This is a genomic window from Pseudomonas songnenensis (genome assembly GCF_003696315.1).
GTDB lineage: Bacteria > Pseudomonadota > Gammaproteobacteria > Pseudomonadales > Pseudomonadaceae > Stutzerimonas > Stutzerimonas songnenensis.
Genome location: NZ_RFFN01000001.1, coordinates 110,259 through 165,243, shown reverse-complemented (window position 1 = coordinate 165,243; position 54,985 = coordinate 110,259). Strand labels below are relative to the sequence as shown.

The following is a 54,985-nucleotide window of genomic DNA, read 5'->3' as shown; positions in this document are numbered from 1 at the left end:
CGTGGGTGACCCGCGCGAGTTCGTCCTGTTGCTGGCGATCCCGGACGGCGCATCGGGCGAGGAGAAGCTGGAGAAGATCGGCCTGATGACTTACGAAGAGGACGGCAAGCTGCTGGTCGACAGCGTGACCTTCGGCAGTCCGGCGGCCGAGGCAGGTCTGGAGTTCGATCAGCAGATCCTCTCGGTGCGCGCACCGACCGATCGCTGGCCGAAGGAGCTCATGTGGGCGCCGGGCTTCCTGCTGTTCGCGCTGATCGTCTGGATGCAGCGGCGACGCCAACGGCGCTGATTGCAGCCGCTGCAAGAAGAAACCCCGGCCACAGGACATGCGGCCGGGGTTTCTTTTTTCGATCGTGGCAACGCCTGGCCGGTGCTCGAAAACAGCAACCGGGCCGCTTCAGATCAGCCGAAGAACCAGTAGCACACGCTGATCGCAGCGATGATTCCAGCCAGGTCCGCCACCAGCGCGCAACCCACCGCATGGCGTGCCCGCTGGATGCCCACCGCACCGAAATACACCGCCAGCACGTAGAAGGTCGTCTCGGTGCTTCCCTGTACCGTCGCTGCCACCAGCGCCGGGAAGCTGTCCACGCCCTGACTCTGCATGGTTTCGATCAGCATCGCCCGTGCCGCACTGCCTGAGAACGGCTTGACCAGCGCAGTGGGCAGAGCATCGACGAAGCGCGTATCCCAGCCCAGCGCCTCGACCAGCCAGCGGATGCCTTCCAGGCCGAAATCCAGCGCGCCGGATGCCCGCAGCGCGCCGATGGCGCAGAGCATGGCGATCAGATACGGCAGGAGACTCTTGGCCACATCGAAGCCCTCCTTCGCCCCTTCGACGAAGGCCTCGTACACCGGCACCTTGCGCAGCGCGCCGACGACCAGAAAGGCGACGATCAGGCCGAACAGGGTCAGGTTGCCCAGCAACGACGACAGTGAGGCCAGCGCAGTCGCCGACAGCCCGGCCAGCAAGGCCATGAAGCCGCCAAGCAGCAGCGCACCGGGAATGAAGTAGGCCAGCACCACCGGGTCCCACAGACGCAACCGCTGCATCAGCGCGACGGCCAGCACGCCCGCCAGCGACGAGGCACTGGTGGCCAGCAGAATCGGCAGGAATACCAGGGTCGGATCGTCCGCGCCCTGCTGCACGCGATACATGAAGATCGACACGGGCAACAAGGTCAGCGACGAGGTGTTGAGCACCAGAAAGAGGATCTGCGCGTTGCTGGCCACGCTCGGTAGCGGATTGAGTTCCTGCAGGGCGCGCATCGCCTTGAGCCCGATGGGCGTGGCGGCGTTGTCCAGCCCGAGGCCGTTGGCGGCGAAGTTCAGCGTGATCAGCCCCAGCGCCGGGTGACCGGCCGGCACTTCCGGCATCAGGCGGCGGAACAACGGCCCGAGCAGCCGCGCCAGCAGCTCGATCAGCCCGGCCTTCTCGGCGATGCGCAGGAAACCCAGCCAGAGCGTCAGGGTGCCGAACAGCACGATCATCACTTCCACGGCCAGTTTCGCCATGGCGAACAGGCTTTCAACCAGTGCCGCGAACACAGCAGGATCGTCACCGATCAGCCAGCGTCCCAGGGCGGCAACCGCGGCAACCAGAAAAAAGCCCAGCCAGAGGCCGTTGAGCATGTCGTTCTCCCGTCAAAGCTGGACGCGATGATAGCGGTGCCGGACGGCAGGGGTCACCCGCAGAACGGCTAGCAATCGGAAGAAGGGGCTGAAGATGTAGCGATAGGGATGCGTCGACATTTATTGCTGCATGCCAGGGGTGAAAACCACCCCCGGCCGCAGCCACACAGAACCCGGTCCAATGACGGAGGTACTCCCTGTACCCCTAGGTCGTTCCGCAAGCAGAACAACCCGACCCCCTGGTTCCCCCCGCTGAGGGGTGAGCGCGCATAGCCTCAAGCTCTGCGCCGCTCTGGATCATCTTCGATTGCCGAACATGACCCGGCGAATATGGCTTCCTATGCCGTTGTCTCTCCAGAATGCAGCCGCCCTTGCGGGCGGCCATCGATGCATCAAACGCGCGGTCCGCGACCGCGGCCGAAGATCAGCGATGCCACGAACAGCACCAGGAAGACCACGAACAGGATCTTGGCGATACCCGTTGCGGTACCCGCGATACCACCGAAGCCCAGTACCGCAGCGATGATGGCGATGATCAGGAATGTAATAGCCCAACTCAGCATGGTGTGACTCCTCTTGGTTCAGGAACGGTTCTCAGCGGATCAGATCAGCCCGATCAGCATCGATTTCTTTACGCATCCCTGCTGGCTCGCTTGCACGTCCCCTTCGTTGCTCAAAACACCCAGCGCTGCTCGGCAGGCGCCTGGCGATAGTCGATGGTTTGCGGCTGTTGGCCGGTCCGCGTGAGCTCAATAGGTTGAGCGTCATACATGCCGATTCGTTCCGCAGAATTCTGTTGCGCCTGGCTGAGCGGTTGTGACATCGGGCGCTCGGCCCCCATGATCAGCATGACTACCGCAGCCGAGAGGAAACCCTTGCTGGCTAATGAAAAGCGGGCCTGGCGATTCATCCTCAACTCCTTCTAAGCGTGGCGACATTGTTTCGTTACCAGTGTTATTGCAGGGGCCGTGCCAGGCCGAACGGCGCCTTAAAATCCTTTAAAATCAATGACTTGTGTATTTACAACAAGCGTCCCGCAACTCAATTTGCATGAGAGCCTCTACCGGCCCGGGCTTTTTGCACGACCATCAATGGCGAGCGTCCTTCAATTGGCGCATCCGCTCGTGGCACGCTCGCAGCTTGGGCAGCTCGATGGCCAGCAAGGCGCGGACATCCGGCTCGGCAGCGCCCACGGCATCCTCGAAGGCGCGCAGAATGTGCGCTTCGGTCTGCTCCAGCTGGTCGACGTAGGCGGTGTCGTGATCGCCGATGCGCGAGCGCGCGTCGGCGTAGAGTTCGCGCATTCGGCCGGTCAGGGTTCCACCTTGCGACGGCTGCTCGTGATGGGCAGCGACCTTCACACTCAACGCCTGGATGATCTGCGTCTTGGCCTGTGCCAGGTCACGAAACAGGTGCTGAAGCTGCACGTCCTTTGCTTCATCGGCGGCGTGCTGGTAGAAACGCTGCCCGTCGCGGGTCAGTTCGATGAGCTCGTTGAGCTGGTTCATGGACTGGTTCATGGGACCTCCTGCGTGAAATTGCGGCTGCGCCTGCGGCCCAGGGCGGGACGCGACGCGCTTTTTATCAGGTCGCAAGGCCCATGCCAGCAGGCCTCGCAAGGCAACCGGAGACAAATCAGCGACTTGCAGCAGATCATCGAAGGAGGCGGAATGCAGCATGCAGGAAAGCCTTGGCTGCACCGTGCAACTTGCAAGGGTTTTCATAGACTAAAGCACTCGCCAGCAACGCAACGGCGCGTTCCAGCGCCCGACACGCCATAATCGAAATTTTCAGCGACCGAATTCGCCTTTTGATGGGAGCATCCATGGACCAAACGACGGACAACGGCGGACGCATCCTTCTGGTGGATGACGAAGCGGCGATCCTGCGTACCTTCCGCTACTGCCTGGAAGATCGTGGCTACACGGTCATGACCGCAGGCAGCGCAGCGCAGGCCGAGGCGATACTGCAGCGCCAGGTATTCGATCTGTGCTTTCTCGATTTGCGCCTGGGCGAAGACAACGGCCTGGATGTCCTGCAGCAGATGCGTTTGCTGGCGCCCTGGATGCGCGTGGTGATCGTTACCGCCCACTCGGCGGTAGACACCGCCGTCGATGCCATGCAGGCCGGCGCCGCGGATTACCTGCTCAAGCCGTGCAGCCCGGAGCAGCTCCGCCTGTCCGCCGCCAAGCAGCTGGAAGTGCGCCAGATGGCCGCTCGGCTGGAGGCATTGGAAGGCGAGATCAAGCAGCGCAGCGACGCCCTGGGCTCCCACAGTCCCGCGATGATGGCCGTCCTGGAAACCGCCCGCCAGGTAGCCGATACCGACGCCAACATCCTGATCCTCGGCGAATCGGGCACCGGTAAAGGTGAGCTGGCGCGCGCCATCCACACCTGGAGCCGGCGCTCGAAGAAGGCCTTCGTTACCATCAACTGCCCTTCGCTGTCCGCCGACCTGATGGAGAGCGAGCTGTTCGGACACAACCGCGGCGCCTTCACCGGGGCCACGGAAAGTACGCTGGGACGGGTCAACCAGGCTGACGGCGGCACGCTGTTTCTCGACGAGATCGGTGATTTCCCGCTGGCCCTGCAACCCAAGCTGCTGCGCTTCATCCAGGACAAGGAGTACGAGCGGGTCGGCGATCCGGTCACCCGCCGCGCTGACGTACGCATTCTTGCCGCGACCAACCTGAACCTCGAAGAGATGGTGCGCGAAGGCAAGTTCCGCGAGGATCTGCTGTATCGCCTCAACGTCATCACGCTCAATCTGCCGCCGATGCGCGAGCGGCCGGAGGACGTGCTCGCACTGGCCGAACGTTTCCTCGCCTCGTTCGTGAAAAACTACGGCCGCCCTGCACGCGGTTTCAGCGACGCCGCGATTGCCGCGCTGAAGACCTATCGCTGGCCGGGCAACGTCCGCGAGCTGCGCAACGTCGTGGAGCGGGCGAGCATCATCTGCCCGCAACAGATGATTGAGGTCAGTCACCTGGGCCTCGGTGAACAGGTAGGCAGCAACGCGCCACGCATCGGCGAACCGCTGAGCCTGGAAGCACTGGAAAAAGCGCACATCGCAGGTGTGCTAAGCACCAGTGATACGCTCGAGCAGGCTGCCCGCATCCTTGGTATCGACGCCTCGACCCTTTACCGAAAGCGCAAGCAGTACGGCCTATGAAACTCCAGATGAAGCTGCGGACCCGGCTATTCCTCGGGTTCTCGGCCTTGATGACGGTCGCCCTGCTCGGCCTGCTGCTGGCACTGGTCAGCGTGATGCAGATGGCCAAGAGCCAGGAACAGCTGATCCGCAACAACTTCAGCATCATCGAGATCAATCAGCAGCTACGTCAGGCGCTGGGTAACCACCTCATCGTCATGCTGGCCGAAGATCACAACGTCGATGCGTTGGACGCGGTGCGTCAGACCTTTCAGCAAACCCTCGAACGGGGCATCGCCGAAGCCAGTGACGACGCCGACCGTCAGGCCTTCCAGGCAGTTGCCAGCGCCTACGCCAGGTTCATCGAAGAGCTCGATGCGGCGCGACACCAGAGCTGGACGCTGCTGGAGGACAATTCGCTGAGCCAGGCCTTCAATCAGGTACGCAGCCTGATGACCGACATGCAGAGCGCGGCATACGACAAGATTCGCGACACCGAGCTGCGTAGCCGTGATCGGGCTTCGCTGCTGGCAGGACTGCTGGGCCTGACCGCGATTGCCGTGCTGCTGATCGGCTTCATCACCGCCCACAGCTTCGCACGACGCTTTGGCGAGCCGATCGAGAGGCTGTCCGCAGCGGCCGACCAGATCGGGCGCGGCGATTTCAATATCTCCCTGCCGACGCCGCCGATTGCCGAGCTGTCATCCCTGAGCCGGCGCTTCGGTCTGATGGCGCAGGCGCTACACGAGTTCAAGCAAACCAATGTTGAGGCGCTGGTCAACGGCCAGCAGCGTCTGCAGGCCCTGCTCGACAGTATCGACGACGGCCTGTTGATCATCGACCGTGACGGCCGCCTGGAGCACGCCAACCCGGTGGCGCAGCGCCAGCTTGCCTGGGAGAACGAACACCTCGGCTCGACGCTGGGCGAAGCACTGGGCCATCCGGAGCTGGACAAAGCCGCGCGCCAGGTGCTGGACGACAAGTCGCTGTCGGACCCGCCCGAGGATCTGATCATCGAAGCCGACGGCGAACGTCGCCTGCTGGCCTGGCGCATCAGCCCGGTCAGCCACCACGACGGCAGCATCAGCGGTGCGGTCATGGTTCTGCACGATGTCACCGATCAGCGCACCTTCGAGCGCGTGCGCAACGAATTCGTACTACGCGCCTCCCACGAGCTGCGCACGCCGGTCACCGGCATGCAGATGGCCTTCAGTCTGCTGCGCGAACGCCTGCGCTACCCTGCCGGCAGCCGCGAATCCGACCTGTTCGATACCGTGCACGAAGAAATGCAACGCCTGGTACGGCTGATCAACGACCTGCTGAACTTCTCGCGTTACCAGAGCGGCCAGCAGAAGCTCGAGCTGGAGCAATGCGACATTCCGGAACTGCTCGAGGCCGCCCGCCAGCGCTTCGAAGTGGCCGCGGCGGAACAGGACGTGCAACTCAAGCTGGAACTGCAGCAACCGCTGCCGACGCTGATGCTGGACCGTCAGCAGATCGAACGGGTCATGGACAACCTGCTCAGCAATGCACTGCGCCATACCCCAAAGGGCGGCGAGGTGCGTCTGCTGGCCCGCCACCATGGCGAACGGATGATCCTCAGTGTCGAGGACAACGGCGAGGGCATTCCCTACAGCCAGCAGGCAAGGATCTTCGAACCGTTCGTGCAGATCGGCCGGCGTCGTGGCGGCGCCGGACTGGGGCTTGCCTTATGCAAGGAGATCGCCCAGCTGCATGGTGGTCGCATCGGCGTGCATTCGCGGATCGGCCACGGCACCATCTTCTACGTCGCGCTGCCGATCTGAACGCGCCTTCGAGGAAAGCCCATGCCGAGTCTGAACCCCAGCCCCGAACAGCTCGCCGATTACGTGGCGTCGATGCCATCCGGGGTTCCGATCCTGATGCTCAACCTGCTGCGCTACAACGACCAGGCAACCTATCCGGCGGGCAGCCCGCACAGCCCCTGCAGCGGCCGTGAGGCCTATGCGCGCTACAGCCGGGTGGCGCTGGCCAAGGTGCAGGCCGGCGGCGGCGCGGTCGAGGTTCGCGCCAAGGCCCATGCTGCGCTGATCGCCCCGCCTGACGAGCGATGGGATGACCTGTTGCTGGTCAGCTACCCCTCCAAGGAAACCTTTCTGGCGATGATCGCTGACCGCGACTATCAGGCCGCTGCCGAGCACCGGACCGCAGCCCTGGCAGACGCCCGACTGATCGGCACCACCGCCTACTGAGTTCAGCGCTTCGCCTGGTTGGCGAGCACCTGCAACATCGCCGCGGTTTCGGCATCCGGCTCGCCGTCGAAACGCGCCGGCCGGTATTTCATCTGAAAGGCCGCGATCACGTTGCGCGTCTCCTCATCCAGATGACCGTGCCGCGGGACCCGGTAGCCTTGCGCAGCCAATGCATCCTGATACCAGGCGATCGCCGGCAGGCCCTCGGAGGCATAGCGCATCTGCTCCACGGCTACCGCGCCAGCCTCAGGCCAGGGCACCAGACCCTCGTCGGCGAGACGCTTCCACGGAAACAGCGGCCCTGGATCGACCTTGCGCTGCGGGGCGATGTCGCTGTGGCCGATGATGGCCCCCGGCTTGAGCTCATGGCGCGCCATGATGTCCTTGAGCAGAACCACCAACGCATCGATCTGCGCATCGGAGTAGGGATACCAGAGGCGGCGTCCGTCCGCGCTCTGCACATAACCGCGATTGACCAGTTCGATGCCGATCGAGGTGGCGTTGAGCCAGGTGCGGCCATTCCATTCACTTTCGCCTGCATGCCAGGCACGCCGGTTCTCGTCCACCAGGCGGTAGATGGTCGCCGGTGATTCGCCAATCAGGTAGTGACTGCTGACGTCGCGGCCACTGAGCAGCTCCAGCGAACGCGGCAGGTCGGTCGAGGTGTAGTGCAGCACGATGAACTGGCTACGGCTGTCATGGCCGACCGAGCTGTAACTGGTGTCGATACGCGGGCCGCTGGCGCAGCCGGCCAGCAGCAGGAGCATAAGGGTGGCGGTGATGACTTTCATCGGGACGACCTCTGTGTCGACGGCGAAATGACGCAGATGCGCAGCAGCTCGTGCCGGTGCGACGAAGGGTCGTGATTATACCGGGCGATCCGCCAGTGGCCATGCCGGCCGGTCAGGCCAGCTCGACGCGATTGCGCCCCGCATTCTTGGCGCGGTAAAGCGCGCCGTCAGCCCGCTCGAACGCGCGCTCGGTGGTGTCGTCCTGGCCGAATGCGGTCAGCCCGGCGGACAGCGTGATGACGACGCGCTCGCCCTTGAAGTGGAACGGACAGTTGCTGATCGAATCACGCAGCGCATCCATCAGCTGCTGCCCCGCCTCGTAAGGGGTGTTGGGGAGCAGCACGACGAATTCCTCGCCACCGAAGCGGGCGATGAAGTCGGTCTTGCGCAGGCGCTTGCGCAATTCGCTGCCGATGATCTTCAGCACCCGATCACCCGCCAGGTGTCCGTAGCCGTCATTGATCCGCTTGAAGTGATCGACGTCCAGCACGGCCAGCAGCAGATCGCCGCCGTAGCGCTGCCAGCGGGCAAACTCGAGGTCCAGACGCTCGTTCCAGGCCGCGCGGTTGGGCAGCCCGGTCAGTGGGTCTTGCAGCGCCTTCTGCCGCTGTTCTTCCAGATGGCCGCGCAGGCCGCGCGCGGCCTGCTCGAGACTGCCGACCCGGCTGACCAGTTGCTGCAGGCGCTCGCCGAGCTTCTGCTCCTGCTGGCTGCGTTGCTGGCGGTAGGTATCCACCGTATCCAGCAGCCCGTCCAGGCGTGCTTCTACCACCTTCTTCAGACTGGTCAGATCGGTGGCCTGACGCATGCTGTGCTGCAGCCCACCGACCTGCTCACGCAGCTCCTCGTCCAGCGCCTGCGCCGCATCGCGCCCTTCGCTGTGGCCCTGGTGCGCGGCGAGCAGATTTTCCTGCATTGCCGAGAGGCGCTCGTTCAGCGTCTGCAGATAGCTTTCGAAATCCCGCTGCCCCTGATCGCTGAAGGCAATCATCAGCATCGCCAGATCGTCCAGCACCGGCACCAGTTCGTACCAGTTCAGCCCGTGCTGGATGCGCGCACGCAGCGTTTGCAGCTGTGGCTGGTGCTGCTCGGGCAGATGCAGATTGTCGAGCAGATTGCTGAGGGTCGCTTCCACGCGCTCGGCAACGACGCTGAAGGCGGGCTCAGGGGAGTCCGGCAGGGCGTAGGCAGACTCCTGCCGCAGTGGCTCGGCCACTGACGGCAGCTCGGCATCCGCCACAGGTTCGGCCACGTCGGGCTCAGCCGCTGCCGAGACGGGCTCGACCGCCTGCCGTTCATCGTCTGTCGGCTCTGGCAGGCTTACCGTCACGCCCGGTTCGGTCACGGCGGACGCAACGGCCGTCTCGCTGCCGACAACCACCTCGGCCTCGACCGTTACCTCCGCTGGAACTGACGCCCCGGCTGGAGTCGCCGTCTGGAGCGTAGCCGCCGCCAACTGGCTGTCCCGGCCGCCGAACAGGCGCTTCAGAAAACCGCTCTGCTGCGGCGCCATACCCTCCTGCAGCGTCAGCACCTGGCCCTGCAGAAGACTCAGCTCGCCAAGCAACCCCGGCAGTTCGCGTAACTGCGAAGCACGCTGATCCAGCTGTTTGGCGAAGCGCTTGAGCGGCTTGCGCAGCTCGCTTGGCGGCGACAGCGCCAGCAGCTGGGAGACCAGTCGATGCAATGCCTCGGTCAGCCGAACCGCACGCTCCTGACGGTAGCGTTCGGAGTCCAGCACGGCCTTCTCCAGGCGCGGCACCAACTGGCTGAGGCCGTCGTCCAGGTCGCCCTCGCGCAGCACCTCACGCATCGCATGCAGACAGCGCTCGACCGCGGGGTCGGCCCCTTCGACCGCCAGACTGCTGCGCACCAGGCTGCGTCGCAGCAGATCCACGCGCTGCTCCCAGCGGGCCTCAAGCTGGTCCTGCCGTTCGACGAGCTGAAGGTATTTCTCCTTCCAGCGTTCGGTTTCTTCAGTCATTTCGTGTCTTTCACCTGAACCGGCAAGGAATCGGCCTGAAGCGAATCAGGCAGTCTGATCTCGACCGCCACCGGCAGGTGATCGGAAATCGGCAATGCCAGCACATCGACGCGCTCAAGCGTCAGGCTGGGGCTAAGCAGAATGTGGTCCAGACAGCGCTGCGGTCGCCAGCTCGGAAAGGTCGCTTCGATCTGCGGCGCCAACAGGCCGAGATCACGCAGCGGCGAATTTTCCAGCAGGTCATTGGCGTGCGTATTCATGTCACCCATCAGAATCTGATGGCGGTAGCCGCCGATCAACTCGCGGATGTAGGCGAGCTGGCGCGTCCGCGCCCCGCCCCCCAGCGCCAGGTGCATCATCACCACGACCAGCGCGTCCGGCCCCTCGCCAAAGCGCAGCAGGATTGCTCCACGCCCCGACGGCCCGGGCAGCGGATGGTCTTCCAGGCCCTGAGGTTCGAGGCGACTGAGCACACCATTGCTGTGCTGGGCGAACCGCCCGAGGTTGCGATTGAGCTGTTGATACCAGTAAGGAAAGGCACCCAGCTGGGCCAGGTGCTCGACCTGATTGACGTAGCCGGAGCGCAGACTGCCGCCGTCGGCCTCCTGCAGTGCCACCAGATCGTAGTTGCCAAGCACCTCACCGATGCGCTGCAGATTGCCGGCCCGCCCCGGATGGGGCAGCAGATGCTGCCAGCTGCGCGTCAGGTAATGGTGGTAGCGCTCGGTGCTGATGCCTACCTGGATATTGAAGCTGAGCAGCCGCAACCGCCCGTCTGCCGGCAGGCCGCTGGCCAGACAGTGCGCGTTGACGCGCGCCTTGCCAGGACCGGCATGGCGCGGCGCGCTCCAACGACGCAGCATGTCGGCTTACCGCGCCGCGCGTTCTTTTTCGATAAGGAAGTCGGCCACCTGCAAGGTCCGCTCCGGGCCGCCGGACGAGCCGAGATCGAAGCGATACTTGCCGTTGACGATCATCACCGGGACACCGGTGATCTGATACGCCATGCCGAGTTTTTTGGCCTGCTCTACACGGCCACGCACACCGAACGAGTTGTAGGCCTTGAGAAAGGCCTGCTTATCGATGCCATGACCGGCAAGGAAATCGGCCATTTCATCAGGCGTGGCGAGCTTCTTGCGCTCCTGATGGTAGGCAGCGAACACCGCATCGTGCACCTTCGGTTCCACGCCCATGGACTCCAGCGCGATAAACAGCTGTCCGTGCACATTCCAGATTCCGCCGAACATCGCCGGAATGCGCTTGAACTGTACATCCTCGGGCAGCTGCTCGACCCAGGGCTTGATCACCGGCTCGAACTGGTAGCAGTGCGGGCAGCCGTACCAGAACAGCTCGACCACCTCGATCTTGCTCGGGTCGGCGACCGGTACCGGACTGCTCAGCTCGACATATTCCTTGCCGGCCTGAAACTCCGCTGCCTGGGCTGCAGCGCCGAACAGGCTCGCAGCGGCAAAAACGGCAGTGAGTAGAAAATTGCGCATGAAGTACTCCTGTTTACGACGGACCGATGGCGCAACAGGCTGCAGCAAAACGCCGGGACTCGCCAGCGTTTTTCATCTGCCCGTACCACGCCGTGACGAAGGTGGCGTAACCAGCCCCTAAACGCAAAAGGGCGTCCGGACTATTGACCCGGACGCCCTTCTCGATCAGCCCACTGACGCGATCAGTGCAGGCCCTGGATGTAGCTGGACAGCGCTTCGATGTCCTTGTTGCTCAGCTTGGCGGCAACGCCACGCATGATCATGCTGTCGCCGTCATTGGTGCGGTTGCCTTCACGGAAATCGGTCAGCTGCTTGGCAGTGTACGCCGCGTGCTGGCCACCCAGCTTGGGGAAACCGGCCAGGTCGTTGCCGACACCGTCAGGCGCATGGCAACCGGTGCAGGCCGGCATGCCCTGATCCAGCTTGCCGCCGCGGAACAGTTTCTCGCCCTGCTTGGCCAGAGCCGGATCGGCATAGCCGACGCTGCCCTTCTGGCTGGAGAAGTAGGCCGCGATGTCTTGCAGATCCTGGTCGCTCAGCGGGTCAAGCATGCCGGTCATTTCCAGCACCTTGCGGCCGACGCCTTCCGGAGCACCCGGGGTGCTGCCGGCCTTGATGTCCTGCAGCTGCTTGAGCAGATAGCGCTCGCCTTGGCCGGCGAGTTTCGGGAAGTTCGGCGCCGGGCTGTTGCCGTCCGCACCGTGGCAGGCGCCACACATAGCAACTTTGCCCTGACCAGCTTCGGCGTCTCCAGCCGCGTGGGCCATACCGGTGATGCCAAGGGTCAACAGCAGACTCACGAGTACTTTGTTCATCAGCTAATCCAACTACGGCTAAGGGTTTGAAAGGGAATTCATCGGGTCGCGCATGGCAATCGAGCCGGGCGACGCTCGTTATAGTGGCACGCTTGGCATTCGCATCAGGGCGGCGCTAGCGCCGCACAGGCATCCGGATCCGTCCGGACCCCACGCACAGCACGATATCAGGCCAAAGCGCACATAAAAACTGCGGCATTATATACTCCCGTTTCTGAAACGGAAACGAACCATTGCCGCACCCGTGGCACTCACCGGAACGACCATGCTACCGAAAAACCCGATTCTCGGCCTTTGCCAACAGGCCACCTTCATGATCAGCGCCGCCAAGGTCGATCAGTGCCCGGCCGACGAGGGTCTGGAAGTAGCCTTCGCCGGCCGTTCCAACGCAGGCAAGTCCAGCGCGCTGAACACCCTGACCCATGCCAATCTGGCGCGCACCTCGAAGACCCCGGGCCGCACCCAGCTGCTCAACTTCTTCCGCCTCGATGACGAACGCCGCCTGGTCGACCTGCCCGGTTACGGCTACGCCAAGGTGCCGATTCCGCTCAAGCAGCACTGGCAGCGCCATCTGGAAGCCTACCTGGGCAGCCGCGAGAGCCTGGCCGGCGTGTTCCTGATGATGGATATCCGCCATCCGCTGACCGAGTTCGACCGCATGATGCTGGACTGGGCGAGTGCCAGCCAGATGCCCTTGCACATCCTGCTGACCAAGTCCGACAAGCTGGCCTTCGGCGCCGCGAAGAATGCATTGCTGGCAATCCAGCGCGACATTCATAAGGGCTGGGGCGCCGATGTCAGCGTGCAGCTGTTCTCGGCTCCCAAGCGTCAGGGGGTGGAAGAGGCGCAACTGGTGCTGGCCAGTTGGCTGGGCTTGCTGGACGAGGAGTCCGGGGAAGACCAAACGCCTGACGCGTAAGGCAGCCCAGCATCGCTGATCCACCACGCCGTGCCAGCACGCCTGTGGTGGATGCAAAACGCGATATCCACCTCAGGATGCATCGGCGACATAGCCGGGAATAAACGGCTGCTGGCCCGAGCGCGGTGTTCGCCGATCCGCCTCGCCGAACCGGGTGGATGCCGAAAAACGACATCCACCCTCACCATCACGCCCTATCAGTCACGATAGGCGTCCACCGGCACGCACGCGCAGAACAGGTTGCGGTCGCCGTAGACGTTGTCCACGCGGTTCACCGCCGGCCAGTACTTGTGCGCACGGGCGTGGGCGCTCGGGGTCACCGCTTCGGCGATGCTGTAGGGGCGGTCCCACTCGCCGATCACGTCGGCCAGGGTATGCGGCGCCCGTACCAGCGGGTTGTTGTCCGCCGGCCATTCGCCGTCCTGCACCTTGGCGATCTCCGCGCGGATGCTCAGCATCGCCTCGACGAAGCGATCCAGTTCGGCCATCGACTCGCTCTCGGTGGGCTCGATCATCAGCGTGCCGGGCACCGGGAACGACATGGTCGGCGCATGGAAGCCGTAGTCCATCAGGCGCTTGGCGACATCCTCCTCGCTGATGCCACTGGCGGCCTTGAGCGGGCGCAGGTCGAGAATGCACTCGTGGGCGACACGGCCGTTGCGTCCGCTGTAGAGCACCGGGAACGCTCCGCCGAGACGGTTGGCGAGGTAGTTGGCACCGAGGATTGCCACTTCGGTCGCGTCGCGCAGCTGCGGGCCCATCATGGCGATGTACATCCAGCTGATCGGCAGGATGCTCGCGCTGCCCCAAGGCGCCGCGCTCACCGCACCGTTGCCCGGTTGCGGACCTTCCAGCTCGACCACCGGGTGATTGGCCACGAACGGCGCCAGGTGCGCCTTGACGCCGATCGGGCCCATGCCCGGGCCGCCACCGCCATGGGGGATGCAGAAGGTCTTGTGCAGGTTCATGTGCGAGACGTCGGCGCCGATGTCCGCCGGTCGCGCCAGGCCGACCTGGGCGTTGAGGTTGGCGCCGTCCATGTACACCTGGCCGCCCTGGGCGTGGATCGCCGCGCAGATCTCGCGCACGTTTTCTTCGTAGACGCCGTGGGTCGACGGGTAGGTAATCATCAGACAGGACAGCCGGTCACCGGCCTCGGCGGCCTTGCGCTTGAGGTCCTCGAGATCGACGTTGCCGCCCTTGTCGCACTCGACGATGACCACACGCATGCTGACCATCTGCGCCGAGGCGGGGTTGGTGCCGTGCGCCGAGGACGGGATCAGGCAGATGTCGCGCTGCCCTTCACCGCGGCTCTCGTGATACTTGCGGATCGCGACCAGGCCGGCGTATTCGCCCTGGGCACCGGAGTTGGGCTGCATGCTGATGGCGTCGAAACCGGTGATCGCGCAGAGCCAGGCTTCCAGCTCTTCGATCATCAGCCTGTAACCCTGCGCCTGGCCGCGCGGAACGAACGGATGCAGGTTGGCGAACTCGGCCCAGGTGATCGGGATCATCTCGCTGGTGGCATTGAGCTTCATGGTGCAGGAGCCGAGCGGGATCATCGCCTGGTTCAGCGCCAGGTCCTTGTTTTCCAGTTGCTTGAGGTAGCGCAGCATCTCGGTTTCGCTGTGGTGCGAGTTGAACACCGGATGCTCCAGGTAGCCGCTCTCGCGTTGCAGCCCTGCGGGAATGCCTGCCGCCAGCTCACCGGCGTCCAGCGCGGCGACATCGAGGCCGTGATCGGCACCGAGGAAGATCGCCAGCAGCTGCTCGACGGTGCGCTCGTCGCAGGTCTCGTCGAGGCTCACGCCCAGCCGGCCGCGGCCGAGGATGCGCAGGTTGATCTGCGCCGCCTCGGCGCTCTCGATGATCGCGGTCTGTGCGCCACCGACCTCGAGGGTCAGGGTGTCGAAGAAATGCCGGTTGAGCCGCACGATGCCCTTCTGCTCCAGACCCGCGGCGAGGATGGCGGTCAGCCGGTGGACGCGCTGGGCGATGCGCTTGAGGCCCTGCGGGCCGTGATAGACGGCATAGAAGCCAGCGATGTTGGCCAGCAGCACCTGCGCGGTGCAGATGTTGGAGTTGGCCTTCTCGCGGCGAATGTGCTGCTCGCGGGTCTGCAGCGCCATGCGCAGCGCGGTGTTGCCGCGGGCGTCCTTGGACACGCCGATGATGCGTCCCGGCATGCCGCGCTTGAACTCGTCGCGGCTGGCGAAATAGGCCGCGTGCGGACCGCCGTAGCCCATCGGCACACCGAAGCGCTGGGTCGAGCCGAGCACCACGTCGGCGCCCAGTTCGCCCGGCGGGGTCAGCAACAGCAGGCTGAGCAGGTCGGCCGCCACGCAGGCCAGCGCCTGCTGGGCGTGCAGCTGCTCGATGGCCGGACGCAGGTCGCGAATCTCGCCGTGGGTATCCGGGTACTGCAGCAGCGCGCCGAACACCTCCTGCCCGGCCAGCTCGTCCAGCGTGCCGACCAGCAGTTCGAAGCCGAACGCTTCGGCGCGGGTCTGCACCACCGAAAGCGTCTGCGGATGGCAGTTCTCGTCGACGAAGAAGCGGTTGCTCTTGCTCTTGGCCATGCGCCGGGCCAGGGTCATGGCCTCGGCCGCTGCGGTCGCCTCATCGAGCAGCGAGGCGTTGGCCAGATCGAGACCGGTGAGGTCGATGATCATCTGCTGATAGTTCAGCAACGCTTCCAGCCGACCCTGGGCGATCTCCGGCTGATAGGGCGTGTAGGCGGTGTACCAGCCCGGATTCTCCAGCACGTTGCGCAGGATCACCGGCGGGGTGATGGTGCCGTGGTAGCCCATGCCGATCAGGCTGGTCCAGAGCTGGTTCTGCTCGGCATAGCCCTTGAGCTTGGCCAGCGCCGCCTGTTCATCCAGCGCGGGCGGCAGATTCAGCTCGCCCTGCAGGCGGATCGCCGGCGGCACGGTCTGCTCGATCAGCTGCCCGCGACTGGCCAGCCCCAGCGCGTCGAGCATGGCCTGCTGTTCGCCCTGATCCGGGCCGAGGTGACGGCGCAGAAAGGCATCGGTTTGCTGGAGTTGGGAAAGGCTCGGCATATACGGCATGGTCGCTACTCTCGGAAAAAACAAAAGCCCCGACAGAGCGGGGCTTTTGCGGATGATGCTTAGGCGTCGGCGTCGCAGGCGGCCTGGTAAGCGGCTGCGTCGAGCAGCTTGTCCAGCTCCGCCGTGTCGCTCGGCTGCAGGCGGAAGAACCAGCTGCCGTAGGGGTCGCTGTTGACCTGCTCAGGCGAATCGGCCAGCGCCTCGTTGATGGCGATCACCTCACCGGAAACGGGGGCATAGATGTCGGAGGCGGCCTTTACCGACTCGACCACACCGGCTTCCTGACCGGCATTGAGCTGGCGCCCGACCTCGGGCAGCTCGACGTAGACCACATCCCCCAGCGCCTCCTGGGCGTGATCGGAGATGCCGACGGTGACGCTGCCGTCCGCTTCGAGACGGGCCCACTCGTGGCTGGCGGCGTAACGCAGATCGCTGGGGATATTGCTCATTGTTGGATCCTCAAGGCTGTTGACAGCAGTCGCGCAAAACAGTCGGTCGAATTTACACCAGTACCTTGCCGTGCCGCACGAATGTCGGCTGCACGACCCGCACCGGATACCACTTGCCACGAATCTCCACTTCCGCGCGCTCGGCGGTGCCGGCCGGCACGCGCGCCAGGGCGATGGATTTGCCAAGCGTAGGAGAAAAACTGCCACTGGTGATCTCGCCGTCACCGACGCCGTTGACCCGCACCACCTGATGGGCACGCAGCACGCCGCGCTCTTCGAGCACCAGGCCGACCAGCTTGGGCAGATCGCCCTGGGCGCGCTGCTGCTCCAGCGCGCCACGGCCGACGAAATCGCGCTCGGCGGGCTCCCAGGCCACGGTCCAGCCCATGTTGGCGGCCAGCGGCGAGACCTCCTCGGTCATGTCCTGCCCGTACAGGTTCAGCCCGGCCTCCAGACGCAGGGTGTCGCGGGCACCAAGGCCGATGGGCGGGATACCGGCGCCGACCAGCTCGCTGAGAAAGTCCGGTGCCTGCTCGGCCGGCAGGATGATCTCCAGACCATCTTCGCCGGTGTAGCCGGTGCGACCGATGAACCAGTCGCCATCGGCCATACCCTGGAACGGCTTGAGATCATGGATCAGCGTGGCGCGCGCCTGGCTGACCAGCTCCGCCGTGCGTGCCCGCGCATGGGGGCCCTGAATCGCCAGCATGGCCAGCTCCGGGCGCTCTCTGACCTCGACGGCGAAGCCGGCCGCCTGCTGTTGCATCCAGGCCAGATCCTTTTCGCGGGTGCTGGCGTTGACCACCAGACGGTAGCCCCAGTCGGTCAGGTAGACGATCAGGTCATCGATCACGCCGCCGCGCTCGTTGAGCATCGCGGTGTAGAGCGCCCGGCCCGTGCTTTTCAGGCGCGTCACGTCGTTGGCCAGCAGGTGTTGCAGGTAGGCTGTGGCCTGTTCACCGGCCACATCGACCACGGTCATGTGCGAGACGTCGAACACTCCGCAATCACGTCGCACCTGGTGATGCTCTTCTACCTGGGAACCGTAGTGCAGTGGCATGTCCCAGCCACCGAAGTCGACCATCTTGGCGCCAAGCGCAAGGTGCTGATCATAGAGGGGAGTACGCTGACCCATGGGTTTCTCCTTCCGGGCAGGTCGCCGAATCGGCATTGGAAAAGTCAGTAAAACCGGGCCCTGCAGGGATCGGCGACTTTCGAATGGCGCGCATTGTAGCCCCAAGGTGGCGACAGGTCACGGCGGATCAGGCAGCAGGAGACTGGAGGTCGAGCAGTAGCCCGAAGCAGCCCCTGCGCTGGCTTCAGCACCTACGCGAACCGCTTGCGCGACTAGCCGATTCGCCGCGCCGAACGACGAATCAGCAGCACCACCGGAAGCAGGCCGACCAGCACCAGGGTCAACGCCGGCAGCGAGGCGCGAGCCCACTCCCCTTCGCTGGTCATCTCGAAGATACGTACGGCCAGGGTGTCCCAGCCGAACGGGCGCATCAGCAAGGTTGCCGGCATTTCCTTGAGCACATCGACGAACACCAGCAATGCAGCGCTCAGCGTGCCGGGCAGCAGCAAGGGCAGATAGACCCGGAAGAACAATGCCGGGCCGCCAACACCCAGACTGCGCGACGCCTGCGGCAGTGACGGACGAATCCGCGCCAGCGCATTTTCCAGCGGGCCGAAGGCAACCGCCATGAAGCGAATCAGATAAGCCAGCAACAGCGCCCCGAGACTGCCGAGCAGGATCGGCTTACCGGCGCCGCCAAGCCAGCTGGATAGCGGCATCACCAGATTCTGGTCGAGGTAACTGAACGCCAGCATGATCGATACCGCCAGGACCGAACCCGGCAGGGCGTAGCCGAGGTTGGCCAGCCCCACTGCACTGCGGATCGAACGCACCGGCGCCTGCCGCCTGGCGAAAGCCAGCAGCAAGGCCACCGTCACCACGATCAATGCGGCGATGCCGCCGAGATAGAGCGTGTGCAGGATCAGCCCGGCGTAGCGCTCGTCGAGGTCGAAGCGCCCGCGCTGCCAGAGCCAGGCGAGCAGTTGCAGCAGCGGAATGACGAAGGCACAGAGAAACACCAGCCCGCACCAGGCGCTGGCCGCAAACGCCTTCACCCCGGTCAGCCGATACAGCGCCGCTGAACGAGCCCGCTCGTTGGCCGGTCGCGCCGCACCACGCGCGCGGCGCTCGCCATAGAGCACCAGCATCACTGCCAGCAGCAGCAGGCTGGCCAGCTGGGTTGCGCTGGTCAGACTGAAGAAGCCGTACCAGGCCTTGTAGATCGCCGTGGTGAAGGTGTCGAAGTTGAAGACCGACACGGCGCCAAAGTCGGCCAGGGTCTCCATCATCGCCAGCGCCAGGCCGGCGCCGATGGCCGGGCGCGCCATCGGCAACGCCACTCGCCAGAAGGCCTGCCAGGGAGACTGCCCGAGCACCCGCGCTGCTTCCATCAACCCCTTGCCCTGGGCGAGGAATGCCGAGCGCGCCAGCAGATAGACGTAAGGGTAGAAGACCAATACCAGCACGGTGATGACACCACCGGTCGAGCGCACCCGCGGAAAGCGGATTCCGCTGCCGAACCATTCCCGCGCCAGGCTCTGTACCGGCCCGGCGAAGTCCAGCAGACCGATGAAGACGAAGGCCAGGACGTAGGCGGGAATGGCGAATGGCAACATCAGCGCCCAATCCAGCCAGCGGCGCCCGGGGAATTCGCACAGTGCGGTCAGCCAGGCAAGGCTGACGCCGAGCACCACCACACCGACCCCAACCCCAAGCAGCAGCGTCAGGGTATTGCCGAGCAGTCGCGGCATCTGTGTATCCCACAGGTGCGACCAGATCTCGGTATCGATGCTGCTCCAGCTGAACAGCAGAATGCTCAGCGGCAGCAACACCAGCGCCGCGACGGCAAAAGTGATGGGATACCAGCGGCGCTCGACGGGATGGGACACTCAAGCCTCGACAGCAAAAAAGACAACGCCCCGGACCAGGCCGGGGCGCCGAGTATAACCGCAGCAGCAAACGTCGCGGCTGGTGTGCCGTACGTCACCGCTGCAAGCGCGACAGGCTGATCAGTTCCAGCCGGCGCGATCCATCAGCTTGATAGCTTCGGCCTGACGCTTGCCAGCCACTTCCACCGGGATGGTATCGGCCTTGAACTCGCCCCATGCGGCCACTTCGGCCGAAGGCTTCACGCTCTGGTTGGCCGGGTATTCCATGTTGATATCGGCGAACATGCTCTGCGCCTCTTCGCTGGTCATCCACTCGACCAGCTTGCGCGCAGCGTCCGGGTTCGGCGCGTGCTTGGTCAGGCCGATGCCGGACAGGTTCACGTGCACGCCACGGTCGTTCTGGTTCGGCCAGAACAGCTTGGCTTTCAGCTGCGGGTTCTGCGCGTGCAGGCGACCGAAGTAGTAGGTGTTGACGATACCGGCATCACACTGGCCGGCGTCGACGGCCTGGACCAGTGCCGTATCGTCAGCAAACACGTCGGTGGCGAGATTGCCGACCCAGCCCTTGATGATCTGCTCGGTCTTCTCGGCACCATGAGTCTCGATCATGGTGGCGGTCAGCGACTGGTTGTAGACCTTCTTGCTGGAGCGCAGGCACAGACGGCCATCCCAGTTCTTGTCGGCCAGCGCTTCATAAGTGCTCAGCTCACCGTCCTTGACCCGCTCCGGCGAGTAGACGATGGTCCGCGCGCGCAGCGACAGGCCAGTCCAGGCATCGTTGGAAGAGCGGTATTGCGCAGGAATGTTGTCCTTGACCACCTGGGAGTTCAGCGGCTGCAGGATGCCCATTTCTTCGGCTTGCCAGAGGTTGCCACCATCCACGGTCAGCAGCAGGTCGGCCGGAGTATTGGCGCCTTCGGCCTTGATGCGGGCCATCAGCGGGGCTTCCTTGTCGGTGATGAACTTGATCGCGACGCCGGTTTTCTGGGTGTAAGCGTCGAACACCGGCTTGATCAGCTCGTCGATGCGCGAGGAGTAAACCACTACTTCATTGGCAGCCTGGACAGCACCCGACAGCGCCGTCAGCGCCAGGGCGGCGAGTAAACCTTTGCTTGCCTGCATGGAACAGCCTCTTTGGTGAGTTGAAACAGAGGCTGAATAGTAGTGAATGTTATTTACCTTCTCAATGCGACAAATCGTGCAGGTAATGTTTTGTAAATATCAATTTGCTATCAGGGCTGCGCCAGCTCCGGCAGATCGCCACTCAGCCCGAGCGCCTGACGAACGAAAACCGCCTTCGCTTCCGGCAGCGCCTGCACCACCTTCAAACCGGTGTTGCGCAACCAGCGCAGCGGCAGCGGATCGGCCTGGAACAACCGTTCGAAGCCTTCCATGGCTGCCATCATCGCCAGGTTGTGCGGCATACGACGGCGCTCGAAACGGCTCAGCACCTGCACACCGGCCACCCGCTCGCCACGTACGAAAGCCGCCCTGATCACCTCGGCCAGCACGGCGGCATCCAGCAGACCAAGGTTAACGCCCTGCCCTGCCAGCGGATGAATGGTGTGCGCGGCGTCACCGATCAGCGCCAGCCCCGGCTGCACATAACGCTTGGCATGGCGTTGGCGCAGCGGTATGCACAACCGCGGATCGGCTTCGAGCACCTCGCCGAGGCGCTCCTCGAAGGTGCGGCCCAGCGCCGCACGGAACGCCACATCGTCCAGCGCCATCAAGCGTGTGGCTTCGGCCTCGGTAACCGACCAGACGATCGAGCACCAGTGGTGATTGCCATCGCGCTCCAGCGGCAGGAAGGCCAGTGGGCCGTGATCGGTAAAGCGCTGCCAGGCGGTGCGCTGGTGCGGTTCGCTGCAGCGCACGCTGGTCACGATCGCCTGGTGCATATAGTCCCACTCGCGGGTTTCGCAGCCTGCAAGGCGACGTATCGCGGAATTGGCGCCGTCCGCTGCGATCACCAATGGGGTGCGCAGCTCGCGGCCGTCGACAAGCGTCAGCCGCCAGCCGTCGGTGGTGCGTAGCAGTTGCTCGACGCGCGCGTTGCCAAGCAAACGCACCTGACCATGACTCTGCATGGTTTCCAACAGCGCATCCTGCACCACGCGGTTCTCGACGATATGGCCGAGGACCTCGGCATGCACCGTTTCGGCAGAAAAATGGATCTGGCCGGTGCCGGAACCGTCCCAGACGTGCATATCGGTGTAGGGACTGACGCGCCGCGCGGCCATGTCCGGCCAGGCGCCGACCCTCTGCAGAATGCGCTGGCTCGCGGCGGACAGTGCACTGACCCGCGGCTCGAAGTCGCCGGACGGGTCGAAGGTCGCGGCTTCGAGCGGGCTCGCATCGAGCACGATGATGTCCAGCCCGCAGCCTTCGAGGGCGAGCGCCAGCGTACTGCCGACCATGCCGGCGCCAACGATGACCAGATCCGCTTGCATCATTTCTCTCCTGGCTGCCGCGCCCGCGGCTTGAGTCGTATGTAGAGCGTCTTTTGCACCCGTGCCACCAACGTGCCTTCGCCGTCACGCACTTCGACATGCATTTTCGGCAGGTAGCGGCTGCCGTCAGCGGTTTGTGCACGAATCTCGTCAAGCAGCTTCTGGCTGATGGCAAAGTCGGCATACACCGCGCCACGCCCCGGAGTCAGGAATTCGATATTGGCCGCTTTGTCCCAGACGATGTAGTCGCGCCCGAGATTCTCCATCAGCATCAGCACGAAGAACGGATCGACCATCGAGTACAGCGAGCCGCCAAACTGCGTGCCGACATAGTTGCGGTTGTACCAGCGCAACACCATCTTTACCTGAACCAGGCGCAGATCTGCACTGATATGCCGCACCCGCACGCCCGCACCCAGATACGGCGGGTAGAAATTCAAAGCCCAGCGCAGGAACCGCGCCTTGCGCGCCAAACGGGAAGCGCTCATGCAGAGTCCTTCTGGTGGCGGCGTCAGCCTAGGCGAGTCCCGAGGCCCATGGCCTGCCGGGCGAACCAGCGCTTGGCTGCAGGCGTCAGATCCAGGCCAAGCAGGCCGAGGTTGCGGCCCGCCGCGACCAGCCGGCCGGAGTCGACGAACAAGCGGGTGACCTGATCGGAAAAACCGACGGTCAGACGCTGATCCAGGCGCTGCCTGTGCGCATAGCTCTGCAGCACCGCCAGGTCGCCGAGTGCTGCGTTGCTGTGCAGCAATGCTTCACTCAGTGCATCCACGTCCCGTAGCGACAGGTTGTACCCCTGCCCGGCGATCGGGTGCAGGCTGTGGGCTGCATTGCCTAGCACCACCAATCCGGAGCGAACCTGTTCCTCGGCCTCGATCAGCGTCAGCGGATAGAGATGCCGGGCACCGACCTGCTGCAAGGCGCCCAGGCGATAGCCGAACGCTTCCTGCAGCTCCGCGAGAAAGACCGCCTCATGCGCCTGCGCCAGTCGCGTGGCGTCGGCCTGGGCGCGCGTCCATACCAGCGCGCAGCGATCATCCTGCAGCGGCAGCAGCGCCATCGGACCATCTTCGGTGAAGCGTTCGAACGCCAGGCCGCCGTGCGGCTTGCCCGGGGTGATGTTGGCGATCAGCGCGGTCTGGCCGTAGGGCCGGCGCGCAACATGGATGCCGAGCTGCTCGCGCAGGCCGGAGCGGCCACCATCGGCCAGCACGGTGAGATCGCATTCCAGCCGCTGACCGTCGGTGAAACTCAACCGATAGCCCGTGGCGCTGGGCTCAAGCCGCTCGACCTCCGCCGGGCAGTGACGGATCACCACCTCATCATCCAGTGCCTGCCACAGGCAATGGCCGATCCAGGCATTTTCGACCACGTAACCCAGCGCCTCGACGCCTTCACTCGCGCTATCGAGCCGCGCGGCACCGAAGCGGCCACGTTCGGAGACGTGGATGCGCAGGATCGGCTCGGCCCGCTCGGCGATCCGCTCCCACAAGCCAAGGCGCTGATAGATCAGCCGGGTGCCGTACGACAATGCGGTCGAGCGCGCGTCATAGCTGGGCTGGTACTCGTGGCCCGGCTCGAACGGCTCGATCAGGTGGATGCGCCAGCCGCGCTGGCGCGCACCGTCCTGCAGCGCCAGCGCGAGACTGGCGCCGACCAGCCCGCCGCCGATGATCGCCAGGCTTTGCATGTCAGGCGACCTGCTCGCGAGCGGCGGCCATCAGCGCCTCGATCTCGGCGACGCTTTTCGGCACACCCGTGGTCAGAATTTCACAGCCAGTTCGCGTCACCACCACATCGTCCTCGATGCGCACGCCGATGCCGCGCCATTTCTTGGCCACGTTCTGATTGTCCGCGGCGATATAGATACCGGGCTCGACGGTCATCGCCATGCCCGGCTCGAGCACACGCCACTCGCCACCGATCTTGTAGTCGCCGACGTCGTGCACATCCATGCCCAGCCAGTGGCCGGCGCGGTGCATGTAGAAGGGCTTGTAGGCCTCACTGGCGATCAGCGCGTCGACATCACCCTGCAACAGGCCCAGCTCGATCAGCCCGGCGGTAATCACCCGCACGGTGGCCTCATGCGCCTCGTTCCAGTGCTTGCCCGGGGCGATGTGCTTGAAGGCCTCTTCGTTGGCCTTGAGTACCAGCTCGTAAATGGCCTTCTGCTCCGGCGAGAAGCGACCGTTGACCGGGAAGGTACGGGTAATGTCGCTGGCGTAGCAGTCGATCTCGCAACCGGCGTCGATCAGCACCAGATCCCCGTCCTTCAATGGAGCATCGTTCTCCCGGTAATGCAGGATGCAGGCATTGCGACCGGCGGCGACGATGCTGCCGTAGGCCGGCATCTTCGCCCCGCCCTTGCGGAACTCGTAGTCCAGTTCGGCTTCGAGGTGGTACTCGAACAATCCGGCGCGACTGGCCTGCATGGCCCGGATGTGCGCGCGCGCGGAAATTTCCGCCGCATGCTTCATCACCCTCACCTCGCTGCTCGACTTGTACAGACGCATGTCGTGCAGCAGGTGATCGAGGGCGACGAACTCGCTGGGCGGTTGCGCACCCTGGCGGGCCTTGGCGCGGATGGTCTTGATCCACTCCATCAGCCGATGATCGAAGGCTTCGTTGGTGCCGATGGCGTAGTAGACCCGGTCGCGGCCCTCGATCAGGCCGGGGAGGATGTCGTCGATATCGCCGATGGGAAACGCGTCGTCGGCGCCGTACTCGGCAATGGCACCGTCCTGCCCGGCACGCAGGCCGTCCCACAGCTCGCGCTCGGGGTCGCGCTCGCGGCAGAACAGCACGTATTCGCCATGCTCGCGGCCCGGAATCAGTGCGATCACCGCCTCCGGCTCGGGGAAGCCGGAGAGGTACTGGAAGTCGCTGTCCTGGCGGTAGACATGCTCGACATCGCGGTTGCGGATGTACATCGGCGCCGCCGGCAGAATGGCGATGCTATTGGGTTCCATCTGCTCCATCAGCGCCTTGCGTCGACGGGCGTATTCCGATCTGGGGATGCGAGTCATGGGCGCAACGGTGTCCTCAATGCAGGGAAGGTTTCGCGGCAGCCGGCAGCGGTTTGGCGCATTCGGTGAACAGCAGCAGCGGCGCTACGCGCAGGTACTCCATCACTTCCATGTAGTCGGTTTCGCCGTCCTCGGACTCTTCCAGCGAGTCCTGGATTTGCGCGATGGCCGAGAGATCCTGCAGCACTTCCACGGCTTCGCTGCTCAGCGCACGATCACCGGCGGCCAGACCGAAGCCCGCAAGAAAGCCCTGGCACCACTGGCCCAGCGCCACGGCGCGCTCGGCGAGCGGCGCATCGTCGCTGGGCAGCAGCAGGACAACAGCGATGTCATCACCGGCGAGCTCGCCCTTGACCATCTCCTGCAGGCCGATCAAGGCCTGACGGATATTTTCCTGCGGTGCTTCGCCAAGCAGGTCCGACGCATCGGTCAGCCAGGGCTCGACCTCGAAACCTGCGCCGGCGCAGCTGCGCCCGAGCAACAGGCCGTGCAACTCGGCGGGAGAAACGGTTTGCGGGCTGCCCGCCAGAAGTGTGGCGAAAGCGGCATACGGGGAATTCTGAATGGACATGGCGGCTAGGCGCACGATGGCGCAATGACTAGAATGAAGGCTTCGTATCCTAGCACCGGCGGCCGCGGCAAGACCATCGAAGGCCCCGGCCATCGCCTCCGTCTTCATCAGTGCCCCAACAGGAATCCCATGGAAGACGCCGATCTGAAAGCGCTGACCACGAAGCTGGAGCAGCTGATTCAGCGCATCGAACAGCTCAAGGCGCAGAATCATCTGCTGCTGGCCAATGAGCGGGCGTGGCGTGAAGAGCGCGCTCATCTGATCGAAAAGAACGAAATGGCCCGATTGAAGGTCGAATCAATGATTTCGCGCCTGAAAGCCCTGGAGCAGGACTCATGACCCAGCCGAACACCGTTACCGTGCACATCATGGACAAGGAATACTGCATTGCCTGTCCATCAGAGGAACGCAGCAACCTGGAAGGTGCGGCCCGTTACCTGGATCGCAAGATGCGCGAGATTCGCAGCAGCGGCAAAGTCATCGGCGCCGACCGCGTGGCGGTGATGGCTGCCCTTAACATCACTCACGAACTACTGCACAAGCATGATCGCCTGGACGCCGAAGCCAACAGCGCGCGCGAACATGTACGCATGCTGCTGGAGCGGGTCGACAGCGCCCTGGCCCCCGACCCGAACCCTTCAGGCAACTGATCAACGGCAGCCGGTTTGCGTTATACTGCGGCCAACTCCCTGGCATGTTCGCCAGTCGGCGATGACCCTCTCCCGATAAGCAATACCATGGAGGCTACACGTGGTGCCGGTGTGCATGTCCGCCTGACGGAAAGCCTTAAGGTACTCTGTAGTCGCCACCTTGAACTCTCGGGTTCAAGGGCCTACGCTGGCAGCGGCATGCTGGGGAGTCACTTCTGATGATCGTAGCCGAAGGCCTATCGCGCCCGGCGCTGCGTCGCAAGCTGCGCCAAGCCCGGCGCCAGTTGACACCCGCGCAGCAACGCCTGGCCGCTCGTCGACTCTACCGGCAGCTGGCTCAGCATCCGCTGTTCCGTCGCGCTCGGCATATTGCCTTGTACCTACCCAACGACGGCGAAATCGATCCACGTCCGCTACTGCACGCTGCTCAGCGCCGCGGCAAAGCGACCTATCTTCCGGTGTTGAATCCATGGCCGCGTACGCGCATGGTCTTTCAGCGCATCGAGCGCGGCGAACGCCTGCGGCGCAACCGCTTCGGTATTTTCGAGCCAGTCATCCATACCGCCAGGCAGCGTCCAGTCTGGGCGCTCGATCTGCTGTTGATGCCGCTGGTGGGCTTCGACGGCAATGGCGGGCGGCTGGGCATGGGTGGCGGCTTCTATGATCGCAGCCTGGCGTATCGCACCATGCGCAAAAAAAGTCACAAACCGACGCTTCTCGGCCTGGCCCACGAGTGCCAGAGAGTCGACCGCCTACCGCTGGAAAGCTGGGATGTGCCCCTGCAGGGCACGGTGACGGACCAGGACTGGTACGTCGGCTAATCGAAGGCCGCGTCCTTGCGGCAGCTGTTCATCGCTGCTGAGCCTGCTGCACCTGGATGATCGGAGCCATACCGGTCGCACCATCCTGCTGCTCCCACAGGCTCTGCGTATAGCCGGTGGTGACTACGCCCAGGCCAAAGATGAAGACCAAAATCCACAGAATATCGGGCTTACGTTTCATTTGTGTTCGCCTCCCCCTACCAGGCGAAATGCTTGCGTCGAGTCGGTGTGATTATCGTTCTAGGACTCGATAGGCCACCTTACAGCCGCGGCATTTTCCGTGAAGCGTCGGCACCGCGCAAACAGGTATTGCAGCCGACTGTCGGAGATTTTGCCATCATGGTCTGATCGAACCGACTGACGGGAGAGCAAGGTTCATGCCTTATTGGCTGATGAAGTCCGAACCGGATGAATTTTCCATCCACGATCTGAAAAAACTGGGCCACGGACGCTGGGATGGTGTACGCAATTACCAGGCGCGTAATTTCCTGCGCCAGATGAAGGAAGGCGATCAGTTCTTCTTCTATCACTCCAGTTGCGCGGAGCCCGGCATTGCCGGAATCGGCAGAATCAGTCGCAGCGCCTACCCCGATCCCACTGCCCTCGACCACGCCAGCCCCTATCACGATGCCAAGGCCAACGACGAGAGCAATCCCTGGAGCGCGGTCGATGTCGAGTTCGTGGAAGTCTTCGCGTCGCCTCTGAAGTTGGCGCAGCTGAAAGCACAAGCGGCCCTGCAGGATCTCGCGCTGGTAAAGAAAGGCAGCCGCCTGTCGGTGATGCCGGTCAGCGCGGACGAATGGCAGGCAATCCTGGCGATGCGCTGAGCTACTGGATGATCAGATTGTTGAACAGCAGATCATCGACCAGCGGCTTACCCTCTTCCTGCTCCAGCACCTCGCGCACCTGGCGCAAGGCCTCCTGCCGCAACTGCTCCTTGGCTTCGGGACCACTCAGCGTTTCGTCGGTCTGTTGGGAAAACAGCATCACCAGCTGATGGCGGATCAGTGGCTCATGATGCTTGACCCGATCTTCCACCTCCTTGCTGGAGATGCGCAGCGCGACATCAGCCTTGTAGTACTTCAGCCGCTCACCCGAGCCATAGTTGCCAACCATGGCGGGCACCAGCGCGTAGTAGAGCGCTTGCGGAGCGGCCTCGTCAGCCGAGTTCTGCGCGAGCACCGGCCCGGCAAGTGCGAAAGCAAGAAACAGGGTTATCAGGTACTTCACGGGGCGGCGCTCCAGGGGAAATCTGCGCCAGCATAACCAGTCACCGCCACGCACCCAAGCCCACTGCGCAACTGCCCGCCACTTATACGCCGCCATTACAGCGAACGATGCTGATTGCCTCGCCCCGCAGCGCTCCTAGACTGGATAGTCCTGAGCAGTCGAGCCATCCATCGTCGGGCGGCAAGCGTCCGACCAGTCGAACAAGGAAAAACGATGAAAGCCGTCCTGTGCAAAAGCTTCGGTCCGCCCGAAAGCCTGGTTATCGAAGACGCCCCCGCCCCTCGGATCAAGCCGAGCGAGATCCTGCTCGACGTGCATGCGGCAGGGGTGAATTTTCCTGACACGCTGATGATCGAGGGCAAGTACCAGTTCAAGCCGCCGTTCCCATTCTCGCCTGGCGGCGAGGCAGCGGGAGTGGTCGCCGCGGTCGGCGAAAAGGTCAGTCACCTGAAGGTGGGCGACCGGGTCATGGCGCTGACCGGTTGGGGAAGCTTCGCCGAGCAGGTTGCGGTGGCCGGCAGCAATGCGCTGCCGATTCCGCCGAGCATGGACTTCACCACCGCCGCCGCCTTCAGCATGACCTACGGCACCTCCATGCATGCGCTTACCCAGCGCGCCAATCTGCAACCCGGCGAAACCCTGCTGGTGCTGGGCGCCTCCGGTGGCGTCGGCCTGGCCGCCGTGGAGATCGGCAAGGCCATGGGTGCCCGTGTGATCGCCGCGGCCTCCAGCGCCGAGAAGCTGGAGGTGGCGAAGAACGCCGGCGCCGACGAGCTGATCAACTACAGCGAAGTCAGGCTGAAGGAGCGCCTGAAGGAACTCACCGGTGGCCAGGGCGTGGATGTGATCTACGATCCGGTGGGCGGCAAGCTGTTCGAGGAGGCTTTCCGCAGCATCGCCTGGAACGGCCGCATGCTGGTCGTCGGCTTTGCCGCCGGCGGCGATATCCCGGCACTACCGGCCAACCTGCCGTTGCTCAAGGGTGCGGCACTGATCGGCGTGTTCTGGGGCGCCTTCGCCCAACGCCAGCCGCAGGACAACGCCGCGAATTTCCGCCAGCTGTTCGCCTGGCACGCCGAAGGCAAGCTCAAGCCGCTGGTGTCGCAACGCTTTGCGCTGGAAGAAGCCGGCCAGGCCATCGCCACGCTGGGTCAGCGCAAGGCAGTGGGCAAGCTGGTGGTGCAGGTGCGCTAAAACGCAGCAGAGGAGGCTGCAGGAAGCGTCAGACGCTTCCTGCACGATCCGAGCGGATCAATGAGCGGTGGCGGGCGCCTCGCCGGCGCTCTGCATGCGCGTCATTTCCTGGGCGTAGAGTGCGTCGAAGTTCACCGGAGCCAGCATCAGCGCCGGGAAGGAGCCGCGGGTCACCAGGCTGTCCAGCGCCTCACGGGCGTACGGGAAGAGGATGTTCGGGCAGAATGCGCCAAGGGTATGGCTCATCGCAGCCGCTTCCAGACCCTTGATCAGGAAAATCCCGGCCTGCTGTACTTCGGCAATGAAGGCCACTTCTTCGCCGGTCTTCACGGTGACCGAAAGGGTCAGCACGACTTCATGGAAGTCGCCCTCAAGCGCCTTCTGCTTGGTGTTCAGGTCCAGCGCGACACTCGGATTCCATTCCTGACGGAAGATTTCCGGGCTCTTCGGCGCTTCGAAGGACAGGTCGCGGACGTAGATGCGCTGCAGGGAAAATTGCGCACCCTGTTCGTTCTGCGACGCTGCGCCGCCGTTGTTAGCTTGTTCGGTCATTTCTGCAACCTTCTATCCAGTTGTGCGTGTCGTTTGAATTGTTCGCGGACCCGCGGTGCCGGCCTCAGGCCTGCAGCAACGGGTCGAGACGTCCGGCGCGCTCCAGAGCGTGCAGCTCATCGCAGCCGCCGACGTGCTGATCGCCGATCCATATCTGCGGCACCGAGGTGCGTCCGGCCTTGCTCGCCATCTCGGCGCGCAGGGACGGGTTGCCATCCACGGGAATTTCCTCGTAGGCGACACCCTTGCGATCGAGCAGCGCCTTGGCGCGGATACAGAACGGGCACCAGGCGGTGGTATAGATGACGACGTTGGGCATGATTACTTGACCACTGGCAGATTGTCGCCGCGCCAGCTGGAAATCCCTCCCGACAACTTGGCGGCGGTGAAGCCTGCCTTCTGCAGCTCACGGCAGGCCGTTCCGGCGTGCTGTCCCATGGCGTCGACCACGATGATGGTCTTGGCCTTGTGCTTTTCCAGCTCGCCTGTGCGGCTGACCAGTTTCTCGTAGGGAATGTTCAATGCATCGACGATATGGCCGGCGTCGAACTCCTTCTTCACGCGCACGTCCAACACCACGCCCTCGCCACTGTTGACCAGTGCCGTCAGTTCGCGATTGCTCAGGCTCTTGCCACCCTTGCGTGTCTCGGTGATGAACAGAAGGATCAACAGCACCACGAACAGGCTGCTGAGTACATAGTGGTTAGAGACAAATTCAATCAGGTTAGCGAGCATCAACGGGTACCCGGACGATAAAATGCGGGCCAGTATACACAGCCCCTCCTACCGGCTGAACCCTGATGATTCGTGACCTCGCCCCGGCCAGCCAGTAGACTGGCCGCCCTTTTCCGCCCCCGTGCAAGGAGCCCGAAAGCATGTCCGTCGCCCCCACCGCCGCGCCCAAACCTCTGGTACTGATCATTCTCGATGGCTTCGGGCACAGCGACAGCCCGGACTTCAATGCCATCCATGCCGCGCGCAAGCCGGTTTACGATCGCCTGCTGGCTACTCAGCCGCACGGATTGATCTCCGGCAGCGGCATGGATGTCGGCCTGCCGGACGGGCAGATGGGCAACTCCGAGGTCGGCCACATGAACCTGGGGGCCGGGCGCGTGGTGTATCAGGACTTCACCCGGGTGACCAAGGCGATCCGCGACGGCGAATTCTTCGCCAACCCGACCATCTGCGCTGCGGTCGACAAGGCCGTAGGTGCGAGTAAGGCGGTGCACATCCTCGGCCTGCTCTCCGACGGTGGCGTGCACAGCCATCAGGATCATCTGGTCGCCATGGCCGAGCTGGCGGCCCAGCGCGGCGCCGAGAAGATCTACCTGCACGCCTTCCTCGACGGCCGCGACACCCCGCCGAAGAGCGCGCAAAGCTCCATCGAACTGCTCCAGGCCACCTTCACCCGCCTGGGCAAGGGCCGTATCGCCAGCCTGATCGGCCGTTACTTCGCCATGGATCGCGACAACCGCTGGGACCGCGTGCAGCAGGCCTACGAGCTGATTGTCGAGGGCAAGGCCGAATACCGCTCCGATTACGCCGTGGACGGCCTGATCGCCGCCTACGAGCGCGGCGAGAGCGACGAGTTCGTCAAGGCCACCACCATCGGCGAGCCGGTACGCGTCGAAGATGGCGATGCCGTGGTATTCATGAACTTCCGCGCCGACCGCGCCCGCGAGCTGACCCGCTGCTTCGTCGAACCCGGCTTCAAGGAATTCGAGCGTGCCCGGGTGCCGCAACTGGGCGAGTTCGTCATGCTCACCCAGTACGCCGCGAGCATTCCCGCGCCGGCAGCCTTCGCCCCGGAAGCGCTGACCAACGTGCTCGGCGAATACCTGGCCAACAACGGCAAGACCCAGCTGCGCATTGCCGAAACCGAGAAATACGCCCACGTCACCTTCTTCTTCTCCGGCGGTCGCGAAGAGCCCTTCCCGGGCGAAGAACGCATTCTGATCCCGTCGCCTCAGGTCGCCACTTACGACCTGAAACCCGAGATGAGCGCGCCCGAGGTCACCGACCGCATCGTCGATGCCATCGAGAATCAGCGCTATGACGTCATCGTGGTCAACTATGCCAACGGCGACATGGTCGGCCATACCGGCGTGTTCGAGGCGGCGGTCAAGGCGGTGGAGTGCCTGGACAGCTGTGTCGGACGCATCGTCGAGGCGCTGGACAAAGTCGGTGGCGAGGCACTGCTCACTGCCGACCACGGCAACGTCGAACAGATGGAAGACGTCATGACCGGCCAGGCGCACACCGCGCATACCTGTGAACCGGTGCCTTTCATCTATATCGGCAAGCGCAACGTATCGATCCGCCAGGGCGGCGTGCTGGCCGATGTGGCGCCGACCATGCTGACCTTGCTCGGCATGCCGGTACCGCCAGAGATGACTGGCCGCTCGATCGTCGAGCTGAGCTGATCGCGCCGGGCGGGAAGCGGATGGCGCCAGCCGCCGTTTCCCGCTACAGGCTTCAAGCTTCCAGCTTGCTTTTTAGGCATACTACGTCGGTCATAACGCTCGGTTGACGCCCTCCAAATGCCTCGTACCTTTCTCGCCCTCGCCTTCCTCTGCCTGCTCGGCCCCGCCGTGGCGGACGACCGTGCCGCAGCGCGGCAGCAGATCGAAGCCGCTCGCCAGGACATTGCCGAACTGCAGAAGCTGCTCAAGCAGATCGAGCAGGAGAAGTCCGGCGTCCAGAAGCAGCTGAAGACCACCGAAAGCGAGATGGGCCAGCTGGAAAAGCAGGTCGATACCCTGCAGCAGGAGATCGACCGCAGCGAGGCGGAGCTGGAGCGCCTGAACGACGAGAAGACCACGCTCGAAGGTGCTCGCCTGGAACAGCAGCGACTGATCGGCCTGCAGGCCAGAGCCGCCTACCAGAATGGCCGGCAGGAGTACCTCAAACTGCTGCTCAATCAGCAGAACCCGGAAAAATTCAGCCGCACCATCACCTATTACGACTACCTGAACAAGGCGCGTCTCGAACAGCTCGACAACTTCAACGAGACGCTGCGCCAGCTGGCCAACGTCGAAGCCGACATCGCGACCCAGCAGAGCCTGCTGGCAGAGAAAAAGGATGGCCTGCTCGAGCGCCGCAATCAGCTCGCCGAGGTCCGCAAGGAACGCCAGCAGACACTGGCCAAGCTCAACAGTGACTTCTCCAGCCGCGAGCAGAAACTGCAGGCCCGCCGTCAGGAGCAGGCCCAGTTCGAACGCGTGCTCAAGACCATCGAAGAAACCCTGGCACGTCAGGCCCGTGAAGCCGAGGAAGCACGGCAGCGCGCATTGCTTGCCGAGCGCCAGCGTCAGCAACAGCAGCAACAATCCCAGACCGGCGCCAGCACCGCGCCGAGCGGCCCGCTGGTGTCCAGTGCCGGAGGTAACTTCGGCGGTCCCTTCGCCAAGGCCAAGGGCAAGCTGCCCTGGCCCGTCGACGGACGTCTCGTCGCCCGCTACGGCACTCCGCGCGGCGGCGACGCTCGAACCAAGTGGGACGGCGTACTGATCGGCGCCAGCGTCGGCACTCAGGTCCGCGCCGTGCATGGCGGCCGGGTAGTATTCGCCGACTGGCTACGTGGCGCCGGGCTGCTGGTGATCCTCGACCATGGAAATGGTTACCTGAGCCTGTATGGTCATAACCAGAGCCTGCTGCGTGACGCCGGCGACATCGTCAAGGCCGGCGATCCGATCGCCACGGTAGGCACCAGCGGCGGCCAGGAAACCGCTGCACTGTATTTCGCCATTCGGCAGCAGGGGCGCCCCAGCGACCCCGCCCAATGGTGTCGCGCGCAAGGCTAGCGAGCCGCGGCGTTCGGTCCTGCCGAGCCGTTCGCATCGCCAAGCGCGCCCTCTCATAACTGGAGTTCGACATGTTGCACCTGCGCCGTTTCGCCCGCCCATCCACGCTCGCCCTGGCCATATTGCTGGGGATGCAGGGCGGCGCCTGGGCCCAGCAGCCACCGGCGGAAACGGCGGCGCCGAGCTCCAAAGCTCCCCTGCCACTGGATGAGTTGCGCACCTTCGCCGAGGTACTGGATCGCATCAAGGCAGCCTATGTCGAGCCGGTGGATGACAAGACGCTGCTGGAAAACGCCATCAAGGGCATGCTCAGCAACCTCGATCCGCACTCGGCCTATCTCGAGCCCGAAGCCTTCGCCGAGCTGCAGGAAAGCACCAGCGGCGAATTCGGCGGGCTGGGCATCGAGGTCGGCATGGAGGACGGCTTCATCAAGGTCGTCTCGCCGATCGACGACACCCCGGCATCGAAGGCGGGCATCGAAGCCGGCGATCTGATCGTGAAGATCGACGGGCAGCCGACCAAGGGCCTGTCGATGATGGACGCCATCGCCAAGATGCGTGGCAAACCCGGCAGCAGCATCAGCCTGACGCTGGTGCGCGAGGGTGGCCAGCCGTTCGATGTGAAGCTGACGCGTGCGGTCATCAAGGTACGCAGTGTCCGCAGCCAGATCCTCGAGCCAGGCTACGGTTACCTGCGCGTCACCCAGTTCCAGGTCAATTCCGGCGAGGAAGTCGGCAAGGCCCTGGCCAAGCTGAAGAAGGACAACGACGGCAAGAAGCTGAACGGTCTGGTGCTTGATCTGCGCAACAACCCGGGCGGCGTGCTGCAGGCCGCCGTGGAGATTTCCGACCACTTCCTCACCAAGGGACTGATCGTCTACACCAAGGGCCGCATCGCCAATTCCGAACTGCGCTTCAATGCCGACCCGGCCGATGCAAGCGAAGGCGTGCCGTTGGTGGTACTGATCAACGGCGGTAGCGCCTCGGCATCCGAGATCGTTGCCGGCGCGCTGCAGGATCACAAGCGCGGCGTGGTGATGGGCACCGACAGCTTCGGCAAGGGCTCGGTACAGACCGTGCTGCCGCTGAACAACGATCGCGCGCTCAAGCTGACCACCGCGCTCTACTACACCCCCAACGGCCGCTCAATCCAGGCCCAGGGCATCGAGCCGGACATCAAGGTCGAGCGCGCCAAGCTGACCCGTGAACAGGCCGCCGACGGCTTCCGTGAAGCCGATCTGGCTGGCCACCTGGGCAACGGCAACGGTGGTCCGGACCGCCCGACCGCCACCCAGATCGCCAGCGACTCACCACGACCGCAGGACGACGACTACCAGCTCGGTCAGGCCCTGAATCTGCTCAAGGGGTTGAACCTCACCCGCGGCCAGTGAAGATGGCCGGCTGGGCGGCCGGGCTGGCGCTGCTGGTGATGCTCGCCAGCCAGGCGCTATATGCCGACGAGCTCGCAGCTACAGCGGAGCATGCGCCGCGCCCCCGGTTAACCCTGGTGATCGACGACCTCGGGCAGAACCCGGCACGCGATCGGCGCGTGCTGCAGCTGCCAGGGCCGGTTGCCCTGGCGATTCTTCCCGATACCCGCCACGCCGGTGAACTTGCCGAGCAGGCCCATCGCGCCGGCAAGACGGTCATGCTGCACATGCCGATGGCGCCCGCCCAGGGTCGCTTCGCCTGGCATCCTCAGCTACCCCATGACGAACTGGCACGCCGCCTCGACGCAGCCCTGGCGGCCGTGCCACATGCCAGCGGGCTGAACAACCACATGGGCAGCGCCATGACCGACCACTCGCAGGCCATGGACTGGCTGATGGCCGAGCTGCAGCGCCGCCACCTGTTCTTTCTCGACAGCCGCACCAGCCCGCGCACCGTGGCCGCCGCCAGCGCCCAACGCACGGCACTGGCCAGCCTGTCGCGAGACATCTTCCTTGATGACGATCCATCCCCTGCCGCCGTGGCCGAGCGCTTCCAGGCAGCGATCGCGCTGGCGCGCAAGCAGGGCTCCGTGGTGATCATCGGCCATCCCCACGAAAGCACTCTTGCCATGCTGGAGCGTGAACTGCCGCGCCTGGCAGCGCAGGGCATCGAATGGGTGGATGTCGGGCAGATGATCGCCACCCGCAGCAACCGGGCGATGGCTGCGCACGGGCGCGGCGGCATCTATCGCTGAGCGCTCAGAGATAGCGCTGCAGCATCGCGTCTACCGTGCCGTCGGCGCGCATCGCATCCAACGCCCGTTGCAAACGCTCGACCACCTCGTCCGGCGTCGCCCGGTTGAGCGCAAGGAACAATCGCGCCTCATTGAAACGCAGCACCGGCTTCAGGCCTGTCACGCCTTCCTGCTTGGCCAGATAGGGTCCCACCGGATCGGCGGTTGCCCAGACGTCGATCTGCCCCTTGAGCAACTTGCCAACGTTCTCCTGATCGCGCAGCGAGTTGATCGGCGCCAGGCCCTTGCTCTCCAGATGCTGACTCACCGCATCGTTCTTGTAGGCACCGATGCGCAGGCTGCGCGCTTCGTCCAGTCCGGACAGGCGCAAAGGGCTGTCGGGTGGCGCGAGCAAGACCCAGCTGATGCTCGCCAGCGGGCCGACCCACTTGAACTGGGGCTCGCGCTCGGCGGTGAAGGTAGTGGAAAAGAGTGCCTGATCAGGCTGCTCCAGTACCTGTTTATAGATGCGATCCCAAGGGAAGCGCAGGCTTAGCTCATAACGGATGTTCGCGCGGCGGAACATCTCGCGCACGATGTCGGCATTGATGCCGTGGATCTTCGCATCGGCGGCGTAGTTCTTGCCGTCCTCGGCCATATTGAATGGTGGAAAATTCTCGGTCAGCAGCACGACGCGGTAGTCATCAGCCAGCTCGGCGTGCGCCTGGGCGCAAAGCAGCAGCGTGATGATGGCAAGGATTCTTTTAAGCATGGCTCGTTCCCTTCGTTCTGGATTCCTCGATCCGCCCTCCGCGGATCATGGCCGAACCGGTCGAAAGCAAGATGCGAACCAGCACAGCGCTGCAGCAGCGTAGACCAGAAAGTGCGATACAGAAGGGACGATTGACGCGCTAGAACGGCGCGGGAGCGATAGGCAGCGCACCCCACTGGCGCGCCGCCATCACGGCAATGTCGGGCGCGGACGCGCCCCGACTGGTGGGATCAGCTCAGAGGTACCGTGCGTTGATCTGGTCGATCACGCCTTCGCTGCGCATCTGATCGAGCGCCTTTTGCAGCTTCTGCACGGTTTCGTCGTCGACCTGCTTGTTCAGCGCCAGGTACAGCTCCGCGTTGTCGAAGCGCAGCACGCGCTTGAGCCCGGTGACACCTTCCAGGCGCGCCAGATAACGGCCGGCGGGATCACCAGTGGCCCAGAGGTCGATCCTGCCGTCGATCAGCTTCTTCACGTTCTCCTGATCGCGCAATGCAAGCACCGGCTTCAGGCCCTGGCCTTCCAGGTGCTCGGCGATGGCGTCACCCTTGTAGGCGCCGACGTTGTACTGGCGCGCCTGCTCCAGGCTGGTCAGGTTGATCGGGCTGTCGCCACGGGCCAGCAGCACCCAGTCGTCCGGCCCGATGGGGCCGACCCACTTGAACAGCTCTTCACGCTCGGGCAGCCGGGCGGTGACGAACACGCCGTAGTTGGCCTGCTCCAGCGCCATGCCGTAGATGCGCTCCCAGGGGAAGCGCAGCGTCAGGCTGTAATCGATGCCGGCGCGCTTGAACATCTCGCGCACGATATCCACGGCGATGCCGCTGATGTGCTCGTCGCGGGCGAAGTTCTTGCCATCATCCGCCATGTTGTAGGGTGGGAAATTCTCTGTCAGCAGGTCGATTTTCACCGGCGTCTGCGCGTGGCCCAGCGTGGCGCCGAACAGCAGCGCCGCAGCGGCAAGGGAAGCGATGGTCTTGAGCATGCGTGAAGTCTCCTGAGTGCGTCCGCAACAGCCGCGGACGTTTCCTTGTATCGAGCGTTAAGCCTTGTTCAGCTACCGGCCGGGATCAACGCATCACAATGCCGCGGGCGGCCAGGTAGGCCTTGGCTTCCGGAATGGTGTATTCGCCGAAGTGGAAGATGCTCGCGGCCAGCACCGCATCGGCCTTGCCTTCGAGAATGCCGTCGGCCAGGTGCTGCAGATTGCCGACGCCACCGGAGGCGATCACCGGGATGCATAGCGCCTCGCTGATGGCGCGGGTCACGCCCAGGTCATAGCCGCTCTTCACGCCGTCCTGGTCCATGCTGGTCAGCAGGATCTCGCCAGCACCGAGGTCTTCCATCTTCTTCGCCCAGGCCACGGCATCCAGGCCGGTGGGCTTGCGCCCGCCATGGGTGAAGATTTCCCAGCGACCCGGCTCGCCCGGTGCGGATACCTTCTTGGCGTCGATGGCAACGACGATGCACTGCGAGCCGAAGCGGTCCGCGGCCTCGCCGACGAAATCCGGGTTGAACACCGCGGCGGTGTTGATCGAGACCTTGTCGGCGCCCGCGTTGAGCAGGTTGCGGATGTCCTGCACGGTCCGCACGCCGCCACCTACGGTCAGCGGGATGAATACCTGGCTGGCCATGCGCTCGACGGTGTGCAGCGTGGTATCGCGGTTGTCGACGCTGGCGGTGATGTCGAGGAAGGTAATCTCGTCGGCGCCCTGCTCGTCGTAGCGGCGGGCGATCTCCACCGGGTCGCCGGCGTCGCGGATGTTCTCGAACTGGACACCCTTGACCACGCGGCCGTTGTCCACGTCGAGGCAGGGAATGATGCGTTTGGCCAGGGCCATGGCTTTCTCCGAAAGCGGCTTCTTCAAGCCGCAGGCTTCAAGCTGCAGGTAACGTGTAGGGTGGACCTCGCTGCACCGATCCACCGCAGTTCAGCGAATCACTCGTCCTTGTACTTCAGGTCGCAGAGCGCCTGCGCCTCGGCCACATCCAGCGTGCCTTCATAGATGGCGCGCCCGGTGATGGCACCGATGATGCCTGGGGTGTTCGTGTCGAGCAGCTTCTGGATATCGCCGATGTTATGGATGCCGCCGGAGGCGATTACGGGGATGCGGCTGGCGTTGGCCAGCGCCACGGTGGCCTCGACGTTGCAGCCCTGCATCATGCCGTCCTTGGCGATGTCGGTGTAGACGATCGCCGATACGCCATCGGCCTCGAAACGGCGCGCCAGGTCGACGGCCTGCACGCTGGAGACTTCGGCCCAGCCATCGGTGGCGACGAAGCCGTCCTTGGCATCGAGGCCAACGATGACCTTGCCCGGAAAGGCGCGGCAGGCCTCGGTAACGAACTCCGGCTCTTTCACCGCCTTGGTACCGATGATCACGTAGCTGACGCCGGCGCGCACGTAGTGCTCGATGGTTTCCAGGGTGCGGATGCCGCCACCGATCTGGATCGGCAGGTCCGGGTAGCGCCTGGCGATGGCGGTGACCACCTCGCCGTTGACCGGCTGGCCTTCGAAGGCCCCGTTGAGGTCAACCAGATGCAGGCGGCGGCAGCCGGCCTCGACCCACTTGGCGGCCATGGCCACCGGGTCGTCGGAAAACACCGTGGCGTCGTCCATCAGGCCCTGGCGCAGACGCACGCAGGCGCCGTCCTTGAGATCGATAGCGGGGATAATCAGCATGGCTTGAACCTGTTCAAATCAAGTGTCGGTTAAGGGTCAGCTCTTCTCGAGCGCCCACAAGTCGCTTTCGATGCTCTCGAACCGTTCCTTCAGGTGGCTCTGCACGTCGAAGATCGCCTTGTTGTAATACAGCGGCGCGATTTCCCGGGCGAACAGATCGAGCACTTCCTGCGCCTCGAACGAGCCCAGCTCGAGTTCGAACCGCTCTTGCAGAAAGCGCTTGATGACCTGTTGCGCCGCCTGCTCCTGAATGGCATCCAGCTTCAGGACCGGCGGCTTGAGCTTGGCCCGGCTCATCTACCAGCGGCCATCCCAGGCGGCGAAGTTCTGCAGCAGCTGCAGGCCGTGGGTGTGGCTCTTCTCCGGGTGGAACTGCACGGCGAAGCGCGAACCATCGGCCAGCGCGGCGGCGAAGTCGTTGCCGTAATGGCCGCGACCGACCACCTGGCGCGGATTGCCGGCCTCGATGTAATAGCTGTGCACAAAGTAGAAGCGGCCATTGTCCGGGATCGCGTGCCAGAGGGGGTGATCCACCGCCTGCTTGACCTCGTTCCAGCCCATGTGCGGCACCTTCAGGTGCTCGCCGTCCTCGTGCAGGTCCTTGCCGAAGAAGCGCACCTGACCGGGGAACAGACCGATGCAGTCGACGCCATCGTTCTCCTCGCTGCGCTCCATCAGCGCCTGCATGCCGACGCAGATACCGAGGAATGGGCGGTCCTGACTGACCTCGCGGACCAGTTCGTCGAAGCCCAGCCGGCGGATCTCGGCCATGCAGTCGCGGATCGCGCCGACGCCGGGAAACACCACGCGGTCGGCCTCACGGATGACCTGCGCATCGCTGGTGATCAGCACGCGGCCAGCGCCGACGTGTTCCAGCGCCTTGGCCACCGAGTGCAGGTTGCCCATGCCGTAGTCGATGACGGCAACGGTCTGCATTACAGGCACCCTTTGGTGGACGGCATCTGCCCGGCCATGCGTGGATCGAGTTCGACAGCCATGCGCAGCGCGCGGCCGAAGGCCTTGAACACGGTTTCGATCTGGTGGTGGGTGTTGATGCCGCGCAGGTTGTCGATGTGCAGGGTCACCAGGGCGTGATTGACGAAGCCCTGGAAGAATTCCTGGAACAGGTCGACGTCGAACTTGCCAACCACCGCGCGGGTGTAGGGCACGTTCATGGTCAGCCCCGGGCGCCCGGAGAAGTCGATCACCACGCGCGACAGCGCCTCGTCCAGCGGCACGTAGGAATGCCCGTAGCGGGTCATGCCCTTCTTGTCGCCGATGGCCTTGGCGAAGGCCTGGCCGAGGGTGATGCCGACGTCCTCGACGGTGTGGTGGTCGTCGATGTGCAGGTCGCCGTTGCACTCGATATCCAGGTCGATCAGCCCGTGACGGGCGATCTGGTCGAGCATGTGCTCCAGGAAGGGCACGCCGATGGCGAAGCGCGCCTTGCCGGTGCCATCCAGATTGATGGTGACCTTGACCTGGGTTTCCAGGGTGTTGCGCTCTACGTAAGCCGTACGTTCGGACATCAACAGCTCCGCTGATCGTGGGCGAAAAGGGGCACATTATAGGCGCAAACGCCGCAGCACGGATACGCGCCGGGCTTACTGGACTGCATCTTGCAGGAACCTGCACGTCAACCCGCGGAGGTGCCGCCCATGCACGGACGGAAAATGCCTGCGACCCTGCGCTTCATGCTGGCGTCCCGGCGCAGCGAACTGCTCGGCCTGGAGGACCTGGCGCGCACCTGCGAACTGGTCACCCGCATCAGCCAGCTGGTGCACGCGCTGCAGAAAGAGCGCGGCTACTCGAACATCTACCTCAGCGGCAACGCCGCCCATCAGCGCCAGCAGCTGGACGTGCTCAGCCTGGAAGCCGAGGCGCTGGAGCGCGAGGTGCGCCTGGATCTGGATCGCATCGATCTGGATGCCGTCAGCACTGCGGACAAGACCCGCCTGTTCACCCGCATCGCCTATGCCCTGCACAGCCTCGACGAGCTGCCGGCGCTGCGCCGGCGCATCCGCGAGCACGCCATCAGCATGCAGGACGCCACGGCGACACTGGTGCGGCTGATCGGCGGGCTGCTGGCAGTGGTGTTCGAGGCGGCCGACACCGCCGCCGATCCGCACATCACCCGCTGCCTGGTGGCGCTGTTCAATTTCATGCAGGGCAAGGAACTGGCCGGCCAGGAGCGCGCGCTCGGTGTGGTCGGCTTCGCCAGCGGCTATTTCCGCGCGGACATGCTGGAGCGCCTGGAGCATCTGCTCGAAGGCCAGGAGCGCTGCTTCGCCACCTTCAGCCGCTTCGCCAGCCCGGCAGCGCAGGCGCTATGGCAAGCGCTGTGCGCCAGCGAGACGAACATCAACGCCTGCCGCCTGCGTGACATCGCCCGCCGCACCAGCCCCGGCGCGGCGGTCGAACCGCAGCTGTGCGAGCTCTGGTTCGAGCTGCACACGCACCGCATCGACGCAATGAAACAGGTCGAGACGCGCCTGGAGCAGGACCTGTTGCAACAGTGCCGGTACAGCATCGAGCGTATCCGCAAGGACCTGCAGAGCCATCGCAAGCTGCTAGACGGCATCGCCGACATGCACGCCGCCGCCGAGCAGGCCAAGCTGTTCAGTGTGCAGGCCAGCGATCTGGACGCGCCACCGCCGGACGGCATGACCGCGATGGTGGCGCGCTCGACCCTTGAGCTGCTGCTCACCCAGAGCGTACGCCTGCAGGGCCTCAATGAAGAATTGCGCGAGGCGCGTCAGGCGCTGGACGAGCGCAAACAGGTCGAGCGGGCCAAGCAGCAGCTGATGCGCCAGCAGGGCTTCTCCGAAGGCGAGGCTTACAGCTGGCTGCGTCAGGCGGCAATGAATCAGGGCCTGCGGCTGGAGGAGGTCGCCCAGCGCCTGCTGGCACTGGCACAGCCCGCCGAGCGCGCCCCGGCCCGCACCCTGGGCCAGCGCTCCAGGCACTGAAAACAGGCACGCCGCACCATCAGCACAGCCCGCCTGCCCCGCGGCTGTGCATGCGCCGCCAGCCCTGCAGGGTCTCCTAGCGCAATTCATCTCGAGCAAGCCAATTACGGAGCTGGTGGCGCGCTGTCTGCGGCGGCGCCGCAAGTGCTTGATTTGCTGGAAACCTCCCGGCAATTCGATGCCGCGGCAGCACTCGTTCCGCGCCGCCGGAGCAGTTCTGGCACAGCTTTCGCAAAGCTCAGGCAAGGCCGGATCCTTCGGCTTTCACAACTCCTCATCAGGACAACGGTGTCCACGCTCTCCGGCTCCAGCCGGGCGGTGTGGCGCCGTTTTTTTTCGCCCAAAGGAAAACCCGACCATGACCGACAAGCCGAACAACGACCAGCCCAGCAGCGTAACGCTGGCCTCGCGCCGCAGCTTTCTCAAGCATTCGATCATCGCCGCCAGCGGCGTCGCCCTGTTCGGCGGCATGTCCCTGGGAATGCGTTCGGCCGCCTGGGCGGCGGGCGGTGACGTGGAAACCAGCAAGGCCAAGCTCGGCTTTATCGCCCTGACCGACGCCGCACCGTTGTTCGTCGCCGCCGAGAAGGGCTTTTTTGCCAAGTACGGAATGACCGAAGTCGAAGTACTCAAGCAGTCGTCCTGGGGCACCACCCGCGACAACCTGGTGCTCGGTTCGGCGAAGAACGGCATCGATGGCGCACACATCCTCACGCCGATGCCCTACCTGATCAGCGCCGGCATCGTCACGCCGAACAACCAGCCGGTGGCCATGTCGATCCTCGCGCGGCTGAACCTGGCCGGCCAGTGCATTTCGGTCGGCGAGGAATATCGCGACCTGAAGATCGGCCTCGACAGCACACCGTTCAAAGCCGCACTGGAAGCGAAGAAGGCCAGCGGCAAGAAAGTCAGCGCAGCAATGACCTTTCCCGGCGGCACCCATGACCTGTGGATGCGCTACTGGCTGGCGGCCGGTGGCATCGACCCGAATGCCGACATCAACACCATCGTCGTGCCGCCGGCGCAGATGGTCGCCAACATGAAGGTCGGCAGCATGGACACCTTCTGCGTCTGCGAGCCTTGGAACGCGCAGCTGATCAACCAGAAGATCGGCTACACCGCCAACACCACCGGCGAGCTGTGGCACAACCACCCGGAGAAGGCCTTCGCCCTGCGCAGCGACTACGTGGCGGCCAACCCCAACGCGGCCAAGGCGCTGACCATGGCGATCATGGAAGCCCAGCAGTTCTGCGAGAAGGCCGAGAACAAGGAAGAAGTGGCGAAGATCTGCTCGCAGCGCAAGTGGATCGGCGCGCCCTACAAGGACATCGTCGACCGCATGAAGGGCAACTTCGCCTACGGCACCGGCAAGGTCATCGAGAACCATCCCGAGCAGATGCGCTACTGGGACGACCACGCGTCCTATCCGTTCCAGAGCCACGACCTCTGGTTCCTCACCGAGAACAAGCGCTGGGGCTACCTGCCAACAGACTTCGACAGCCAGGCGTTGATCGCCAAGGTCAACCGCGAAGACATCTGGCGCGCCGCCGCCGGCGAGCTGAACCTGCCCGCCGAGCTGATCCCGACCTCCACCTCCCGCGGCGTGGAGAAGTTCTTCGACGGCAAGGTGTTCGACCCCGAGAACCCGCAAGCCTACCTGGACAGCCTGACCATCAAGGCCATGGCCTGATAACCGCAACCCGCGAGGAAAAGCCCATGAATGCCAACGTCAAACTGCAGCCCGCCAGCACCGAGCCGGTGTCCATTGTCCGCCCATCCAGAGCCGCTGCCCTGATGCAGCGTAGCGGCCGCTACGCGGTACAGCAGCTGGTGCCGCCGCTGGTGATCCTGCTGGTGCTCGGGGTGATCTGGGAGATGCTCTGCTCCGGTGCCGATGCCGCGCTGCCGCCGCCCTCGCAGGTGGTCGCGGAAACCTGGGAGCTGATCATCGATCCGTTCTACGACAATGGCGGCAATGACGTGGGCCTGGCCTGGCAACTGCTGGCGAGCCTGCAGCGGGTGGCGGTGGGTTATCTGCTGGCGGTGGTCGCCGGGGTCGGCCTCGGCGTGCTGATCGGCCAGTCGGACTGGGCCATGCGCGGCCTCGATCCGATCTTCCAGGTGCTGCGCACCGTGCCGCCACTGGCCTGGCTGCCGCTGTCGCTGGCGGGCTTTCAGGACAGCCATCCCTCGGCGCTGTTCGTCATCTTCATCACCGCGATCTGGCCGATCATCATCAATACCGCGGTGGGCATCCGCAACATCCCGCAGGACTACCGCAACGTCGCCCAGGTGCTACAGCTCAACGGTTTCGAGTACTTCAAGACCATCATGCTGCCGGCCGCCGCGCCCTACATCTTCACCGGCCTGCGTATCGGCGTCGGCCTGTCGTGGCTGGCGATCATCGCTGCGGAGATGCTCATCGGCGGCGTCGGTATCGGCTTCTTCATCTGGGATGCGTGGAACGCCTCGCGCATCAGCGACATCATCCTCGCGCTCGTCTACATCGGCGTGGTCGGCTTCGTGCTCGATCGCCTGGTGGCCTTCGTCGGCCAGCGCATCACCCGCGGCATTCCGGCCAACTGAGGAGCAACGCCATGAGCTATCTCTCCATCGAACACCTGGACAAGAGTTTCGTGCGCGGCAACCTCGCCTCGCAGGTGCTCAAGGACATCAACCTGAACATCGCCAAGGGCGAGTTCATCTCCATCATCGGCCACTCCGGCTGCGGCAAGTCGACGGTGCTGAACATCGTCGCCGGGCTGCTCGACCCCAGCCTCGGCGGCGTGATCCTCGACGGCAAGGAAGTCCGCGGCCCTGGCCCGGACCGCAGTATGGTGTTCCAGAACCATTCGCTGCTGCCCTGGCTGACCGTCTACGAGAACGTCGAAGTGGCGGTGAACAAGCTGTTCAAGCGCAGCATGAACAAGCGCGAGCGACGCGACTGGATCGAGCACAACCTGGCACTGGTGAACATGAGCCACGCGCTGAACAAGTATCCGCAGGAAATCTCCGGCGGCATGAAGCAGCGCGTCGGCATCGCCCGCGCGCTGGCGATGAAGCCCAAGGTGCTGCTGCTCGACGAACCGTTCGGCGCCCTCGATGCACTGACCCGCGCGCACCTGCAGGACGAGGTGATGAAGATCCAGAAGGACCTGGGCAACACCATGATGATGATCACCCACGATGTCGACGAAGCCGTGCTGCTTTCCGACCGCATCGTGATGATGACCAACGGCCCCTCGGCGACCATCGGCGAGATCCTCGACGTGAAACTGCCGCGCCCGCGCGACCGCATCGCCCTGGCCGACGACCCGGAGTACAACCATTACCGCCGTGCAGTGCTGAGCTTTCTCCACGAGCGCCATCGCCTGCACTGAGCGGGTGCCCCCACCGCCGGCGTCTCGTGCGCTGGCGGCGGTTCGGCGTATCCTTGCCGGCACTTCTGCTCAGCCGTCGCAAGGTCGCCATGCCCGTCTACGTCGAATCCGTCACCCAGCCCAGCCCGCAGGATCTAACCGATCTGGCGAAAATCTACGCCGACGCCCCCGAATGGCTGCTGACTCCCTATGCCAGCGCCGAAGCGCTGATCGCGGCGGCGCTGGCCGATGGCAGCCTGATCGCCGGGCGCTTCAATGACCGCCTGCTCGGCGCCGCCCTGCTGCAGCGCGGCGACGATGCGTGGCGCCTGTCACACCTGTGCGTACGCAAGCTCACCCGCAAGCGCGGCGTCGGCCGCCGGCTGCTGGAGGAGACCCAGCGTCAGGCCAGTGAAGCCGGCAAACCGTTGCGCCTGGCGGCTCCGGCCGGTCATCTGGAAGCCAGCGCCCTGGCCGCGCGTACGCATCTGCCGCTGGACCCGCTCTGAGCCACTCCTTGGCTACCCGGCGCTCGCCGCGTCAGGCCTGATCACTGCCACAGGGCGCACCTGCCCTGTACGGCGGCCAGCTGCGGAACCCGCACCCGCAACGGTACTCCAACGCCGACCGCGTTCCCGACAAGTGCAGGCACGGGGCTATACTCGGCACCTTTCAGATCGCTCATCTACAAGGACTCGTCCATGAAATCGCTCGGCAAAATCCTGGGTCTGGTCTTTCTCGGGCTGTTGCTGATCCTGGTGGCGGCAGGCTTCGCCCTGACCCACCTGTTCGATCCCAACGACTACAAGGACGAGATCCGCGACCTGGCACGCAGCAAGGCCGGCGTCGAACTGGACATCAAGGGCGACATCGGCTGGAGCCTGTTCCCCTGGCTCGGCCTGGAGCTGCACGAGACCACCCTGGCCAGTGCGCAGACACCCGCGCAACCGTTCGCCGATCTACGCATGCTCGGTCTCTCCGTGCGGGTGATGCCGCTGCTCAGCCGCGAAGTGCAGATGAGCGATATCAAGGTGAACGGCCTGAACCTGACGCTCAGCCGTGATGAACAGGGTCGCGGCAACTGGGAAGGCGTCGGCCAGCCGGCCGGTCGCAGCGAACAGGCTGGCGAAACCCCGAAAGCTGCCGAGCCGCAAACCGAACAGCGCGAAGAGGCATCGCCTGCACGCAAGCCGCTCACGCTGGATATCGACAGTCTTACCGTCAGCGATGCGCGGGTCACCTACCACGACGCCAAGACCGGCCAGCAATACAGTGCCGAAAGCATCGAGCTCACGACCGGCGCGATCCGCGAGGGCAGCTCGATCCCGGTGAAGCTCAACGCGTTCTTCGGCAGCAACCAGCCGGTGATGCGCGCGCGTACCGAGCTGCAGGGTGCACTGCGCTTCGACAACCAGCTCAAGCGTTACCAGTTCGAAGACATGCGCCTGTCCGGCGAGGCTTCCGGCGAACCGCTGCAAGGGCAGACACTGACCTTCAGCGCCCAGGGCCAGCTGCTGGTCGATCTCGCCGCGCAGATCGCCGAATGGAACAGCCTCAAGTTCACCGCCAACCAGCTGCGCGGGCTGGGTGAGCTGAAGGCGCGTGATCTCGACAAGGAAGCGAAGATCAGCGGCGCGTTGACGGTCGCGCAGTTCAACCTGCGCGAGTTCCTCCAGGGCACCGGCCAGAAACTGCCGGCAATGGCCGATGGGACTACGCTGAGCAAGGCCGAGCTGGTCAGCCGCCTGAGCGGCACGCCGAACAGCATCGCGCTGGAAGAGCTGACCCTGAAACTCGACGACAGCACCTTCACCGGCCGCCTAGCCATCAGCGACTTCACCCGCCAGGCGCTGCGCGTCGACCTCAAGGGCGATCGTCTCAACCTCGACCGCTACCTGGCGCCACCGAGCAAGGAACAGGCGGCCGAGGCAGCGCGCAAAAGCGAGATCAAGAGCACCCAGGCCAGCGCGATCGGCAGTGGCAGCACCCCGCTGCCCAACGCGCCGACCCAGCAGGCCTGGAGCGATGCGACCCTGTTGCCGCTGGAGCAACTGCGCAAGCTCGATACCGAGGTCAACCTGGCCATCGGCAGCCTGACTGCAATGAAAATCCCGCTGGACGGCTTCAACCTCAAGGCACGCACTCGCAACGGCCTGCTGACGCTGCAGGAAATGCGCGCCGGCCTGTATGGCGGTCGCGTGGATGGCTCCGCCAGTCTCGACGTACGCCCGCCCCAACCGCTGCTGACCGTGCAGAACCGCCTGAACGGCGTACCAATCGAACGCCTGCTGGAAAGCCAGGGCGAGGACGTGGTGGTCAAGGGCCTGCTGAACCTGGACGCCGACCTGCGCACCCAGGGCAACAGCGAGAAGGCCTGGATCGACAACCTCAACGGCAAGGTCGGCTTCATCATCGACAACGGTGTGCTGGTCGACGCCAACCTCGAGCAGCAGCTGTGCCGCGCCATCGCGACGCTCAATCGCAAGCCGCTCGCCAGCGACCCACGCAGCAAGGACACGCCATTCCGCGAACTCAAGGGCAACCTGACCCTGCGCAACGGTGTGGCCAGCAACCCCGACCTCAAGGCCAGCATTCCTGGCCTGACCGTTAACGGAAACGGCGATGTCGACCTGCGCGTGCTGGGCATGGACTATCGCGTCGGCATCCTCATCGAAGGCGACAAGGGCGCCATGCCCGACCCGGCCTGTCAGGTCAACGAACGCTACGTCGGCATCGAATGGCCGCTGCGCTGCCGCGGCCCACTGGAACTGGGTGCCAAGGCCTGCCGCTTCGACAATGATGCGCTGGGCAAGGTCGCCGCGCGGCTGGCCGGCGAAAAACTCAACGAGAAGATCGAAGAGAAGCTCGGCGACAAGGTCAGCCCGGAGCTCAAGGACGCCCTCAAGGGCCTGTTCAAGCGATGAGCCCCGAGCAGTTCGGCGCGGCGGTCCTCGACTGGTTCGACCGCCACGGCCGCAAGGACCTGCCCTGGCAGCAGGACATCACCCCGTACCGGGTGTGGGTGTCCGAAATCATGCTGCAGCAAACCCAGGTCAGCACCGTGCTCGGCTACTTCGACCGCTTCATGGACGCGCTGCCCAGCGTCGAGGCACTCGCCAAGGCCGAGGAAGATGAAGTCCTGCACCTGTGGACCGGCCTCGGTTACTACAGTCGCGCACGCAATCTGCACAAGACTGCGAAAGTTATCGTCGCCGAATACGACGGCATATTTCCTGCGGACGTCGACAAGCTCGCCGAACTTCCGGGCATTGGCCGCTCCACGGCCGGCGCCATCGCCAGCATCAGCCTGGGCCTGCGCGCGCCGATCCTCGACGGCAACGTCAAGCGCGTGCTGGCCCGCTACGTCGCCCAGGACGGTTATCCCGGCGAGCCGAAAGTGGCCCGCCAGCTGTGGGAGGTAGCCGAGCGCTTCACCCCGCAGCAGCGGGTCAACCATTACACCCAGGCGATGATGGATCTCGGTGCCACGCTGTGCACCCGCAGCCGCCCGAGCTGCCTGCTCTGCCCGCTCAAGGACGGCTGCCGCGCCCACCTGCTCGGACGCGAAACCGACTTCCCGGTGCCCAAGCCACGCAAGGCGCTGCCGCAGAAGCGCACGCTGATGCCGCTGCTGGCCAACCGCGACGGGGCCATCCTGCTCTACCGGCGCCCGTCGAGCGGGCTCTGGGGCGGGCTCTGGAGCTTGCCGGAACTGGACGACCTCGCCGCCCTCGACCCACTCGCCGAACGGCATGCGCTGCAGCTCGAGGAGCGCCGCGAACTGCCGGGCCTGACCCACACCTTCAGCCATTTCCAGCTGGCCATCGAACCCTGGCTGATCAGGGTCAAGACCGCGCCCGACGCCGTGGCCGAGGCGGACTGGCTCTGGTATAACCTCGCCACCCCGCCGCGCCTCGGCCTTGCCGCGCCAGTAAAGACACTGCTCAAGCGCGCCGCCGCTGAATTGAATGCAGGAGAAACCTCATGACCCGCACCGTTAACTGCCGCAAGTACAACGAAGAACTCCCCGGCCTGGAGCGCCCGCCGTTTCCAGGCCAGAAAGGCGAGGACATCTACAACAACATCTCCAAGCAGGCCTGGGACGACTGGCAGAAGCACCAGACCATGCTGATCAACGAGCGCCGGCTGAACATGATGAACGCCGAGGACCGCAAGTTCCTTCAGGGCGAGATGGACAAGTTCTTCTCCGGCGAGGACTACGCCAAGGCCGAAGGCTACGTGCCACCCAGCGAATAACCGCCCAACTGCGCTAAGCGCCCGTCCGGATTAAATATTTTCCAGGTCGCGCTTGACAGGCAAAAGCCAAATCCGTCTAATAGCGCCCCGTTGCCCAGGTAGCTCAGTCGGTAGAGCAGGGGATTGAAAATCCCCGTGTCGGCGGTTCGATTCCGTCCCTGGGCACCACCTTTCGTTTTCAGGTGGTGTCAGCATCACCCGAAAGCCCACAAGAAGCCCGCCCCGTGCGGGTTTTTTGTTGCCTGCAATTCAGCCGAATCGGCAGGTACAGCCAGCGGGATTTAGCCCAGCAGCTGCGCCCCAGGGGCCCGACGTAACCATCTGAGACCTGGCTCCGGTTCGGCCGGTGAGCAGCCTGTTACCCTCGCCCGCCCCAACCGAAGCGATCGCTCTCATGCTGCGCTGTGTATTCGTCGCCCTGCTGCTCACCGTCCTGCCCGCGTCCGCGCAAACAACCGACTGCCGGGTGATCGGCATCGCCGATGGCAACATCTTCAGTTGCCGTACCGCCGAGGGCGATCGGCTCAGGGTGCGGATGGCCGAGATCGATGCACCGGAGCTCAAGCAGCCGTATGGCGCCCAGGCCCGTCAGGCGCTTTCCGGCTATGTGTTCGGCAAGAACGTCCAGCTCACGGTCCAGGGTCGCGACGACCAGGGGCGAACCCTGGCTCGTGTCAGGGCCGGGGACACAGACATCAACGCCGAGATGGTCCGCACCGGCACTGCCTGGGCATATCGCGCGCAACTGAAAGACCGCAGCCTGCTCGATCTCGAGGCGGTTGCCCGGGAGTTCAAGCGGGGCCTCTGGGCGTTGCACAAGACCGAGCAGCAACCGCCATGGGAATGGCGCAAGGAGATGCGCAGCGCCAGGCGCTAGACAACCCGCACCTCGCAAACCGCCGCAGCCCGCAGACTGACCCCGATCCATTCGACCCGCGACGCCGTCACCAAGGTCGCGCAGCGACGCCCGACGCGCTAGCCTGAAGTTCACGGACGGAGCGCACCTGCTGCTGTCGCCGCGCCGGGAGCCTCGACCATGGCCATACGCCGAATTGCACTCTGGATGGCGCTAGCCCTAACAGTCGGCGACAGCCATGCCGAACAGCTGCGCTTCGTCACCGAGGACTTCCCGCCATTCACCTACGCAGCGACGCGAACGGCTGACGACAGCAGGGCCGCCGGGCCCTTCGTCGAGATCGTCGAAGCCGTCTGCGCGCGGATGGGTATCGACTGCCCGATCCAGCTGATGCCCTGGCGTCGTGCGCTGGCTCTGGCCGAGGCGGGCGAGGTGGACGGCATTTTCACCGTGATCCGCTCGCCGGAGCGCGAACGCGCCTTCCGCCTCACCCGCATGTTGGCCACCTCGCGCTATGGCGTGTATGCACGCGGCGCCAGCGGCTTCGTGTTTCATCGCGCACAAGACCTGGCTGGCCGCACCGTTGCGGTGTACGGCCCGTCCGGTACCTCGTTCGTATTGAGCGAACATCTTGCCCAGGTGGACGACGTGCAGATGATTCTGGAGTCGGACAACCGCCGCCTGATGCGCATGCTGCAGGCCGGACGCTTTGGCGGGCAGGGCGTGGCGGTGGTCAACCAGGACGTGGCCTGGCACCTGATCGAGCAGGAGCGGCTGGCGGATATCCACGAAGCGGGCGAGCTGCAAAGCGTTTCCTACGCCATCGGGCTTTCCCGCGCAGCAGTGAGCGAGACACGCTTCCAGCGTTTCGACGACGCCCTGGAGGCACTGATCGGTGACGGCAGCATCGCGCGCATCCTGCGCCGACACGGTTTGCAGCCCGCCTTCTAGCGGCGACTTCCGGCCGGATCTACCTTCCATCGCATCTTTTCGCTGAATCATTCGGCGCTTCAGGCCGTCTACCCAAAAGGCAGCGTTCGGGCAATCCGGAGGTTTCGCCGCGTACATCCCGCTCATCACCCGCGCAAACGGAGGCTGACCGCCCATGGACGCCGCTAGGAAATTGCCCAAGGCCATCATCCTGTTTCCCGTGTTCATTCCCGCCGTCGTGATCACCCTGCTGCTGGTGATCGGCACGGCGAGCAATCCGGAACTGGCCGGAGAGCTGTTCGACTCGGTGCTGGCCTACATCACCCGCACCTTCGGCTGGTTCTACATGCTGTCGGTGGCATTCTTCCTGGTGTTCATCGTCGGCATCGCCCTGACCAAGTGGGGCAACATCAAACTCGGGCCGGACCACTCCGAGCCGCAGTACAGCTTCCCTGCCTGGTTCGCCATGCTGTTTTCCGCCGGCTACGGCATCGCCCTGCTGTTCTTTGGCGTCGCCGAGCCGGTGCTGCACTACTCGACGCCGCCGGCCGGGGCGCCGGAGACGGTGGATGCCGCCAAGCAGGCCATGCAGATCGCCTTCTTCCACTGGGGCTTTCACATCTGGGGCATCTTCGGCATCGTCGGCCTGGCGCTGGCCTATTTCGCCTTTCGCCACGGCCTGCCGCTGTCGCTGCGCTCGGCGCTGTATCCGCTGATCGGCGAGCGCATTTACGGGCCGATCGGCCATTTCGTCGACGTGCTGGTGATCCTCGGCACGCTGTTCGGCATCGCCACCACGCTCGGCCTGTCGGTCACCCAGATCAATGCCGGCCTGAACTATCTGTGGGACGTACCGGTGGACATCACGGTGCAGGTGATCACCATCGCCATCATCACCTGCATGGCCATCGCCTCGGTGGTCGCCGGGCTCGACAAGGGCGTGAAGAACCTGTCGCTGCTCAACATCGTGTTGGCGACCGTGCTGATGCTGTTCGTGCTCGCCGTCGGCCCGACCATCTTCATCCTGGAGACCTTCCTGCAGAACACCGGCAGCTACCTGAACAACATCGTCGAGCGTACCTTCAACCTGCAGGCCTACAGCCGCAGCGACTGGATCGGCAACTGGACACTGTTCATCTTCGGCTGGACCATCTCCTGGTCGCCCTTCGTCGGCTTGTTCATCGCCAAGATCAGCCGTGGTCGGACCATCCGCCAGTTCGTCTTCGGCGTGATGATCGTGCCGACCATGTTCACCTTCTTCTGGTTCTCGGTGTTCGGCGACACGGCCCTGCACCTGATCATGGTCGAGGGGTACAACACGCTGATCCAGGATGTGCAGGCCGACCACGCGGTGGCGCTGTTCAAGCTGTTCGAGCTATTGCCCTGGACCACGCTGACCTCGATCCTCGCGGTGCTGCTGATCGTCACCTTCTTTGTCACCTCCTCGGACTCCGGCTCGCTGGTGATCGACTCCATCGCCGCCGGCGGCGCCATCCATACACCGACCTGGCAGCGCGTGTTCTGGGCGGTGATCGAAGGCGTGGTGGCCTCCGTGCTGCTGCTCGCCGGCGGCCTCAGCGCGCTGCAGACCATGGCCATCGCCGCCGGCCTGCCGTTCTGCATCCTGATGATGCTGATTGCCCTGGGCATGTGGCGGGCGCTGGTGATCGAGGGGCATCAGCTGAGCCTGCAGACCCACGTGCAGACCGCCAACCGACAGAGCGCAGCAGCCGGCCCGGGCGTGTGGAAGAAGCGCCTGGCCGGGCTGGTCACCTTTCCCAGCCGCGAGGAGGTGGAAGGTTTCATGGCCAGTACCGTGCTCAAGGGCATGCGCCGCGTGCAGCGTGGTCTGACCGAGCAGGGCTGGCCGGCCGAAGTGCAGATAGACGAAGCCAATTCGCGCCTGTATCTGGAGGTGATCAAGGACGACCAGCTCGACTTCGTCTACGAGATCCGCCTGATCAGCTATGCCATGCCGGCCTTCGCCCAGCCACAGAGCCCGGACGGCGACGAGCACTACTACCGCGCCGAGGTATTCCTGCGCCGTGGCGGGCAGTCCTATGACATCTATGGCTATGACCAGGCGGAGATCATCAGCGACATACTCGACCAGTTCGAGAAGTACCTGCACTTCCTGCACATCTCGCCCGGCAGCCTGCCGTGGAAGATGGACGAACACGACGAAATGCTTGGTAACGAATCGGAGCCGCCTAAGGTTGCGCCGCAGTAAGGGCCGCTCGACGGCGGCCGGCGCAGACGATAAGAAGTCGCCAGCGAAAACGGTGGTTGGCGACAGATGGCAGCTTTTCGAAACCCACAGCCCGCGCGCCTCGCTTTATCGGCGCTTGGCGCATGCCGCGGTGCATGCTAGGTTTGCGCCTCGCCAGGATGGCGAGCAGTTCGCGCGGAGCGCACCAACAGAATATCCGGACCCTGGCGGCCATCGCCGGTCTGAAAGAGGACCCTTCATGGCCGAGGCCATCCCTGCACTGGAAATCCGCAACCTGCACAAGCGCTACGGCGATCTGGAAGTTCTCAAAGGCATCTCGCTGACCGCTCGTGACGGCGATGTGATTTCCATCCTCGGCTCTTCAGGCTCCGGCAAGTCCACCTTCCTGCGCTGCATCAACCTTCTGGAAAACCCCCATGAGGGCGAGATCCTGGTGGCCGGCGAGCAGCTCAAGCTAAAGCGCGACAAGCAGGGTGACCTGGTCGCCGCCGACGGCAAGCAGCTCAACCGGATTCGCAGCGAGCTGGGCTTCGTGTTCCAGAACTTCAACCTCTGGCCGCACATGACCATCCTCGACAACATCATCGAGGCGCCGCGCCGCGTGCTGGGCCAGAGCAAGGCCGAAGCCACCGAGGTGGCCGAAGCCCTGCTGGCCAAGGTCGGCATCGCCGACAAGCGCCACGTCTACCCCAATCAGCTTTCCGGTGGCCAGCAGCAGCGCGCGGCGATCGCCCGCACGCTGGCGATGCAGCCCAAGGTGATCCTGTTCGACGAGCCCACCTCGGCGCTGGACCCGGAAATGGTACAAGAAGTGCTTGCAGTGATCCGGTCGCTCGCCGAGGAAGGCCGGACTATGCTGCTCGTCACCCACGAAATGAATTTCGCCAAGCAGGTATCCAGCGAAGTGGTGTTCCTCCACCAGGGTCTGGTCGAGGAGCAGGGAACGCCCGAGCAGG

The 54,985-nt window shown here is 64.4% G+C and carries 57 protein-coding genes, 1 tRNA gene and 1 other RNA gene (2 of these 59 only partly in view); 28 read left to right on the top strand and 31 right to left on the bottom strand.

The features are described 5' to 3' along the window. On the top strand, positions 1-289 hold the end of the coding sequence (locus tag EA798_RS00850; protein WP_122097736.1) for a TRAP transporter permease. Its footprint begins 2,264 nt before the window's first position; the window shows 289 of its 2,553 coding nt (coding positions 2,265-2,553); its start codon lies off the left edge, out of view; its stop codon occupies positions 287-289. Positions 290-402: 113 nt separating this feature from the next. On the opposite strand, the gene EA798_RS00845 is transcribed toward EA798_RS00850, so the two are convergent. The 4 genes from EA798_RS00845 to EA798_RS00830 all read right to left on the bottom strand — a co-directional run bounded on the left by EA798_RS00845 (position 403) and on the right by EA798_RS00830 (position 3,152). Continuing rightward, a complete protein-coding gene (locus tag EA798_RS00845) occupies positions 403-1,632 on the bottom strand; it encodes a nucleoside recognition domain-containing protein (RefSeq protein ID WP_122097735.1) in 1,230 nt (409 codons plus the stop codon). Positions 1,633-2,024: 392 nt separating this feature from the next. Further along, positions 2,025-2,195: a DUF1328 domain-containing protein gene (locus EA798_RS00840; protein ID WP_003282841.1), complete on the bottom strand. Its 171-nt coding sequence runs from the start codon at positions 2,193-2,195 to the stop codon at positions 2,025-2,027. A 110-nt stretch (positions 2,196-2,305) separates the two neighbouring features. Next, positions 2,306-2,542 carry a hypothetical protein gene (locus EA798_RS00835; RefSeq protein ID WP_106157224.1) on the bottom strand — a complete coding sequence of 79 codons (237 nt, stop codon included), beginning with the start codon at positions 2,540-2,542 and terminating at the stop codon, positions 2,306-2,308. Positions 2,543-2,720: 178 nt separating this feature from the next. After that, entirely contained in the window at positions 2,721-3,152 is a 432-nt protein-coding gene (locus EA798_RS00830; RefSeq protein WP_106157223.1) for a ferritin-like domain-containing protein, read from the bottom strand. Between the two features lie 305 nt (positions 3,153-3,457). Between EA798_RS00830 and algB the strand changes: the two genes are divergently transcribed. Genes algB through EA798_RS00815 form a run of 3 tightly spaced genes read left to right on the top strand, consistent with a single transcriptional unit; the run spans position 3,458 to position 7,014 of the window. Continuing rightward, complete coding sequence (algB, locus tag EA798_RS00825; protein ID WP_106157222.1) at positions 3,458-4,804, top strand: sigma-54-dependent response regulator transcription factor AlgB; 1,347 nt, start codon at positions 3,458-3,460, stop codon at positions 4,802-4,804. Then, the gene (locus EA798_RS00820; protein WP_106157221.1) at positions 4,801-6,588 is read left to right on the top strand and encodes a KinB sensor domain-containing domain; all 1,788 of its coding nucleotides are present in this window, start codon (positions 4,801-4,803) and stop codon (positions 6,586-6,588) included. Before algB ends, EA798_RS00820 begins: the two co-directional genes overlap by 4 nt. Before the next feature lie 21 nt (positions 6,589-6,609). Beyond that, the gene (locus tag EA798_RS00815; protein ID WP_122097734.1) at positions 6,610-7,014 is read left to right on the top strand and encodes a DUF1330 domain-containing protein; all 405 of its coding nucleotides are present in this window, start codon (positions 6,610-6,612) and stop codon (positions 7,012-7,014) included. Positions 7,015-7,016: 2 nt separating this feature from the next. On the opposite strand, the gene EA798_RS00810 is transcribed toward EA798_RS00815, so the two are convergent. From EA798_RS00810 to EA798_RS00790, 5 genes are all read right to left on the bottom strand, one after another. Further along, positions 7,017-7,805: an N-acetylmuramoyl-L-alanine amidase gene (locus EA798_RS00810; protein WP_122097733.1), complete on the bottom strand. Its 789-nt coding sequence runs from the start codon at positions 7,803-7,805 to the stop codon at positions 7,017-7,019. 112 nt (positions 7,806-7,917) lie between these two features. Beyond that, a complete protein-coding gene (locus EA798_RS00805; protein ID WP_122097732.1) occupies positions 7,918-9,789 on the bottom strand; it encodes a GGDEF domain-containing protein in 1,872 nt (623 codons plus the stop codon). Further along, positions 9,786-10,652 (bottom strand): endonuclease/exonuclease/phosphatase family protein, encoded by an 867-nt coding sequence (locus EA798_RS00800; RefSeq protein ID WP_122097731.1) that lies wholly within the window; start codon positions 10,650-10,652, stop codon positions 9,786-9,788. Before EA798_RS00800 ends, EA798_RS00805 begins: the two co-directional genes overlap by 4 nt. Before the next feature lie 6 nt (positions 10,653-10,658). After that, entirely contained in the window at positions 10,659-11,288 is a 630-nt protein-coding gene (locus EA798_RS00795) for a thiol:disulfide interchange protein DsbA/DsbL (RefSeq protein ID WP_106157216.1), read from the bottom strand. 182 nt (positions 11,289-11,470) lie between these two features. Next, entirely contained in the window at positions 11,471-12,103 is a 633-nt protein-coding gene (locus EA798_RS00790) for a c-type cytochrome (RefSeq protein WP_106157215.1), read from the bottom strand. A gap of 265 nt (positions 12,104-12,368) precedes the next feature. Here EA798_RS00790 and yihA point away from each other — a divergent pair, with 265 nt between their 5' ends. Beyond that, positions 12,369-13,022, top strand: a complete 654-nt coding sequence (gene yihA, locus EA798_RS00785; protein ID WP_122097730.1) for a ribosome biogenesis GTP-binding protein YihA/YsxC — start codon at positions 12,369-12,371, stop codon at positions 13,020-13,022. A 197-nt stretch (positions 13,023-13,219) separates the two neighbouring features. Here yihA and gcvP read toward each other — a convergent pair whose 3' ends face one another. The 10 genes from gcvP to EA798_RS00735 all read right to left on the bottom strand — a co-directional run bounded on the left by gcvP (position 13,220) and on the right by EA798_RS00735 (position 25,559). Then, complete coding sequence (gene gcvP / locus EA798_RS00780; RefSeq protein ID WP_122097729.1) at positions 13,220-16,096, bottom strand: aminomethyl-transferring glycine dehydrogenase; 2,877 nt, start codon at positions 16,094-16,096, stop codon at positions 13,220-13,222. A 59-nt stretch (positions 16,097-16,155) separates the two neighbouring features. Further along, positions 16,156-16,545 carry a glycine cleavage system protein GcvH gene (gene gcvH / locus EA798_RS00775; protein ID WP_122097728.1) on the bottom strand — a complete coding sequence of 130 codons (390 nt, stop codon included), beginning with the start codon at positions 16,543-16,545 and terminating at the stop codon, positions 16,156-16,158. A gap of 52 nt (positions 16,546-16,597) precedes the next feature. Then, positions 16,598-17,680 (bottom strand): glycine cleavage system aminomethyltransferase GcvT, encoded by a 1,083-nt coding sequence (gene gcvT, locus EA798_RS00770; protein ID WP_106157211.1) that lies wholly within the window; start codon positions 17,678-17,680, stop codon positions 16,598-16,600. Positions 17,681-17,892: 212 nt separating this feature from the next. After that, positions 17,893-19,509, bottom strand: coding sequence for an ABC transporter permease (locus EA798_RS00765; RefSeq protein ID WP_122097727.1), 1,617 nt, complete (start codon positions 19,507-19,509; stop codon positions 17,893-17,895). 120 nt (positions 19,510-19,629) lie between these two features. Beyond that, positions 19,630-20,631, bottom strand: a complete 1,002-nt coding sequence (locus EA798_RS00760) for an extracellular solute-binding protein (protein WP_122097726.1) — start codon at positions 20,629-20,631, stop codon at positions 19,630-19,632. Positions 20,632-20,741: 110 nt separating this feature from the next. Next, a complete protein-coding gene (locus tag EA798_RS00755) occupies positions 20,742-21,962 on the bottom strand; it encodes a 2-octaprenyl-3-methyl-6-methoxy-1,4-benzoquinol hydroxylase (RefSeq protein WP_122097725.1) in 1,221 nt (406 codons plus the stop codon). Further along, positions 21,962-22,450 (bottom strand): DUF4442 domain-containing protein, encoded by a 489-nt coding sequence (locus EA798_RS00750; protein WP_122097724.1) that lies wholly within the window; start codon positions 22,448-22,450, stop codon positions 21,962-21,964. Before EA798_RS00750 ends, EA798_RS00755 begins: the two co-directional genes overlap by 1 nt. Before the next feature lie 23 nt (positions 22,451-22,473). Then, a complete protein-coding gene (gene ubiH, locus EA798_RS00745; protein ID WP_122097723.1) occupies positions 22,474-23,652 on the bottom strand; it encodes a 2-octaprenyl-6-methoxyphenyl hydroxylase in 1,179 nt (392 codons plus the stop codon). Between the two features lies 1 nt (position 23,653). Beyond that, positions 23,654-24,988, bottom strand: a complete 1,335-nt coding sequence (gene pepP / locus EA798_RS00740; protein ID WP_122097722.1) for a Xaa-Pro aminopeptidase — start codon at positions 24,986-24,988, stop codon at positions 23,654-23,656. Between the two features lie 16 nt (positions 24,989-25,004). Further along, positions 25,005-25,559, bottom strand: coding sequence for a YecA/YgfB family protein (locus tag EA798_RS00735; RefSeq protein WP_003282862.1), 555 nt, complete (start codon positions 25,557-25,559; stop codon positions 25,005-25,007). 129 nt (positions 25,560-25,688) lie between these two features. Here EA798_RS00735 and EA798_RS00730 point away from each other — a divergent pair, with 129 nt between their 5' ends. The 4 genes from EA798_RS00730 to EA798_RS00715 all read left to right on the top strand — a co-directional run bounded on the left by EA798_RS00730 (position 25,689) and on the right by EA798_RS00715 (position 27,030). Continuing rightward, positions 25,689-25,898, top strand: coding sequence for a TIGR02449 family protein (locus EA798_RS00730; RefSeq protein WP_106157205.1), 210 nt, complete (start codon positions 25,689-25,691; stop codon positions 25,896-25,898). Beyond that, on the top strand, positions 25,895-26,209 hold the full coding sequence (locus EA798_RS00725; RefSeq protein WP_015275186.1) for a cell division protein ZapA: 315 nt from the start codon (positions 25,895-25,897) through the stop codon (positions 26,207-26,209). The genes EA798_RS00730 and EA798_RS00725 overlap by 4 nt, the downstream gene beginning before the upstream one ends. 33 nt (positions 26,210-26,242) lie before the next feature. After that, a non-coding RNA gene (ssrS, locus tag EA798_RS00720) (6S RNA) lies at positions 26,243-26,421 on the top strand. A 6-nt stretch (positions 26,422-26,427) separates the two neighbouring features. After that, entirely contained in the window at positions 26,428-27,030 is a 603-nt protein-coding gene (locus EA798_RS00715) for a 5-formyltetrahydrofolate cyclo-ligase (RefSeq protein ID WP_106157204.1), read from the top strand. A gap of 28 nt (positions 27,031-27,058) precedes the next feature. Here EA798_RS00715 and EA798_RS20590 read toward each other — a convergent pair whose 3' ends face one another. Next, positions 27,059-27,211, bottom strand: a complete 153-nt coding sequence (locus tag EA798_RS20590) for a hypothetical protein (protein ID WP_165362459.1) — start codon at positions 27,209-27,211, stop codon at positions 27,059-27,061. A 196-nt stretch (positions 27,212-27,407) separates the two neighbouring features. Here EA798_RS20590 and EA798_RS00710 point away from each other — a divergent pair, with 196 nt between their 5' ends. After that, positions 27,408-27,857 carry an EVE domain-containing protein gene (locus tag EA798_RS00710; RefSeq protein ID WP_106157203.1) on the top strand — a complete coding sequence of 150 codons (450 nt, stop codon included), beginning with the start codon at positions 27,408-27,410 and terminating at the stop codon, positions 27,855-27,857. A 1-nt stretch (position 27,858) separates the two neighbouring features. Here EA798_RS00710 and EA798_RS00705 read toward each other — a convergent pair whose 3' ends face one another. Next, entirely contained in the window at positions 27,859-28,260 is a 402-nt protein-coding gene (locus tag EA798_RS00705) for a flagellar basal body-associated protein FliL (RefSeq protein ID WP_106157202.1), read from the bottom strand. A 213-nt stretch (positions 28,261-28,473) separates the two neighbouring features. On the opposite strand from EA798_RS00705, the gene EA798_RS00700 reads away from it, so the two are divergent. Beyond that, positions 28,474-29,454: an NADPH:quinone oxidoreductase family protein gene (locus EA798_RS00700; protein WP_122097721.1), complete on the top strand. Its 981-nt coding sequence runs from the start codon at positions 28,474-28,476 to the stop codon at positions 29,452-29,454. Between the two features lie 57 nt (positions 29,455-29,511). On the opposite strand, the gene secB is transcribed toward EA798_RS00700, so the two are convergent. The 3 genes from secB to EA798_RS00685 all read right to left on the bottom strand — a co-directional run bounded on the left by secB (position 29,512) and on the right by EA798_RS00685 (position 30,741). Then, entirely contained in the window at positions 29,512-30,006 is a 495-nt protein-coding gene (secB, locus tag EA798_RS00695) for a protein-export chaperone SecB (protein ID WP_122097720.1), read from the bottom strand. Between the two features lie 64 nt (positions 30,007-30,070). Then, positions 30,071-30,325, bottom strand: coding sequence for a glutaredoxin 3 (gene grxC / locus EA798_RS00690; RefSeq protein WP_106157200.1), 255 nt, complete (start codon positions 30,323-30,325; stop codon positions 30,071-30,073). 2 nt (positions 30,326-30,327) lie between these two features. Continuing rightward, positions 30,328-30,741, bottom strand: a complete 414-nt coding sequence (locus EA798_RS00685) for a rhodanese-like domain-containing protein (protein ID WP_014818641.1) — start codon at positions 30,739-30,741, stop codon at positions 30,328-30,330. A gap of 140 nt (positions 30,742-30,881) precedes the next feature. Between EA798_RS00685 and gpmI the strand changes: the two genes are divergently transcribed. The 4 genes from gpmI (at position 30,882) to EA798_RS00665 (ending at position 35,994) form a co-directional block, all read left to right on the top strand. Then, positions 30,882-32,429: a 2,3-bisphosphoglycerate-independent phosphoglycerate mutase gene (gene gpmI / locus EA798_RS00680; RefSeq protein WP_122097719.1), complete on the top strand. Its 1,548-nt coding sequence runs from the start codon at positions 30,882-30,884 to the stop codon at positions 32,427-32,429. A gap of 117 nt (positions 32,430-32,546) precedes the next feature. Beyond that, positions 32,547-33,809, top strand: coding sequence for a murein hydrolase activator EnvC family protein (locus tag EA798_RS00675; protein WP_122097718.1), 1,263 nt, complete (start codon positions 32,547-32,549; stop codon positions 33,807-33,809). A 71-nt stretch (positions 33,810-33,880) separates the two neighbouring features. Continuing rightward, on the top strand, positions 33,881-35,200 hold the full coding sequence (locus EA798_RS00670; protein ID WP_106157197.1) for a S41 family peptidase: 1,320 nt from the start codon (positions 33,881-33,883) through the stop codon (positions 35,198-35,200). Between the two features lie 2 nt (positions 35,201-35,202). After that, positions 35,203-35,994, top strand: a complete 792-nt coding sequence (locus EA798_RS00665; protein WP_276539287.1) for a divergent polysaccharide deacetylase family protein — start codon at positions 35,203-35,205, stop codon at positions 35,992-35,994. Positions 35,995-35,998: 4 nt separating this feature from the next. On the opposite strand, the gene EA798_RS00660 is transcribed toward EA798_RS00665, so the two are convergent. The 7 genes from EA798_RS00660 to hisB all read right to left on the bottom strand — a co-directional run bounded on the left by EA798_RS00660 (position 35,999) and on the right by hisB (position 40,957). Beyond that, positions 35,999-36,745 (bottom strand): substrate-binding periplasmic protein, encoded by a 747-nt coding sequence (locus EA798_RS00660; RefSeq protein ID WP_106157195.1) that lies wholly within the window; start codon positions 36,743-36,745, stop codon positions 35,999-36,001. 235 nt (positions 36,746-36,980) lie between these two features. Next, positions 36,981-37,730, bottom strand: a complete 750-nt coding sequence (locus tag EA798_RS00655; RefSeq protein ID WP_106157194.1) for a substrate-binding periplasmic protein — start codon at positions 37,728-37,730, stop codon at positions 36,981-36,983. An 85-nt stretch (positions 37,731-37,815) separates the two neighbouring features. Further along, complete coding sequence (gene hisF, locus EA798_RS00650) at positions 37,816-38,586, bottom strand: imidazole glycerol phosphate synthase subunit HisF (protein ID WP_106157193.1); 771 nt, start codon at positions 38,584-38,586, stop codon at positions 37,816-37,818. Positions 38,587-38,684: 98 nt separating this feature from the next. Next, positions 38,685-39,428: a 1-(5-phosphoribosyl)-5-[(5-phosphoribosylamino)methylideneamino]imidazole-4-carboxamide isomerase gene (gene hisA, locus EA798_RS00645; protein ID WP_003296252.1), complete on the bottom strand. Its 744-nt coding sequence runs from the start codon at positions 39,426-39,428 to the stop codon at positions 38,685-38,687. A gap of 36 nt (positions 39,429-39,464) precedes the next feature. After that, positions 39,465-39,725, bottom strand: coding sequence for a DUF2164 domain-containing protein (locus EA798_RS00640; RefSeq protein WP_122097716.1), 261 nt, complete (start codon positions 39,723-39,725; stop codon positions 39,465-39,467). Then, positions 39,726-40,364, bottom strand: a complete 639-nt coding sequence (hisH, locus tag EA798_RS00635) for an imidazole glycerol phosphate synthase subunit HisH (protein ID WP_122097715.1) — start codon at positions 40,362-40,364, stop codon at positions 39,726-39,728. It abuts the gene before it with no gap. Then, positions 40,364-40,957 carry an imidazoleglycerol-phosphate dehydratase HisB gene (gene hisB, locus EA798_RS00630; RefSeq protein ID WP_003303331.1) on the bottom strand — a complete coding sequence of 198 codons (594 nt, stop codon included), beginning with the start codon at positions 40,955-40,957 and terminating at the stop codon, positions 40,364-40,366. The genes hisH and hisB overlap by 1 nt, the downstream gene beginning before the upstream one ends. Positions 40,958-41,101: 144 nt before the next feature. Here hisB and EA798_RS00625 point away from each other — a divergent pair, with 144 nt between their 5' ends. The 13 genes from EA798_RS00625 to EA798_RS00565 form a co-directional block, all read left to right on the top strand. After that, positions 41,102-42,397, top strand: a complete 1,296-nt coding sequence (locus EA798_RS00625) for a nitrate regulatory protein (protein ID WP_208643702.1) — start codon at positions 41,102-41,104, stop codon at positions 42,395-42,397. A gap of 358 nt (positions 42,398-42,755) precedes the next feature. Next, positions 42,756-44,087 (top strand): CmpA/NrtA family ABC transporter substrate-binding protein, encoded by a 1,332-nt coding sequence (locus tag EA798_RS00620; RefSeq protein ID WP_122097713.1) that lies wholly within the window; start codon positions 42,756-42,758, stop codon positions 44,085-44,087. 26 nt (positions 44,088-44,113) lie between these two features. Continuing rightward, complete coding sequence (gene ntrB / locus EA798_RS00615; protein ID WP_122097712.1) at positions 44,114-44,983, top strand: nitrate ABC transporter permease; 870 nt, start codon at positions 44,114-44,116, stop codon at positions 44,981-44,983. Positions 44,984-44,994: 11 nt separating this feature from the next. Beyond that, positions 44,995-45,777 (top strand): ABC transporter ATP-binding protein, encoded by a 783-nt coding sequence (locus tag EA798_RS00610; protein WP_017244174.1) that lies wholly within the window; start codon positions 44,995-44,997, stop codon positions 45,775-45,777. Positions 45,778-45,866: 89 nt separating this feature from the next. Continuing rightward, positions 45,867-46,265 carry an aspartate 1-decarboxylase autocleavage activator PanM gene (panM, locus tag EA798_RS00605; protein ID WP_106158784.1) on the top strand — a complete coding sequence of 133 codons (399 nt, stop codon included), beginning with the start codon at positions 45,867-45,869 and terminating at the stop codon, positions 46,263-46,265. A gap of 192 nt (positions 46,266-46,457) precedes the next feature. Next, positions 46,458-48,680 carry an AsmA family protein gene (locus EA798_RS00600; RefSeq protein WP_122097711.1) on the top strand — a complete coding sequence of 741 codons (2,223 nt, stop codon included), beginning with the start codon at positions 46,458-46,460 and terminating at the stop codon, positions 48,678-48,680. Further along, positions 48,677-49,744: an A/G-specific adenine glycosylase gene (gene mutY, locus EA798_RS00595; protein WP_122097710.1), complete on the top strand. Its 1,068-nt coding sequence runs from the start codon at positions 48,677-48,679 to the stop codon at positions 49,742-49,744. The genes EA798_RS00600 and mutY overlap by 4 nt, the downstream gene beginning before the upstream one ends. Continuing rightward, positions 49,741-50,013 (top strand): oxidative damage protection protein, encoded by a 273-nt coding sequence (locus tag EA798_RS00590; RefSeq protein WP_003280779.1) that lies wholly within the window; start codon positions 49,741-49,743, stop codon positions 50,011-50,013. The genes mutY and EA798_RS00590 overlap by 4 nt, the downstream gene beginning before the upstream one ends. A gap of 92 nt (positions 50,014-50,105) precedes the next feature. Continuing rightward, a tRNA-Phe gene (locus EA798_RS00585) sits at positions 50,106-50,181 on the top strand. Positions 50,182-50,407: 226 nt separating this feature from the next. Beyond that, a complete protein-coding gene (locus tag EA798_RS00580) occupies positions 50,408-50,890 on the top strand; it encodes a thermonuclease family protein (RefSeq protein WP_122097709.1) in 483 nt (160 codons plus the stop codon). A 186-nt stretch (positions 50,891-51,076) separates the two neighbouring features. Next, positions 51,077-51,820, top strand: coding sequence for a substrate-binding periplasmic protein (locus EA798_RS00575; protein WP_122098161.1), 744 nt, complete (start codon positions 51,077-51,079; stop codon positions 51,818-51,820). A 154-nt stretch (positions 51,821-51,974) separates the two neighbouring features. Beyond that, complete coding sequence (locus EA798_RS00570; protein WP_122097708.1) at positions 51,975-54,029, top strand: BCCT family transporter; 2,055 nt, start codon at positions 51,975-51,977, stop codon at positions 54,027-54,029. A 238-nt stretch (positions 54,030-54,267) separates the two neighbouring features. Beyond that, a protein-coding gene (locus tag EA798_RS00565) for an ABC transporter ATP-binding protein (protein WP_003281313.1) crosses the window boundary here: on the top strand, positions 54,268-54,985 show its 5' portion. It continues 56 nt past the right edge of the window; the window shows 718 of its 774 coding nt (coding positions 1-718); its start codon is at positions 54,268-54,270; its stop codon lies beyond the right edge, outside the window.

What these genes read in the sequence shown, in the direction of transcription:
- EA798_RS00845 (WP_122097735.1), bottom strand. Translation starts at nt 1,632, where the DNA reads ATGCTCAACGGCCTCTGGCTGGGCTTTTTTCTGGTTGCCGCGGTTGCC.
- EA798_RS00840 (WP_003282841.1), bottom strand. Translation starts at nt 2,195, where the DNA reads ATGCTGAGTTGGGCTATTACATTCCTGATCATCGCCATCATCGCTGCG.
- EA798_RS00835 (WP_106157224.1), bottom strand. Translation starts at nt 2,542, where the DNA reads ATGAATCGCCAGGCCCGCTTTTCATTAGCCAGCAAGGGTTTCCTCTCG.
- EA798_RS00830 (WP_106157223.1), bottom strand. Translation starts at nt 3,152, where the DNA reads ATGAACCAGTCCATGAACCAGCTCAACGAGCTCATCGAACTGACCCGC.
- algB (WP_106157222.1), top strand. Translation starts at nt 3,458, where the DNA reads ATGGACCAAACGACGGACAACGGCGGACGCATCCTTCTGGTGGATGAC.
- EA798_RS00820 (WP_106157221.1), top strand. Translation starts at nt 4,801, where the DNA reads ATGAAACTCCAGATGAAGCTGCGGACCCGGCTATTCCTCGGGTTCTCG.
- EA798_RS00815 (WP_122097734.1), top strand. Translation starts at nt 6,610, where the DNA reads ATGCCGAGTCTGAACCCCAGCCCCGAACAGCTCGCCGATTACGTGGCG.
- EA798_RS00810 (WP_122097733.1), bottom strand. Translation starts at nt 7,805, where the DNA reads ATGAAAGTCATCACCGCCACCCTTATGCTCCTGCTGCTGGCCGGCTGC.
- EA798_RS00805 (WP_122097732.1), bottom strand. Translation starts at nt 9,789, where the DNA reads ATGACTGAAGAAACCGAACGCTGGAAGGAGAAATACCTTCAGCTCGTC.
- EA798_RS00800 (WP_122097731.1), bottom strand. Translation starts at nt 10,652, where the DNA reads ATGCTGCGTCGTTGGAGCGCGCCGCGCCATGCCGGTCCTGGCAAGGCG.
- EA798_RS00795 (WP_106157216.1), bottom strand. Translation starts at nt 11,288, where the DNA reads ATGCGCAATTTTCTACTCACTGCCGTTTTTGCCGCTGCGAGCCTGTTC.
- EA798_RS00790 (WP_106157215.1), bottom strand. Translation starts at nt 12,103, where the DNA reads ATGAACAAAGTACTCGTGAGTCTGCTGTTGACCCTTGGCATCACCGGT.
- yihA (WP_122097730.1), top strand. Translation starts at nt 12,369, where the DNA reads ATGCTACCGAAAAACCCGATTCTCGGCCTTTGCCAACAGGCCACCTTC.
- gcvP (WP_122097729.1), bottom strand. Translation starts at nt 16,096, where the DNA reads ATGCCGTATATGCCGAGCCTTTCCCAACTCCAGCAAACCGATGCCTTT.
- gcvH (WP_122097728.1), bottom strand. Translation starts at nt 16,545, where the DNA reads ATGAGCAATATCCCCAGCGATCTGCGTTACGCCGCCAGCCACGAGTGG.
- gcvT (WP_106157211.1), bottom strand. Translation starts at nt 17,680, where the DNA reads ATGGGTCAGCGTACTCCCCTCTATGATCAGCACCTTGCGCTTGGCGCC.
- EA798_RS00760 (WP_122097726.1), bottom strand. Translation starts at nt 20,631, where the DNA reads ATGCAGGCAAGCAAAGGTTTACTCGCCGCCCTGGCGCTGACGGCGCTG.
- EA798_RS00755 (WP_122097725.1), bottom strand. Translation starts at nt 21,962, where the DNA reads ATGCAAGCGGATCTGGTCATCGTTGGCGCCGGCATGGTCGGCAGTACG.
- EA798_RS00750 (WP_122097724.1), bottom strand. Translation starts at nt 22,450, where the DNA reads ATGAGCGCTTCCCGTTTGGCGCGCAAGGCGCGGTTCCTGCGCTGGGCT.
- ubiH (WP_122097723.1), bottom strand. Translation starts at nt 23,652, where the DNA reads ATGCAAAGCCTGGCGATCATCGGCGGCGGGCTGGTCGGCGCCAGTCTC.
- pepP (WP_122097722.1), bottom strand. Translation starts at nt 24,988, where the DNA reads ATGACTCGCATCCCCAGATCGGAATACGCCCGTCGACGCAAGGCGCTG.
- EA798_RS00735 (WP_003282862.1), bottom strand. Translation starts at nt 25,559, where the DNA reads ATGTCCATTCAGAATTCCCCGTATGCCGCTTTCGCCACACTTCTGGCG.
- EA798_RS00730 (WP_106157205.1), top strand. Translation starts at nt 25,689, where the DNA reads ATGGAAGACGCCGATCTGAAAGCGCTGACCACGAAGCTGGAGCAGCTG.
- EA798_RS00725 (WP_015275186.1), top strand. Translation starts at nt 25,895, where the DNA reads ATGACCCAGCCGAACACCGTTACCGTGCACATCATGGACAAGGAATAC.
- EA798_RS00715 (WP_106157204.1), top strand. Translation starts at nt 26,428, where the DNA reads ATGATCGTAGCCGAAGGCCTATCGCGCCCGGCGCTGCGTCGCAAGCTG.
- EA798_RS20590 (WP_165362459.1), bottom strand. Translation starts at nt 27,211, where the DNA reads ATGAAACGTAAGCCCGATATTCTGTGGATTTTGGTCTTCATCTTTGGC.
- EA798_RS00710 (WP_106157203.1), top strand. Translation starts at nt 27,408, where the DNA reads ATGCCTTATTGGCTGATGAAGTCCGAACCGGATGAATTTTCCATCCAC.
- EA798_RS00700 (WP_122097721.1), top strand. Translation starts at nt 28,474, where the DNA reads ATGAAAGCCGTCCTGTGCAAAAGCTTCGGTCCGCCCGAAAGCCTGGTT.
- secB (WP_122097720.1), bottom strand. Translation starts at nt 30,006, where the DNA reads ATGACCGAACAAGCTAACAACGGCGGCGCAGCGTCGCAGAACGAACAG.
- grxC (WP_106157200.1), bottom strand. Translation starts at nt 30,325, where the DNA reads ATGCCCAACGTCGTCATCTATACCACCGCCTGGTGCCCGTTCTGTATC.
- EA798_RS00685 (WP_014818641.1), bottom strand. Translation starts at nt 30,741, where the DNA reads ATGCTCGCTAACCTGATTGAATTTGTCTCTAACCACTATGTACTCAGC.
- gpmI (WP_122097719.1), top strand. Translation starts at nt 30,882, where the DNA reads ATGTCCGTCGCCCCCACCGCCGCGCCCAAACCTCTGGTACTGATCATT.
- EA798_RS00675 (WP_122097718.1), top strand. Translation starts at nt 32,547, where the DNA reads ATGCCTCGTACCTTTCTCGCCCTCGCCTTCCTCTGCCTGCTCGGCCCC.
- EA798_RS00670 (WP_106157197.1), top strand. Translation starts at nt 33,881, where the DNA reads ATGTTGCACCTGCGCCGTTTCGCCCGCCCATCCACGCTCGCCCTGGCC.
- EA798_RS00665 (WP_276539287.1), top strand. Translation starts at nt 35,203, where the DNA reads ATGGCCGGCTGGGCGGCCGGGCTGGCGCTGCTGGTGATGCTCGCCAGC.
- EA798_RS00660 (WP_106157195.1), bottom strand. Translation starts at nt 36,745, where the DNA reads ATGCTTAAAAGAATCCTTGCCATCATCACGCTGCTGCTTTGCGCCCAG.
- EA798_RS00655 (WP_106157194.1), bottom strand. Translation starts at nt 37,730, where the DNA reads ATGCTCAAGACCATCGCTTCCCTTGCCGCTGCGGCGCTGCTGTTCGGC.
- hisF (WP_106157193.1), bottom strand. Translation starts at nt 38,586, where the DNA reads ATGGCCCTGGCCAAACGCATCATTCCCTGCCTCGACGTGGACAACGGC.
- hisA (WP_003296252.1), bottom strand. Translation starts at nt 39,428, where the DNA reads ATGCTGATTATCCCCGCTATCGATCTCAAGGACGGCGCCTGCGTGCGT.
- EA798_RS00640 (WP_122097716.1), bottom strand. Translation starts at nt 39,725, where the DNA reads ATGAGCCGGGCCAAGCTCAAGCCGCCGGTCCTGAAGCTGGATGCCATT.
- hisH (WP_122097715.1), bottom strand. Translation starts at nt 40,364, where the DNA reads ATGCAGACCGTTGCCGTCATCGACTACGGCATGGGCAACCTGCACTCG.
- hisB (WP_003303331.1), bottom strand. Translation starts at nt 40,957, where the DNA reads ATGTCCGAACGTACGGCTTACGTAGAGCGCAACACCCTGGAAACCCAG.
- EA798_RS00625 (WP_208643702.1), top strand. Translation starts at nt 41,102, where the DNA reads ATGCCTGCGACCCTGCGCTTCATGCTGGCGTCCCGGCGCAGCGAACTG.
- EA798_RS00620 (WP_122097713.1), top strand. Translation starts at nt 42,756, where the DNA reads ATGACCGACAAGCCGAACAACGACCAGCCCAGCAGCGTAACGCTGGCC.
- ntrB (WP_122097712.1), top strand. Translation starts at nt 44,114, where the DNA reads ATGAATGCCAACGTCAAACTGCAGCCCGCCAGCACCGAGCCGGTGTCC.
- EA798_RS00610 (WP_017244174.1), top strand. Translation starts at nt 44,995, where the DNA reads ATGAGCTATCTCTCCATCGAACACCTGGACAAGAGTTTCGTGCGCGGC.
- panM (WP_106158784.1), top strand. Translation starts at nt 45,867, where the DNA reads ATGCCCGTCTACGTCGAATCCGTCACCCAGCCCAGCCCGCAGGATCTA.
- EA798_RS00600 (WP_122097711.1), top strand. Translation starts at nt 46,458, where the DNA reads ATGAAATCGCTCGGCAAAATCCTGGGTCTGGTCTTTCTCGGGCTGTTG.
- mutY (WP_122097710.1), top strand. Translation starts at nt 48,677, where the DNA reads ATGAGCCCCGAGCAGTTCGGCGCGGCGGTCCTCGACTGGTTCGACCGC.
- EA798_RS00590 (WP_003280779.1), top strand. Translation starts at nt 49,741, where the DNA reads ATGACCCGCACCGTTAACTGCCGCAAGTACAACGAAGAACTCCCCGGC.
- EA798_RS00580 (WP_122097709.1), top strand. Translation starts at nt 50,408, where the DNA reads ATGCTGCGCTGTGTATTCGTCGCCCTGCTGCTCACCGTCCTGCCCGCG.
- EA798_RS00575 (WP_122098161.1), top strand. Translation starts at nt 51,077, where the DNA reads ATGGCGCTAGCCCTAACAGTCGGCGACAGCCATGCCGAACAGCTGCGC.
- EA798_RS00570 (WP_122097708.1), top strand. Translation starts at nt 51,975, where the DNA reads ATGGACGCCGCTAGGAAATTGCCCAAGGCCATCATCCTGTTTCCCGTG.